The 50,668-nt window shown below is 37.3% G+C and carries 49 protein-coding genes; 18 read left to right on the top strand and 31 right to left on the bottom strand.

From position 1 onward, the window contains the following. Nucleotides 1-13 precede the first annotated feature (13 nt). Together FVQ77_06850 and FVQ77_06845 are read right to left on the bottom strand one after the other, a co-directional pair. On the bottom strand, nt 14-3,385 hold the full coding sequence (locus FVQ77_06850) for an N-6 DNA methylase (protein MBW8050047.1): 3,372 nt from the start codon (nt 3,383-3,385) through the stop codon (nt 14-16). Nucleotides 3,386-3,388: 3 nt separating this feature from the next. After that, a complete protein-coding gene (locus FVQ77_06845; GenBank protein MBW8050046.1) occupies nt 3,389-3,706 on the bottom strand; it encodes a helix-turn-helix transcriptional regulator in 318 nt (105 codons plus the stop codon). A gap of 444 nt (nt 3,707-4,150) precedes the next feature. On the opposite strand from FVQ77_06845, the gene FVQ77_06840 reads away from it, so the two are divergent. From FVQ77_06840 to FVQ77_06830, 3 genes are all read left to right on the top strand, one after another. Further along, nucleotides 4,151-7,699 (top strand): pyruvate carboxylase, encoded by a 3,549-nt coding sequence (locus tag FVQ77_06840; protein ID MBW8050045.1) that lies wholly within the window; start codon nt 4,151-4,153, stop codon nt 7,697-7,699. A 251-nt stretch (nt 7,700-7,950) separates the two neighbouring features. Then, nucleotides 7,951-8,163, top strand: a complete 213-nt coding sequence (locus tag FVQ77_06835) for a hypothetical protein (GenBank protein MBW8050044.1) — start codon at nt 7,951-7,953, stop codon at nt 8,161-8,163. Further along, on the top strand, nt 8,153-8,482 hold the full coding sequence (locus tag FVQ77_06830; GenBank protein ID MBW8050043.1) for a hypothetical protein: 330 nt from the start codon (nt 8,153-8,155) through the stop codon (nt 8,480-8,482). Before FVQ77_06835 ends, FVQ77_06830 begins: the two co-directional genes overlap by 11 nt. Here FVQ77_06830 and FVQ77_06825 read toward each other — a convergent pair. The 9 genes from FVQ77_06825 to FVQ77_06785 form a co-directional block, all read right to left on the bottom strand. Further along, a complete protein-coding gene (locus tag FVQ77_06825) occupies nt 8,469-10,280 on the bottom strand; it encodes a leucine-rich repeat domain-containing protein (GenBank protein MBW8050042.1) in 1,812 nt (603 codons plus the stop codon). The two genes, FVQ77_06830 and FVQ77_06825, sit on opposite strands and share 14 nt — an antisense overlap. Next, nucleotides 10,277-10,801: an HAD hydrolase family protein gene (locus tag FVQ77_06820; GenBank protein MBW8050041.1), complete on the bottom strand. Its 525-nt coding sequence runs from the start codon at nt 10,799-10,801 to the stop codon at nt 10,277-10,279. The genes FVQ77_06825 and FVQ77_06820 overlap by 4 nt, the downstream gene beginning before the upstream one ends. Nucleotides 10,802-11,022: 221 nt before the next feature. Next, entirely contained in the window at nt 11,023-12,168 is a 1,146-nt protein-coding gene (locus FVQ77_06815) for an aminotransferase class I/II-fold pyridoxal phosphate-dependent enzyme (protein ID MBW8050040.1), read from the bottom strand. A gap of 427 nt (nt 12,169-12,595) precedes the next feature. Further along, nucleotides 12,596-14,287, bottom strand: coding sequence for a hypothetical protein (locus tag FVQ77_06810; GenBank protein MBW8050039.1), 1,692 nt, complete (start codon nt 14,285-14,287; stop codon nt 12,596-12,598). 62 nt (nt 14,288-14,349) lie between these two features. Next, a complete protein-coding gene (locus tag FVQ77_06805; GenBank protein ID MBW8050038.1) occupies nt 14,350-14,577 on the bottom strand; it encodes a hypothetical protein in 228 nt (75 codons plus the stop codon). Between the two features lie 244 nt (nt 14,578-14,821). Continuing rightward, complete coding sequence (locus FVQ77_06800; protein ID MBW8050037.1) at nt 14,822-15,568, bottom strand: nucleotidyl transferase AbiEii/AbiGii toxin family protein; 747 nt, start codon at nt 15,566-15,568, stop codon at nt 14,822-14,824. Next, on the bottom strand, nt 15,568-16,107 hold the full coding sequence (locus FVQ77_06795; GenBank protein ID MBW8050036.1) for a hypothetical protein: 540 nt from the start codon (nt 16,105-16,107) through the stop codon (nt 15,568-15,570). Before FVQ77_06795 ends, FVQ77_06800 begins: the two co-directional genes overlap by 1 nt. Before the next feature lie 313 nt (nt 16,108-16,420). After that, nucleotides 16,421-16,585, bottom strand: coding sequence for a putative toxin-antitoxin system toxin component, PIN family (locus FVQ77_06790; GenBank protein ID MBW8050035.1), 165 nt, complete (start codon nt 16,583-16,585; stop codon nt 16,421-16,423). Continuing rightward, the gene (locus tag FVQ77_06785) at nt 16,557-16,832 is read right to left on the bottom strand and encodes a hypothetical protein (protein ID MBW8050034.1); all 276 of its coding nucleotides are present in this window, start codon (nt 16,830-16,832) and stop codon (nt 16,557-16,559) included. Before FVQ77_06785 ends, FVQ77_06790 begins: the two co-directional genes overlap by 29 nt. Nucleotides 16,833-16,998: 166 nt before the next feature. Here FVQ77_06785 and FVQ77_06780 point away from each other — a divergent pair, with 166 nt between their 5' ends. Together FVQ77_06780 and FVQ77_06775 are read left to right on the top strand one after the other, a co-directional pair. Next, nucleotides 16,999-19,062 (top strand): hypothetical protein, encoded by a 2,064-nt coding sequence (locus FVQ77_06780; protein MBW8050033.1) that lies wholly within the window; start codon nt 16,999-17,001, stop codon nt 19,060-19,062. Then, the gene (locus tag FVQ77_06775; protein MBW8050032.1) at nt 19,058-19,594 is read left to right on the top strand and encodes a T9SS type A sorting domain-containing protein; all 537 of its coding nucleotides are present in this window, start codon (nt 19,058-19,060) and stop codon (nt 19,592-19,594) included. The genes FVQ77_06780 and FVQ77_06775 overlap by 5 nt, the downstream gene beginning before the upstream one ends. A gap of 293 nt (nt 19,595-19,887) precedes the next feature. Here FVQ77_06775 and mnmG read toward each other — a convergent pair whose 3' ends face one another. Together mnmG and FVQ77_06765 are read right to left on the bottom strand one after the other, a co-directional pair. After that, nucleotides 19,888-21,936, bottom strand: a complete 2,049-nt coding sequence (mnmG, locus tag FVQ77_06770; GenBank protein ID MBW8050031.1) for a tRNA uridine-5-carboxymethylaminomethyl(34) synthesis enzyme MnmG — start codon at nt 21,934-21,936, stop codon at nt 19,888-19,890. A gap of 150 nt (nt 21,937-22,086) precedes the next feature. After that, nucleotides 22,087-22,401: a nucleotidyltransferase domain-containing protein gene (locus FVQ77_06765; GenBank protein ID MBW8050030.1), complete on the bottom strand. Its 315-nt coding sequence runs from the start codon at nt 22,399-22,401 to the stop codon at nt 22,087-22,089. Nucleotides 22,402-22,579: 178 nt separating this feature from the next. Between FVQ77_06765 and FVQ77_06760 the strand changes: the two genes are divergently transcribed. Continuing rightward, nucleotides 22,580-22,798, top strand: a complete 219-nt coding sequence (locus tag FVQ77_06760) for a hypothetical protein (GenBank protein ID MBW8050029.1) — start codon at nt 22,580-22,582, stop codon at nt 22,796-22,798. Here FVQ77_06760 and FVQ77_06755 read toward each other — a convergent pair. From FVQ77_06755 to FVQ77_06700, 12 genes are all read right to left on the bottom strand, one after another. Beyond that, nucleotides 22,776-27,854 carry a T9SS type A sorting domain-containing protein gene (locus tag FVQ77_06755; GenBank protein ID MBW8050028.1) on the bottom strand — a complete coding sequence of 1,693 codons (5,079 nt, stop codon included), beginning with the start codon at nt 27,852-27,854 and terminating at the stop codon, nt 22,776-22,778. The genes FVQ77_06760 and FVQ77_06755 overlap by 23 nt on opposite strands. 707 nt (nt 27,855-28,561) lie before the next feature. Continuing rightward, nucleotides 28,562-28,951, bottom strand: a complete 390-nt coding sequence (locus FVQ77_06750; GenBank protein MBW8050027.1) for a type II toxin-antitoxin system VapC family toxin — start codon at nt 28,949-28,951, stop codon at nt 28,562-28,564. Next, complete coding sequence (locus tag FVQ77_06745; protein MBW8050026.1) at nt 28,938-29,171, bottom strand: hypothetical protein; 234 nt, start codon at nt 29,169-29,171, stop codon at nt 28,938-28,940. The genes FVQ77_06750 and FVQ77_06745 overlap by 14 nt, the downstream gene beginning before the upstream one ends. 114 nt (nt 29,172-29,285) lie before the next feature. After that, the gene (locus tag FVQ77_06740; GenBank protein MBW8050025.1) at nt 29,286-29,582 is read right to left on the bottom strand and encodes a hypothetical protein; all 297 of its coding nucleotides are present in this window, start codon (nt 29,580-29,582) and stop codon (nt 29,286-29,288) included. Between the two features lie 137 nt (nt 29,583-29,719). Continuing rightward, complete coding sequence (locus FVQ77_06735; protein MBW8050024.1) at nt 29,720-29,950, bottom strand: DUF2442 domain-containing protein; 231 nt, start codon at nt 29,948-29,950, stop codon at nt 29,720-29,722. Next, on the bottom strand, nt 29,947-30,108 hold the full coding sequence (locus FVQ77_06730; GenBank protein ID MBW8050023.1) for a DUF4160 domain-containing protein: 162 nt from the start codon (nt 30,106-30,108) through the stop codon (nt 29,947-29,949). The genes FVQ77_06735 and FVQ77_06730 overlap by 4 nt, the downstream gene beginning before the upstream one ends. Before the next feature lie 215 nt (nt 30,109-30,323). After that, nucleotides 30,324-30,701: a hypothetical protein gene (locus tag FVQ77_06725; GenBank protein MBW8050022.1), complete on the bottom strand. Its 378-nt coding sequence runs from the start codon at nt 30,699-30,701 to the stop codon at nt 30,324-30,326. Next, nucleotides 30,698-31,006: a hypothetical protein gene (locus tag FVQ77_06720; GenBank protein ID MBW8050021.1), complete on the bottom strand. Its 309-nt coding sequence runs from the start codon at nt 31,004-31,006 to the stop codon at nt 30,698-30,700. Before FVQ77_06720 ends, FVQ77_06725 begins: the two co-directional genes overlap by 4 nt. Before the next feature lie 618 nt (nt 31,007-31,624). Next, a complete protein-coding gene (locus FVQ77_06715) occupies nt 31,625-31,825 on the bottom strand; it encodes a hypothetical protein (protein ID MBW8050020.1) in 201 nt (66 codons plus the stop codon). 27 nt (nt 31,826-31,852) lie between these two features. Beyond that, nucleotides 31,853-32,047, bottom strand: a complete 195-nt coding sequence (locus FVQ77_06710; GenBank protein ID MBW8050019.1) for a LytTR family transcriptional regulator — start codon at nt 32,045-32,047, stop codon at nt 31,853-31,855. 73 nt (nt 32,048-32,120) lie between these two features. Then, the gene (locus FVQ77_06705; protein MBW8050018.1) at nt 32,121-32,417 is read right to left on the bottom strand and encodes a hypothetical protein; all 297 of its coding nucleotides are present in this window, start codon (nt 32,415-32,417) and stop codon (nt 32,121-32,123) included. 85 nt (nt 32,418-32,502) lie between these two features. Continuing rightward, nucleotides 32,503-32,775 carry a hypothetical protein gene (locus FVQ77_06700; GenBank protein ID MBW8050017.1) on the bottom strand — a complete coding sequence of 91 codons (273 nt, stop codon included), beginning with the start codon at nt 32,773-32,775 and terminating at the stop codon, nt 32,503-32,505. Between the two features lie 822 nt (nt 32,776-33,597). Here FVQ77_06700 and FVQ77_06695 point away from each other — a divergent pair. Together FVQ77_06695 and FVQ77_06690 are read left to right on the top strand one after the other, a co-directional pair. After that, nucleotides 33,598-35,292, top strand: a complete 1,695-nt coding sequence (locus FVQ77_06695; protein ID MBW8050016.1) for a transcription termination factor Rho — start codon at nt 33,598-33,600, stop codon at nt 35,290-35,292. Nucleotides 35,293-35,387: 95 nt separating this feature from the next. Then, the gene (locus FVQ77_06690; protein ID MBW8050015.1) at nt 35,388-35,963 is read left to right on the top strand and encodes a hypothetical protein; all 576 of its coding nucleotides are present in this window, start codon (nt 35,388-35,390) and stop codon (nt 35,961-35,963) included. A gap of 255 nt (nt 35,964-36,218) precedes the next feature. On the opposite strand, the gene pbpC is transcribed toward FVQ77_06690, so the two are convergent. Then, nucleotides 36,219-38,513: a penicillin-binding protein 1C gene (gene pbpC, locus FVQ77_06685; protein ID MBW8050014.1), complete on the bottom strand. Its 2,295-nt coding sequence runs from the start codon at nt 38,511-38,513 to the stop codon at nt 36,219-36,221. 158 nt (nt 38,514-38,671) lie between these two features. On the opposite strand from pbpC, the gene tgt reads away from it, so the two are divergent. Further along, nucleotides 38,672-39,805, top strand: coding sequence for a tRNA guanosine(34) transglycosylase Tgt (gene tgt / locus FVQ77_06680; GenBank protein ID MBW8050013.1), 1,134 nt, complete (start codon nt 38,672-38,674; stop codon nt 39,803-39,805). Between the two features lie 41 nt (nt 39,806-39,846). Here tgt and FVQ77_06675 read toward each other — a convergent pair whose 3' ends face one another. Then, nucleotides 39,847-40,380 carry an RNA methyltransferase gene (locus FVQ77_06675; protein MBW8050012.1) on the bottom strand — a complete coding sequence of 178 codons (534 nt, stop codon included), beginning with the start codon at nt 40,378-40,380 and terminating at the stop codon, nt 39,847-39,849. Between the two features lie 162 nt (nt 40,381-40,542). Further along, complete coding sequence (locus FVQ77_06670; protein ID MBW8050011.1) at nt 40,543-41,091, bottom strand: T9SS type A sorting domain-containing protein; 549 nt, start codon at nt 41,089-41,091, stop codon at nt 40,543-40,545. On the opposite strand from FVQ77_06670, the gene FVQ77_06665 reads away from it, so the two are divergent. From FVQ77_06665 to FVQ77_06655, 3 genes are read left to right on the top strand one after another with little or no spacing between them, the layout of a single operon-like run. Then, nucleotides 41,024-41,263 carry a hypothetical protein gene (locus tag FVQ77_06665; protein MBW8050010.1) on the top strand — a complete coding sequence of 80 codons (240 nt, stop codon included), beginning with the start codon at nt 41,024-41,026 and terminating at the stop codon, nt 41,261-41,263. The genes FVQ77_06670 and FVQ77_06665 overlap by 68 nt on opposite strands. Beyond that, nucleotides 41,257-41,565 (top strand): type II toxin-antitoxin system RelE/ParE family toxin, encoded by a 309-nt coding sequence (locus FVQ77_06660; GenBank protein MBW8050009.1) that lies wholly within the window; start codon nt 41,257-41,259, stop codon nt 41,563-41,565. The genes FVQ77_06665 and FVQ77_06660 overlap by 7 nt, the downstream gene beginning before the upstream one ends. 10 nt (nt 41,566-41,575) lie before the next feature. Continuing rightward, nucleotides 41,576-41,773 (top strand): DUF1640 domain-containing protein, encoded by a 198-nt coding sequence (locus FVQ77_06655; GenBank protein ID MBW8050008.1) that lies wholly within the window; start codon nt 41,576-41,578, stop codon nt 41,771-41,773. A 125-nt stretch (nt 41,774-41,898) separates the two neighbouring features. Here the strand turns inward: FVQ77_06655 and FVQ77_06650 are convergent, their stop codons facing one another. From FVQ77_06650 to hemB, 3 genes are all read right to left on the bottom strand, one after another. Beyond that, nucleotides 41,899-43,194 (bottom strand): M24 family metallopeptidase, encoded by a 1,296-nt coding sequence (locus FVQ77_06650; GenBank protein ID MBW8050007.1) that lies wholly within the window; start codon nt 43,192-43,194, stop codon nt 41,899-41,901. A 188-nt stretch (nt 43,195-43,382) separates the two neighbouring features. After that, on the bottom strand, nt 43,383-43,943 hold the full coding sequence (locus tag FVQ77_06645; protein ID MBW8050006.1) for a thioredoxin family protein: 561 nt from the start codon (nt 43,941-43,943) through the stop codon (nt 43,383-43,385). A 3-nt stretch (nt 43,944-43,946) separates the two neighbouring features. Beyond that, entirely contained in the window at nt 43,947-44,915 is a 969-nt protein-coding gene (gene hemB / locus FVQ77_06640) for a porphobilinogen synthase (GenBank protein ID MBW8050005.1), read from the bottom strand. A gap of 242 nt (nt 44,916-45,157) precedes the next feature. On the opposite strand from hemB, the gene FVQ77_06635 reads away from it, so the two are divergent. The 6 genes from FVQ77_06635 to FVQ77_06610 form a co-directional block, all read left to right on the top strand. Beyond that, nucleotides 45,158-47,371, top strand: a complete 2,214-nt coding sequence (locus FVQ77_06635) for a bifunctional (p)ppGpp synthetase/guanosine-3',5'-bis(diphosphate) 3'-pyrophosphohydrolase (GenBank protein MBW8050004.1) — start codon at nt 45,158-45,160, stop codon at nt 47,369-47,371. 216 nt (nt 47,372-47,587) lie between these two features. Then, nucleotides 47,588-47,863 carry a GxxExxY protein gene (locus FVQ77_06630; GenBank protein ID MBW8050003.1) on the top strand — a complete coding sequence of 92 codons (276 nt, stop codon included), beginning with the start codon at nt 47,588-47,590 and terminating at the stop codon, nt 47,861-47,863. Nucleotides 47,864-47,957: 94 nt separating this feature from the next. Further along, nucleotides 47,958-48,425, top strand: coding sequence for a transcriptional repressor (locus tag FVQ77_06625; GenBank protein ID MBW8050002.1), 468 nt, complete (start codon nt 47,958-47,960; stop codon nt 48,423-48,425). A gap of 37 nt (nt 48,426-48,462) precedes the next feature. Continuing rightward, the gene (locus FVQ77_06620; protein ID MBW8050001.1) at nt 48,463-48,843 is read left to right on the top strand and encodes a four helix bundle protein; all 381 of its coding nucleotides are present in this window, start codon (nt 48,463-48,465) and stop codon (nt 48,841-48,843) included. 83 nt (nt 48,844-48,926) lie between these two features. After that, on the top strand, nt 48,927-49,268 hold the full coding sequence (locus FVQ77_06615; protein MBW8050000.1) for an STAS domain-containing protein: 342 nt from the start codon (nt 48,927-48,929) through the stop codon (nt 49,266-49,268). 164 nt (nt 49,269-49,432) lie between these two features. Continuing rightward, a partial coding sequence (locus FVQ77_06610) for an adenylosuccinate synthase (GenBank protein ID MBW8049999.1) occupies nt 49,433-50,668 on the top strand: 1,236 nt, incomplete at its 3' end.

Genomic DNA, 50,668 nt, shown 5'->3' with positions numbered 1-50,668 from the left:
AATTGTTAAAGAATTACTCCAAATAACTTGACAATATGGTGCTTATCTCATTTTCCTTTCCCTTCTTTTGTGCTTTTTCAACTTCTCTAATTATTTGTCTCTGTATTTCTACTGGTGGAATTGGAATTTTTACTGATTTGTAACCTGTTGTATTGAGATTTTTAATACGAATTCCCGATTGATGATATAGGGTTCCGCCCTGATTATAAAATTCATTTAATATTATCCATAAGAATTTAGGCAATAATTCTTTATCGGTTAATGGCCTTATTCTACTCGTAAAGTTACCAAATGAATAGATCTCAGCACCTTTATAATCAAAATATGCAACTCTGCCGATATTTTGCGTTTCACTACCTCCTGACCTTTCAAGGATAATATCACCATATTCTAACTGTCGTGATGTTAATTGTCTTTCTTCAACTTCAATTACAGCCGGTGATTCATAACTTAAATATCCATTCGAAATAAAATCAGTATTTCTAAGTACCTTTATTGTCTGGTAAGGTTCCTGTTTCCCTTTCCATAAACCACTTTGAAACTCACAAACTGTGTCAAGCTGTTTTAATACATATTTACTCTGAAACTCGACTTTATATTCGGCTTTAAAATTAACGGTATTAGCAAATTTAATGTTCGTAAAATTCAAACAGTCTAAAAGGTTTAATTGAGAAATATGCTCACTAATTGTTTGATTTATTTTGATCTTATCAGTTTCGAATGATTTATAAATATATCCATTTACTTTAGAAGGATTAAAGAGATTTTCAGAATCATAGAGTTTTGTATCGCCTTTAAAGTCCATACCTTTATACCCTCTACGGTCACTGAAAGAATAACCCAAAAAGTTTTTTTGCTCAACATTGCTACGCCCGGATTTAATTAGGAGTATTTTTTGTGGTATTACTGTCTTCTCAATTTTTTCATCATCGGTTGATTTTATTTCTAAACGATGTGTAAGCAAAAAATAAAGAAACTTCTCTTTTTCCAATTGTAAAACTTTATCATAGAATAAACTTTCCAATTCTTTATTATGTTCCTCTTTTAACGTTTGAATTAATTGTTTCTGCTGTTCAATTTTCTCCTTGTCTTTTAGTTGTTTTAATTCATTTTCTTCTCTTGATAATGCCTTGTCATACTTTTCCTTTTGGTTTTTAACATTAGTTAGGTTCACAAACCATGTCCTGTAGTTTTTGTAGAATTCAGTCTTTTGTATGTTTTCATTGGGTTGACGAGAAATAAGAGATTTGAAATCCTCAAAGTTCAGTTCAAATAATTCAACATATTCTTTAAATAGTTGTTCGCTTTCGACAAAATCGTTTTTCCGCTCTTTGTTGTTAAGAATAAAGTCCTCTGCAATATATTCGCAATTCTTAACAAAATCATCATCCCTCCGTTTTAGAAATAAAGCAACTGTTATAGCACTTGTGGCACTAAATGTTACACTGCCAAATTCAACTATTGCTTTAATTTCGAAGTATTTCAGGATAATTTCCCTTGCTTTAGCATAAATGCCAGGATTAGATAATATTGTACTTGGCAGGAAAATACCGGCTACACCTCCGGGGCGTAGCAATTGCTTCATGCGTTCTATAAACATTACTTCAATTTCCTTTGCATCATCACTAAGCTCGTCAAGTAACGCATATTTGGGTAAAGCATCCCTTCTCAAATGATTTTTGAAATATCTAATGGCGTAAGGTGGATTGGCTACGAGAACGTCAAAAGTGTCATTTTTAGGAATTCGTTCATGTAATTCCAACCCATCACCAAAAATAATATTGGCTTCTCCGTCTCCGTGCATATAACAGGCAACCTGGCTGGTCCGGGCCAAACGGTAATCTTTTTCAATACCGAAAATAAAATCTGCTGCCCATAATGTATTTTCCCTGTATTCTTTGAGCTGAGGATTATCCGAATCAATGTTCTTTATGATACTTTGAATATCTTCAATGGTTTCCGTTAAAAAATGGCCGCTTCCGCATGCAAAGTCAATTACTTGTGGAAGGATTCGCTTATCTTCGTTTTCAAGTTTTTCAATAATCAATTCCTTGAGCGGTAAAGAAGAAATGATGAATTTAGCTATGGGAGTAGGAGTAAAGAACTGCCCTTCTGTTTGCTTAAATCCGCTTTCTAACAAATTTTCAAAGAGGTCGCCTAAAAACTGAGCTTTGCGGTTGTATTTAAACTTGAATGGCTGAAACAGTTTTACAACTTCTTCCAGCACTGCCGCATTTGCTTCAAATAGTTCTTTATTGTAAACTTCCTTAAAGGCAAATTCATTATTGTGGTAAAATTTCAATTCCCGGTAAATTTGCATTAGATTTTCCTGTGTAGTTTGACGGGGGAAATTCTGAACAAGTTCTTTAATGTCATTCATTGTATAATCTATAACCGTTTCATGAAGGAAATCTTTCATGGCCTTAGAGTAAAGCCTTTGCAAACGTTCTTGTAATGCTTCAGCATCATCAATACCGGTTTTTACCTGAAATCCGGCAATTTCATCAGCTCCTTTAGTTTCGTCAACAATTTTGGCAAGAATCAGTGAAATAATGCGGTTAAAGGCATTTGAACGGTCTGAAATATTATTATGTCGAAGGATTTCCTCAAAAACATTGAATGTTTTTCCGGTATCACCTTTTTCAAACTCTTTTAGTTGTTTTATTCGAATCGGTTTATAACCGGGATTGTATGGCTCAATACCTTCTTCAAAAATACCTGTGGTAGTAGTTATCTTGTCCTTTTTTTTCTTGTCTTTTTTCTTCCAAACCTCAACAAGTTCCTTCACTGTCTTAGCCTGTTCAAAGATTAAGATTTCATTGGGTTTTTCCTGCTGCTCAACTTTTTCAGCAGTAGAATCATCAACTTTTATGATGGTTTGTTGTGTCTCTATTTTATTGTTCCCACTTAGTTCGGAAGCATAAAGGCACAGATAACGTGTGTTTTTATCTTGCTGAAAGTAAGAGAAAAGCTGACCACCGTTAGAACCCATCCGTTTAAGTTCCTTTATATATTCATTGCCAAATGTCTTACATTCAATAATGATCAGACTTTTTCCGTCTTTGCCTTTTACTGAAATATCAGCTTTACCGCTCTTTCCAGATCGTCCTAATTTCCATTTCTTTTCAAGATGTAAGTCCTCAGGTTCATAGCCTTTCTCCAGAAGCCTGTTGATACACTCTAAAACAACAAGGTTTTCGGCATGAAAAAGGTTAGAAGTTGTTTCATCTCCTCTTTTTATTTTGTCTCCATAGCTTATTTTCTTTTTGCCAAAATCAACTACTATCGTATAGTCGTCCTGACCATATTTTTTGGAGTATAGATTATCCTCTTTTATTTCAAAACCGAGGGTTGTAATCAGATTAAGTATTTGATTTTCATTCATTGTTTACCTGATGTGTTTATTTTGTTTTTTTTTGGTTTTATAAGCTATTTTTTTTTCTGCTACCTTTAAAACTTTATCGGCAAGTTTCTCATTCTGTAGATCATAGGTGACTTTGTCGCTGAGCCAAGCAATTAGTAAGTCATCTTCTTTAAATCCATAAAATTTTACAATTCTTAATACTTGTTCTCTGTTTGGTTTTCGTTCTCCTGTTTCAAATTTGCTGATGATAGTTTGGTCAATGTCTGTTCCTGCAGCCACCTGTCGAAGGTACAGTCCTCTTTTTACCCTTTCTGCTCTAATGATTTCACCGAAGGTCTTCATTTGACATAATTATTATTGACAAATTTTGGCAAATGTACATATATTATTTCTCTTTCGAGAGTAATTTTATTAAAAAGTTTTCAACATTTTTTTCAGGATGAAAAAGGCAAGCTCTTACAAATTTTGCTTTACCTTTAAAAATCAATAATCTCAAAGCAAAATTTGAATGTGCTTGGCGTGCAGTAGCAGAAAAAGACACCTGTTTTTTATTCAATTTACTTTGACAAATTATCTATTTTGCTGTATTTAGCCTCGCTATTTTGTATGTTACTGTACAACTATGATAAAGATGGCAGGACCGGATCGTCTTGTTAAGCTTGCTTATTTAAGTATAATTTTTTGTTTGATATACAAATATAGCCCTACTTTTTTAATTTTAAAAATTTTTACTACCTGTTTTAAAAAAAAATACATAATTTTATAGCTGCTTAAATTATGTACAGGATGAAAATCAAAAAAATATTGGTTGCAAACAGGGGTGAGATTGCTATTCGGATATTCAGGGCTTGTGTAGAGATCGGCTTAAAGACTGTGGCTATTTATACTTATGAAGACCGCTATTCGCAGCACAGGTATAAAGCGGACGAATCTTACCAGGTTGGCAAAGATAACGAACCTCTGAAACCCTACCTTGATATTGACGAGATCATCAACATTGCCAGGGAAAAAAATGTGGATGCAATTCATCCGGGCTATGGATTTTTATCGGAGAACAGCCGGTTTGCCAGCAAGTGTGAAGAAAACGGGATAATCTTCATCGGGCCAAGGCCTGAAGTAATCTCAGCATTAGGCGACAAGATCTCTGCCCGCAAGATCGCAAAACAAAACAACATCCCGGTCATAGAAGGTAATGCCGGAGATTTAAAGGATGCCGCTGCTGCCTTGAAAGAAGCCCAAAGAATCGGTTTCCCCGTAATGCTCAAAGCCACTGCAGGCGGTGGAGGAAGGGGAATGCGTGTGGTCAGGAACAAGGAAGAAATGGAGAACGCATTTTATGAAGCACAACGTGAGGCGCTTAACGCATTCGGAGACGGCACACTGCTCATTGAAAAATTTATAGAAAATCCCAAGCATATTGAAGTCCAGATTGTCGGGGACAATTATGGAAATATTGTTCACCTGTTTGAAAGAGATTGCTCTGTACAAAGGAGGTTTCAGAAAGTAACAGAGTTTGCCCCATCCTTTGGCCTGGAACAAAATATTAAGGACGAATTGTATGAGTATGCCCTGAAAATTGCCCGGGCTGTTAATTATAATAATGCGGGTACGGTAGAATTTCTTGTAAATAAAGGAAATAGAGGAAATAAGGGAATAGGGGAAGAATGGAGTAGCAGCCGGCAGTCAGCAGTCAGTAGTCAGCAGTCGGCAGTTGGCAAGGAACAATCAGCTTCTAATATTTATTTTATAGAAGTAAACCCCAGGATACAGGTTGAGCATACTGTAACTGAAATGGTGACGGGTATTGACCTGATCAAAACACAGATATTTATTGCCGGGGGATACAAACTACAGGACAAACAGATCAAAATACCAAACCAGGGATCTGTCACCACCAATGGCTACGCTATTCAATGCAGGATCACTACGGAAGACCCTGAAAATGACTTTAAACCCGACTATGGAACCATCATAACTTACAGAAGCGCTGCGGGCTTTGGCATCAGGCTAGATGTTGGCAGCATCTACCAGGGCGTAAAGATCAGCCCGTTTTTTGATTCATTGCTGGTAAAAGTATCAGCACACTCAAGGACTTTGGATGGCGCCTGCAGAAGAATGAACAGGGCTTTGCAGGAGTTCAGGATCAGGGGGGTTAAGCTTAATATCCAGTTCCTGGAAAATATTGTTAATCATAAGATATTCCGTGAAGGAAAGGCAACCGTTAATTTCATCAATGAAAATAAGGAACTTTTTAAATGGGATAAACGGCTTGACAGGGCAACGAAGATCGTGAAATATCTCGGAGATATAATCGTAAACAACAACCCTGATGTTAAATATATTGATAAGAATAAACAGTTTCATGCTCCCGAAGTTCCACCCTACAAACATTACCAGCAATACCCAAAAGGGACAAAAGACCTTTTAACCAAATTAGGAGCGGATAAATTTTCAAAATGGCTGAAGGATGAGAAAAAGATCCATTATACGGATACAACTTTCAGAGACGCACACCAATCTCTTTTGGCAACCCGCATGCGCACTTATGATATGCTGAAGGTAGCAGAAAGCTTTGCCAAAAATCATCCGCAAACATTTAGCTTAGAAGTATGGGGCGGAGCAACCTTTGATGTGTGCTTAAGGTTTTTATATGAAAATCCCTGGAAGCGTTTGGCTGACCTTCGCAAAGCCATTCCCAACATACTTTTACAAATGCTGATAAGGGGCTCAAACGGGGTGGGATATTCTGCCTATCCCGACAACCTCATTGAAAGCTTTGTTGAAAAATCGTGGGAAACGGGTGTTGATATTTTCAGAATATTTGATTCTATGAACTGGATGGAAAATATTGCACCTTGTATCCGGTACGTCAGGAAACGAACCGGGGGCATAGCCGAAGGGGCAATATGTTATACAGGCGATATTCTTGATGTTAATAAAACAAAATATTCTTTAAAGTATTACCTGCAGGTAGCAAAAGAGATGGAGGATGCCGGGGCACATATTCTGGCGATCAAGGATATGAGTGGTTTGTTAAAACCTTATGCTGCTACTGAACTGGTAACGGCTTTAAAAGAAACGGTGAAGATCCCGATACACTTGCATACACACGATACTTCTTCCCTCCAGGCTGCCACTTATCTTAAAGCCATTGAAGCAGGAGTGGATGTGGTTGATGTGGCATTGGGAGGCTTATCTGGCTTAACCTCACAGCCCAATTTTAATTCTATAGTTGAAATGATGCAATTCCATAAAAGGGAAAATAAATTTGACATCACATCATTGAATAAATTCTCCAATTACTGGGAAACCGTGCGGGAGTATTACTATCCTTTTGAATCGGGATTAAAAGCAAGTACGGCAGAAGTCTTCATTCACGAAATACCCGGTGGCCAATATTCTAATTTAAAGCCGCAAGCAACTGCACTTGGCCTGGGCGATAAATTTGGACGCATAAAAGAAGCTTATGCAGAGGTGAATGAGTTGTTTGGAAACGTGATCAAAGTAACCCCCAGTTCCAAAGTGGTGGGTGACATGGCGCTTTATATGGTTTCCAATGGCCTCACCAAAGAAGATATCCTGCAAAAAGGTGAAAGCATTTCATTCCCGGAATCGGTGCAATCGTTTTTCATGGGAGATATCGGACAGCCTGTCAATGGATTTCCAAAAAAACTACAGAAGTTAGTGCTGAAGGACAAAAAGCCCTATAAAAACCGCCCCAATGCCCACCTTCAGCCGGTTGACATTAAAAAGGAATTTGCCGAATTTTTGAAAAAGTTCCAGCCGGATTTTGACCGGGAGCTTGTATTTACTGATTTCCTCTCCCATAAATTATACCCGAAAGTATATGAAGCATCATTGAAGAAGCACATGGAATTTGGTGATATTTCAAAGATACCCACCACCAATTTCTTTTTCGGGATGCAGCCAAATGAAGAGACCATCATTGAAATAGCCGAGGGTAAAGCCATTGTTGTAAAGCTGCTTTCTGTCGGGCCTCCCAATGAAGAAGGAAACCGCACCGTCTTCTTTAAGGTAAACGGACAGACAAGAAACATTGAAGTTCATGACCGGTCTCTTGAAGTTGAAAAGGTTGAAAATCTGAAAATTGAACCGGGTGATCCAAGGCAGATCGGAACTCCGCTTCAGGGTATGCTGTCTAAAATATTTGTAAAAAATGGTCAGAAAGTGAAAAAGAATGAACCGTTGTTCATCATTGAAGCGATGAAAATGGAAACAATCATCACTGCCCCCGGCAGCATTAAAATCAAAGCTGTGAACTTAAAAGAAGGCGCCATGGTAAATGCGGATGACCTGGTGGTTAGTTTGGAGTGAAAGTATCTCAACCAACAAAACTTTTTAAATTTTTTTTTACCGTTTAAGTGTCGTATATTTGCATAAACCTTATAAATAAAGGTTCAACGGAAGATATAAATATACTTAAAGACCCGAATATGTTGGAGCGATTAAATGACATTAACAAACTCGCAGAAGAAGATAAAAAGTATGTGCTGTTTAATCTTGATGCTGTTCTTAGAGATGCTAAAGCCAGACAGACGTACGCTTAATTTAAAGTACAATCTAAAATGAAACAACTTACTTTACATATTCCGGATAACAAATTTCCTTTCTTTATGGAACTTGTTAAGAGTTTTAATTTTGTTAAGGTTCAGCAAGAGGATGAACCTACTAAAGAAGAAATTCTTGCAAGTATTGAACAGGGATTAAAAGAGGTTAAGCTAATGCAACAAGGAAAAATTAAAAAAAACTCTCTTGACCAACTTTTAGATGAGCTTTAATATTATTTACTCTCCTGAATTTAGCAAACAACTCAAAAAACTTGCTAAAAAATACCATTCTTTAAAAGAAGATGTCAAGGAGTTTAAAAAACAACTCTTAAAAAATCCAACATCAGGAATCCATTTGGGAAATAATGTTTATAAAAATCGCTTAGCTATTGCCAGTAAAGGAAAAGGTAAAAGTGGCGGTGCAAGAGTGATTATTTTTGTTGTTACGATTGATAAAGAAATTTACTTGCTTACTATTTACGATAAAGGAGAGAAAGACAGCATTTCTAAAAAAGAAATTCAGAAACTGCTAAAATTTAATAATAAGTGATCGCACATCTCGGATGCTTCTTCTTAAAACGCTGCACCTCCTCTTTGGAAATTTTGGTATAAAAGCACTTTAGCATTTCAATAAACTCAAGTTTTTGGATAGCATCAAGGCTGCTCACAGAAGTTTTTGATATATCCAACTCTTTGAGAAAAGTAAAATTTTTTAAAAAGCCAATATCATCAATGGTGTTTCCTGAAATATAAAGCCAGGCAATATACCGGTGCTTGCTTATCGGGTCAAGGGTTGTTATCTTTGTATAGCTGCAATTGAGCAAGGCAAGCTTGCGGAGCCCCTTTAATGGCTCGAGGGATGAAATTTCAGTATTAAAACAATCCAGCTCTATCAGGTTGGTCAAATTCTTTACAGGTTCAAGCGATTTGATGTCTATTTTACCAAAACGCAGCTCTACTAATTTAGTCAGCTTTCGTACCGGTTCAATATTGCTTATATCTGTATTGAGTGAAAAGTCAACTCTTTCCAGGCTGTCAAGATATCTGAGCGGCTCAATATCTTCCAGCTCATTGTCAGAGCAGTCAAGCTCTATCAAATTCACCAGGTTTTTTAAAGGCGCCAGGGAGGAGATATCCTGCCCGCTGCATTCAAGCTTTTGAAGATTGACAAGGTTCTTAATCAGTTCCAGGCTGGTGAGCTTATTCTTGTTTATTTTGAGCCATACCAGATTTTCAAGTTCAGCAACAGGCTCAAGGGAACTAACAGATGTGCCTGAACATTTCAATATTCGAAGCTGTTTTAAGTTGCGAATTGGCTCCAGGGTAGTAATGTCCTCACCGGAGCAAGTCAATTCCCTCAAAGAATAAACATGATTTAGCTCTTTAACGCCGGGGAATTCCGGAAATGTCAATTTTTCTGAAAATACTTTTTTCCACGGATCATCCATAGATACCCACCACGAAACAATTTCGGGCAACGGCTTGAGCCGCGGTTCATCACCTGTCTTACTGATCGCATAAACTTTGAAGTTTTGGGGTATTTGTTCCTTAATATCCAGCTTAATGAAGAAAGTTAAATGGTAAGACTTTCTATTTGTTACAGTATCATATCTCACTGAATCAAATGCTATTGTATCATATATTGTAGATGTAAGCATATCGGATCTTTTTTCTTTTGCAAGTGTGTCTGTCGCGGAAGTATCGATTCGCATTGTATCTTCAACAAGACGGGAAGAAATGCCTGAACCGCCCACCTGCCATGTTTGGGCTTTGCCTTTGGCGGGCAGGTAGGGAGGAACGAGCGTATCAGAGGCCCTACTGAATGTATGCCTTCCAGTATCTAAAATCACATCAGTAATCTCAATCCTTTTTATAACATTTGCAACGATCATGTAGGTATTTCGTTTTTTATTTTTTTTAATTGGTCCTATCCTGACCTTTTTCCTATCCAGCATAATTTTAAACCCATTCGGATACAAAACAGGCAGGTCCTTAAAATATTGATATATGGTAAGATATTCTTCAGCAGAGTCTCTCCTCGCCTGACTAAAACCGGGCAATTTATCACCTATTGAGGTACTATCTTTGCCAACAGTTGTGTCTTCGGGAAGGTCATTGAAAACAAAAATATCCTTCGCTTCAAAATCTTTCCTAAACTTTTTCAAAGTTGGTTTCCTTTCTTCGTTGCTCATAGCGGTATCGCCCAATGCATTTAAAGCATTTTCATAATTCTGTAGTATCTTTATCACTTCACTTTTAGCAATTTCATCAGCTTTCTGGGCGAAAGATGAAACGTATACGATCAAGCATATAAGCGATAATGGTGTTCCTATATATCGGCAGTTCATGGTTTTTTTAATTCGTGATCTAACATCCATTTCCCCTGCATTTTCATCACCTTCTCGATCACATCACGTACGGCTCCTTTCCCGCCTGGAAAAGATGAAATGTAATGGCAGATAGTTTTTATGTCATCAGCAGCGTCAGCAGGACAAGTAGCCAGGCCAACTCTTTTTAGAATTGCATAATCAGGAAGGTCATCACCCATATACAGGACGGTATCTTCTGTTATATTTTTTGTTTCCAGGTAATTTTCAAAAACTTTGATCTTATCTTCAATTCCCATAAAAATATCTTTAATAGCAAGAAATTCCAGCCGTTCCCGAACGCCAATCCGGGTTCCCGTTGAAATTATGGCTACGTTGTAACCTAACTTTACAGCAAGCTGCACTGCATAGCCGTCTTTGATATTAAATGTTCTGGCCTGCTCCCCGCTATCAAGCGCCAATACAGTGCCATCGCTAAGCACACCGTCCACATCAAATATGAAAGTGGTTATTTTTTTGAGCGAGGCGTGTTTTATATTCATGTGTTAAGATGGTTATATGGTTATATGGCTTTATGGCAACTAAATTGCCAGCAATTAAGCAGCGAGTTTAAACCCATGAGATTAGAGACGCCCAAATTGGGCGTCTCTAATCTCATCACAAACCATTTAACCATATAGCCATATAACCATTTGTTGATTAATAACGAAAGAATCTATTTATTACAAATTAATGTTGCAAAACTAAATTGTTGCTACACTAATTAGATATTACACAATTTCTCTGCCGCTCTTTTAAGCGTTTCTTCTTCTTTAGCAAAACAAAATCTCAAAACCTGATTGTCTGTTTTGTCATTATAAAAAACAGATATGGGAATGGAAGCAACGCCAATTTGCTTTGTCAAAGTTTCTGCAAAAACAGTATCTTGTTCATCGTTTATATTTTTATAGGAGGCCAATTGAAAATAGGTGCCCTTGCATGGTAAAAGCTCAAATCCAGAACCGGCTAATAAATTACAAAACTTGTCTCTTTTCTGTTGATAAAAATCCGGAAGGGCAAAATAATGATCTGTGTCTTCCATAAAATCTGCCAATGCATATTGAACAGGCGTGTTTGAAGTAAACGTTACAAACTGGTGTATTTTTCTGAATTCTTTGGTCAAATATTCAGGCGCTACGCAATAACCCATTTTCCAGCCTGTACTATGGTATGTTTTGCCAAATGAAAAAACAACGAAGCTTCTTTCTTTCAGGATAGGGTTGATCATCATACTCTGGTGTTTAAGCTGGTCAAATATGATATGCTCATACACCTCATCGCTCAAGATCAATATATTGGTGCCGGCAACAATAGCGCTGAGCCTGTTAATATCTTCATCCGATAACACAGCCCCTGTAGGATTCTGTGGTGTATTGATGACCATTAAGACCGTCTTGTCACTGATGGCTTTTTCAACCTCATCCCATTCAATATGATAGTCAGGAGCATGTAATTGGACAAAAACAGGTTTGCCGCCATTAAGTTCAATAGAAGGCACATAGCAATCGTAAGCCGGCTCAAAAATGATCACTTCATCATTTTGTTTCACTACAGCAGTGATCACATCGTAAATTGCTTCGGTAGCACCTGATGTAATTGTAATTTCTGTTTCAGGATGATAGCTTACACCGTAAAGCTGTTCTATTTTTTCACTTATCCGCTCTCTTAATGCAATCACCCCTTGCATGGGAGCATATTGGTTATACCCCTTTTTCATATAATGATTTACAAGCCCGATAAGTTTATCCGGACAGTTAAAGTCAGGAAACCCCTGTGAAAGATTGATTGCCTTATGATCATTTGCAAGTTTTGACATGATGGCAAAAATGGTAGTGCCTACATGGGGGAGTTTGCTATATATTGTCTTCATTTGTTTATGTATTTACTTGCTCGGATAGTCAATATAAATTGTGTTGATTTTCCATATTCAAATCCTGGAAACCCGAATGCGTTCTCTGTTTTTTTAGTTATTAACAATTAAATATATTAATTTTTTTATATATACATACTATTTATTATTATTATACAATGTGGATATGTGGAAAACTTTTTTATTTTTTTCTTGTATTTTTAAAATGTTTATAAAAAAGCACTTATTAATATTTTATCCACAAATTATTAACTTGTAAATAACTGAAAATCAATTAGTTAAATATTTATTGACAACTTTCCCTTTTTTTGTTAACACCAATGTATTTAGAATAATGTTGGTAAGCTTTTGATAATTAGTGTTAAAACTTTACATTATCCACACAAAATCACTGTACTAAAATCAGGTAGATTTACTAACAATTTTATCAAGGTTTTATAAACACATTATCAATATATTCAAAATTGATATCCAGTATTTCCCAATTCGCTCTCAGCATTATTGTTTCATCATAAAAGATTACAGGTTCGGGCAGGGCTCTGTTTTCATAATTGCCCTTATCCCATTTTCCGTTATTATTATCATCTATTAAAACCCTGATTTGGTATGATCCGGGTTTTATGTAAGAAAATTGAAATGACGGTTTATTTTGAATTGTATCTATCACTTTGAATTTTTGATCAAGAAGCTGGATGGTATAATGCGTTTCATCCGTTTTGAAATTTCCGCTTATCAATCCGTAATTGGTTTCTTTTTTAATTTTGTAATTCAACTCCTGGTATTGATTGGTATCGTTTTGGATGCTTAAGAAAGTGTGTTTTTTTATTATCAGTTTAATACTGTCCTGTGCGTTTAACCTCTTTTTCAAATACAATACGGTTTTATAATTATTCCATTCCAGGTCAGCGGGATATGTTAATTGGATTTTATTGGCTGAATCTTCAAGTATTTCAATTGCGTCTGTCTTAAAGTCTTTTACCGGCTTATTAAACGTAATGGTTGCTACTAAATCAGGGTTTATTTTTGAATTTTCTTTTGGTAAAACTTTCATAATTAATTTTTTTATTGTGTCCGTCTGAGGTGCATTAAACAATATTTTTTTTTCTATGGCCAATGTATTTTCTGAGGAATCGGTTGCGGTAATCTTTATGCTTACACTGTCGGTAAAATTTAAGGTATTGTAAATATTTAGAAATTTACCATCTTCTGACAGATCATGTATCAAGGCTGGTTTTATGCCCGGTTCCTTTAATGCCAGTTTAAGTGTTTTTATCCCCTCGTTAAATTCAATTTTATAGTTCCCGTTTTCTGAATGCTTACGGACAAAGATCGGAGGCTCATCGTCTAACTGAAAGATTTGGATATCTTGTTTAAATTGATGTGAAGTATCGAAAGACCCAGATAAAGCCGAGTCAGCTATTTCGTTTATTAAGTACCCAACTTTTTCTATTCTCTGATCATAGATCAGGTTGCTGTTTTTATCTGAGAGGGCGTACATTTCATAACTCATTTTTTTAAGATTCTCAAGTTTATAGACGCCTTCTTCATTTGTCTTGGTGAAATAAAGCGGTTTGCCTGTTTTGATATGTGTCGTATCTTTTGCGTCATACAATGCAACGATCACGTCATTTACCGGTATATTGGTCATAAGATCGGTCACTTTTCCCTCTATGGATGCGGAATCTATATAAGAACCGGTGCTAAAGGCAAGTGTCAGGTTGTTTGACAGGTTTGCTTCAGTGATGTCTTTTATCCCCCCTCTGAAATAGAAAGTATAGGTTGTATTGCTGTCAAATGGCTCTTTGAATTCTAACAGCAGCTTGTTTTTCTTTATGCTGATCTTATACTCATTTTCGGTATAGGGTGTGATGATGAGCTGCTGTTTTAGATCATTTTGCTTTATCCATTCATCAAATACCAATTCGATGCTATTATTGTGAAAATTGATGCTTTTATCAGGCGGAATGCTGGAGATCAAAGCGGGAGCTTCCGTGTCCATTTCACCTCCGGTTGGGGGTGTTATGTTGGCACAGGAGCAAGTGATCCAGTAGAAAACAGGTAACAGGCAGCACTTAATTAAGATTGTACAATTAATAAGTTGAAATATTCTTCTGATCATTTTTGGCTAGGATATGCTTCCTCAATTTTTACACAATTCATTCCCAATAAATTATTTCATCATTACTTTGACCTGACATTATATAACAGATACGTTGAGATAGTGATAAAAAATATGATAACGACTATTAATATATTTTGTTTCTTTTCCTTCTTTTTGTTTTTCGTTTCCCGGCTATCGGCTGACACAGGTTTTTTTTCATGATCAACTTTTTTTTCTGCTAAAACAATTTTACTATTTTTTTTCAGATCAAGGGAGTCGCTTTGTGCGATGCTGTTATTTGACAACATTATAATTAATAAGGGGGTTAAAGCTATTTTTTTTAGAAATATAAAATACATAATTAATTGCAAATGAAATCTGAAAATTAAGATTTTTTTAATGAGTCCACTCTAAAAAGTGTTTTTGGTTCTCGCAAAGGCGCAAAGAGCGCAAAGTTATATACTTAACTAATTGATATTCAATCCTTTGCGAACTTTGCGTCTTTGCGAGAAACGATTTCTTTTCAATTTTTTACTTTTTAGAGGGGACTCTTTAATCAATTTGTGAAACTATGTTCTCTATTACATCCTGAATAAACATTAATACTTCATTTTTTAAGGTTTTCCTTATTTGAGTTAATCTTTTATAATCCAGTAGAGGATTAAGTCCCTGATCAATAACCGTTTGGTTGATTTTGTCATCAATAAAGCTCCTCAGTTCTCTCAAATAAGATAGCGTATCGGTTTTTCTTCTGTATTCAATTATTTCATGATTGAAGGCATATCCTTTGTTAAAGAAATAATGTGTATCATAAATATCCCGTCCTGTAATAGTGCCATTTTGTTCATATCTGTCAATGATTGCAACCAATTTATTTGCAAACATTGTTTCAATAGTCTGGCAAATCATAGTTCTGTCAATGTCTTTTAAGTATTGTGGTTTGTATTGATTGGGCTCAATATATTTATCAAGTAATTCAAGTTTAATGGTATTTCTTTGCCCTGGGAGCGCTTCATATTTCAGGAAAAATTGGAGCGCTTCTTTGCTTTGATCTTTTACCTTTAAGTCTAATATTTTAAATATAGGAAGTAATTTTTTTCTTAATTCATTTTTATTTGCGTCTTTTTTCAGGTCAAAGTCAAGGTCAACAGAAAATCTGTTCAGATAGCCTAACATTGCAGCGCAGGTACCCCCTTTAAAATAAACATTCAGCGCTATACCGGGCTCATCAATAATTGTTGTTAATAGCCTGTATAACTGAGCTTTATGCAGAGCATTTTGTCTGGCTGAGAAAAACATCAATAACCAATTTCTTTTTGAATATTTTTTACTTTTGCCCAATCTATTACATTATGAGCATCAAAATAATAGGTGGGGTTAAAATATAGAATATCAGCAGTCGCCCTTTCAAGGCTGGCCGTATTTATTTCGTTGACCGTGGTAATGCCTGTGTTGTTGTATAAATATTCGGCTTTTAATTGCCTTGAAATATATGCATTATTACCAACATGGAATCTTGCTGAAATGCCTGAAACCAGCGTTATATAATTTACAGATTGAGCGATCACCCCTTGTTGTGCTAATATGGTTTCAGTGCTGAGATAGGCATAAGCATGCAATGAATTTATGCCAAGTACAACAGGGTCTAACTCTCCGGGTGGCAAGGTAGAATAAAAACCTTTATAAAGCCGGATCATCACCCCGTTTTTTACGTAACGTTTTATGGTTGTATATAAAGTATTCTTGTTAGAAATACCCCAGATGATGGCGAGATCGTTGGTGTGAAAGGTAACTTGCTTTAGCTTTAGTAAGCGTGAAATTTTATCTGGCTTCTTCATCCTGTACATTTATGTACAGGATACGTATATTGCAGTTTTTAGTTGCATTGATGATATTTTGCACAAATTGGGTGTAATTATCAATCAATTTAAACGGATTTGTACGATTACCATCCGGGACGTAAAGACGCCCAATTTGGGCGTCTCAACGTACCGTTCTTTTGCATGGCAACCCCGTTTCCATGATGAGATCATTCGCAATAAAGAACTACAGGAATACTTTTTTAAAAGAATAAAGACCAAAATTTACAAAAATCTGAAATCCACAACTGTATTGTTAAAATTAATAATTAATCCATTATATTTGCGTAATTCAATATTTTTTCAAAAACTCTGATGGCTTGAGAATAGCAATGGAACCAAAAGAATGTAAAACAAGGAGGTCATTATCACCTGTAACGATACAAGCGGCTTTAGCGGATTTTGCTAATGAGAGAAATTTATTGTCATCAGGATCCCTTGATAAAGTTATTTTCATTCTTCATTTCCTGCTTTATTTCCCGAAGAATTTGTTCAAGAATTTCAGGAGTAAGTCCATTTGCCTGCGCTTCCCTGCCCGTTTCTTCCATTGTATCAAAAAGTTTTTGTTTCGGGTCTTTTTTTCTGTAAAAAATATTTTTGAGCCAACTGTTTACAATATAATCCAGTTTTTTTTGCTGGTTCCGTGGCGCGCCCAAATAGGCATTGGAAACATCGGTATCAAGCGCTATATATGCTTGTTTCATAATAACATTTATTTACTTTTTTTACAAAATTACAAAAGTTTTATAAATAACTATAAAATATTTGCATATAAGAATAGTGATTAACGATTTTTTGTTTAATTTCGTGGTTTAATCTAAAAATGAATTTAAAAAAATTTAAAACTAAAAACTATTAAACCCTAAAATCATGAAAAAATTAAATCTCTTCCACGCAGTAGTTGCCATTGCAACTTTCAGCTTTCTAACTTTACAAACCTTCAACTGCTTTGCACAACCCCCCACCATCTCCTCCTTCACCCCTTCAACCGGTGCAGTTGGCACATTGGTAACAATTACCGGCACTAATCTAAGCAGCCCCACCGCTTTTACCATTGGTGGCGATACTGGAATTGTAGTGTCTTCTACCGCAGACACGTTAGTGGGCCTGGTAATGCCCGGCTCTGTTACCGGCGCTGTATCTGTTACCACAGCAGGAGGCACAGCAATAAGTGTCACTGATTTTACGGTTACACCAACACCTTACCCTGGCAGCCAGCAAGGAAGTAAATTGGTCGGCACAGGGGCTGTGGGCGTTGCATCTCAAGGCCTCTCTGTTTCCATTTCATCCGATGGGAATACGGCAATCGTGGGTGGCTATGCTGATAATTCCACTGCAGGAGCAGCATGGGTTTATACCCGCACCGGCGGAGTGTGGGCACAGCAGGGCAGTAAATTGTTCGGCACAGGGGCTGTTGGTGCAGCACGACAGGGCTACTCTGTTTCCATTTCATCCGATGGGAATACGGCTATCGTGGGAGGATATAATGATAGTACCGGTGCAGGAGCAGCCTGGGTTTATACCCGCTCCGGCGGTGTTTGGGCACAGCAGGGAAGTAAATTGGTCGGCACAGGGGCTGTGGGTGCAGCACAGCAAGGCCGTTCTGTTTCCATTTCATCCGATGGGAATACGGCTATCGTGGGAGGACATTATGATAGTAGCATTACAGGAGCAGCCTGGGTTTATACCCGCTCCGGCAGTGTATGGACACAGCAGGGAAGTAAATTGGTTGGTTCAGGGTCTCTGAGCGCAACCGTTTATCAAGGCTTCTCTGTTTCCATTTCATCCGATGGGAATACGGCTATCGTGGGAGGACCTGAGGATAATTTCAGTGCAGGAGCAGCCTGGGTTTATACCCGCTCCGGCGGAGTGTGGACACAGCAAGGAGGTAAATTAGACGCCACTCTGGGTATTGCACGGCACGGCTACTCTGTTTCCATTTCATCCGATGGGAATACGGCTATCGTGGGTGGCTATGCTGATAATTCCAGTGCAGGAGCAGCCTGGGTTTATACCCGCACCGGCGTAGTATGGACACAGCAAGGAAGCAAATTGGTGGGTACAGGGGCTGTGGGTGCAGCATGGCAAGGCTTCTCTGTTTCCATATCATCCGATGGGAATACGGCTATCGTGGGAGGATATAATGATAATACCGGTGTGGGAGCAGTATGGGTTTATACCCGCTTCAGCGGAGTATGGACACAGCAAGGAAGTAAATTGGTAGGCACAGGGGCTGTGGGCGCTGCACAACAAGGCTTCTCTGTTTCCATATCATCCGATGGGAATACGGCTATCGTGGGAGGAACTGATGATAATAGCTGGGCAGGAGCAGCATGGGTTTATACCGTCTGCATTGTTACAAACACTCCTGCATCCGCAGCAATTTGTCCGGGAGACAGCATTTTGATCAATGGAACATACAGAAGTGCGGCAGGAACTTATTCTGATACGCTCACAGCGGTAAACGGCTGCGATAGTGTGGTTGCGACCACGCTTTCAGTCAATCCGACTTACGGCATTAGTGATTCACCTCTTGCCATTTGCAACGGAGACAGTGCGTTAATTTACGGAACGTATAAAACCGTAGCAGCAACCTATTACGACAGCTTAACAACAATTAACGGTTGCGATAGCGTTCATTCAACAAATCTTTCAGTCAATCCGACTTACGACATTAGTGATTCACCTCTTGCCATTTGCAACGGAGACAGTGCGTTAATTTATGGTACGTATAAAACCGTAGCGGCAACCTATTATGACAGCTTAACAACAATTAACGGTTGCGATAGCGTTCATTCAACAAATCTTTCAGTCAATCCAACTTACAGCATTAGTGATTCACCTCTTGCCATTTGCAACGGAGACAGTGCGTTAATTTATGGTACGTATAAAACCGTAGCCGGCAACCTATTACGACAGTTTAACAACAATTAATGGTTGCGATAGCGTTCATTCAACAGTTCTTTCAGTCAATCCAATACCCACTCAACCAACTATCACGCAAAGTGGCAACACGCTCATATGCTTACCTGCCGCAGCCGGTTATCAGTGGTACCTGGATAGTATTTTTTTAATCATTGGCGCCACGAATCAAACATACATCATCACCCAAAGTGGAAATTACACAGTAGCAGTCACAGACAGCAACGGATGCAAAGCAACATCAAATGCTTTCAATGCAATTTTTACAGGAATTTCAGACCAATCTGGCAATTCAATAAGCATCAGTATTTATCCTAACCCCACTTCTAATGAGTTCACCATAGATATCGGCTTGTCAAAAACAGAGAGCGTGCAATTAAAGGTAACTGACATATTGGGGCGGCTTGTTACACATACTGACTTCGGCAGAACCTCCGGCAACATCAGCAAACAAATTGATTTGTCGGGGAACAAGGGAGGCGTGTATTACATACAGGTTATCACCGGTGGTGGAACTTCTGTGCAAAAGGTGGTGGTGGAGTAATTGTGGGAAGAACCATCCTTAATAGACCTCTGCTTAAGTCGTCACTGTATAACTTTACAAACTTGAGTCCACTCTAATAAGTCATTTTTGCCACAAAAGCACAAAAACACTAAATCCCACTAAAAATTAACTAATTGATTTTCAGGGTTTTGTGGGATTTAGTGCTTTGGTGATTTAGTGGCATTTTTATTTTTTGGACTTTTTAGAGTGGACTCATTGTTGTATTAATAAAGTTACTCTCTATTGCCAGTTGTCTACTGCTCCCGAGTACTCGGGAGCAACTGTCAACTGGTTTACCTCCCCATATAAACCATCAACACCGAAACATCAGCCGGAGACACCCCGCTGATCCTTGATGCCTGGCCGATAGTTTGGGGTTTGATCTTGCTTAATTTTTCTCTTGCTTCATTGGAAAGTGCAGCTATTTTATCATAATTCAAATACTGAATTTTAAGATCATCCAACCGGCTCATTTTTTCTACCAATTGGTGTTCTTTATTGATATAATCTTCATATTTGATCAAGATTGAAACCTGTTCCAGCACTTCTGAGCGCATAGCGTTATTTGTTCTGACTATTTCCTCGCTACCCCCTAACCCCCTGAAGGGGGAACTCCCTCCCGCGTCATTGGTCATTTTGCTGACTGCCGACTGAAGACTGCCGACTTCCCCTATTCCCTTTATTTCCCTTATTTCCTCTTCTTCTAACAATGAGGGTAAAATTTGATCAATAAAACTTTTAAATTTCTTATGATTATTACATAATGTTTCAAGATCAATATTGGGTCTTTTTAACAGGGAATAGACATTGGTTTTTTCTTTGACCGGGGCGGAGTTTAATTTGATCAATGTTGGATTTATTTCTTCCGGGGTATATTTTTTTTTCTTTAATTCCTTCGTCAAGCTTGAAATTTGATCGATCTTGTTTTTTAATCCGGTCATTCTTTCTTCTTTTATCAATCCCAGGCCATAGCCTTTTTTTGTCAGCCTGATATCCGCATTATCCTGTCTTAACAGGATCCGGTGTTCTGCTCTTGATGTGAACATCCTGTAAGGTTCATCTGTCCCTTTGTTGATCAGGTCATCTATCAGCACACCCATGTAGGCTTCTGACCTTTTGAGGGTAAAATTTTCTTTATTCTTTATTTTGGTGTGGGCGTTAATTCCAGCCATCAGGCCCTGGCATGCAGCTTCTTCGTAGCCGGTAGTGCCATTGATCTGTCCTGCAAAATAGAGGTTTTCGACCGGCTTTGTTTCCAGGGTTAAGTTTAATTGAGTAGGAGGAAAATAATCGTATTCGATGGCATAGCCGGGACGAAACATTTTTACATTTTCAAAACCGGGTATCCTGGTAAGCGCTTTATATTGCACATCTTCAGGAAGAGAGGTAGAAAAGCCGTTTACATAGATCTCAATGGTATCCCATCCTTCCGGTTCCACGAACAACTGGTGCCGTTCTCTATCAGCGAACCTGTCTATTTTGTCTTCTATGGAGGGACAGTAACGCGGGCCGATGCCTTTGATACGCCCGGTGAACATAGGTGATCTTTTAAAGCCGGTTTTAAGAATATCGTGTACTTCGGGGCTTGTATAGGTGATAAAGCAGCTTTTTTGTTCAGTCAATTCAGGTTTTTGCGTAAAAGAGAATTTACCAGGATTTGCATCCCCTTTTTGTTCTTCCATCTTTGAAAAGTCCAGCGACCTGCCGTCCACTCTTGGGGGGGTGCCGGTTTTCATCCTGCCTGATTCAAAGCCGAGGGAAACTAATTGTTCGGTAATTCCTGTGGCTGTCTTTTCCCCGATCCTGCCCCCGCCAAACTTTTTTTCACCGATATGGATGATGCCGTTTAAGAATGTACCGTTAGTGAGTATTACCGCTTTTGAATAGATATTGATCCCCATGCCGGTTTTCACGCCAGCCACGTGTTGTCGGGTGTTTCCACCCGACATACTTTTGTGTACTATTATCTCCCGCACCATTTCCTGCCAGAAGTCTATGTTTTTATTCTTTTCCAGAATCAACCGCCATTCTTCAGAAAACCTCATCCGGTCGTTTTGCGATCTCGGGCTCCACATGGCAGCCCCTTTTGACTTGTTCAGCATACGGAATTGTATCATCGTGCAGTCTGATACAATTCCTGACATGCCGCCCAGGGCGTCTATTTCCCTGACGATCTGACCTTTTGCCACACCACCCATTGCAGGATTGCACGACATCTGCGCAATACGGGTCATGTCCATCGTCACCAAGAGGACTTTGGAGCCCATTGTTGCAGCGGCATGAGCAGCTTCGCAGCCGGCATGGCCGGCACCTACTATTATGATGTCGTATTTGGGGAACACTGTTGAATTTAAGATTTATGGATTCAGATTATTTTACTGGTTAGATGTTTCACGTGAAACGTTTTTATTTTTTTAAAATTTTGTTTTTCAAAAAGATGTTTAGATGAAAGCAAATCATTATTTGCTTTTAAAAGCCAATCTTCATAGGGTTCAGTATATTTTGATCCCTTCATTTTTGATTTTAAAATACAGTGTAGCAGGATGATTTGCCTGTTGATTAAACCTGTCTAATTTTGTAATGATTAAGTCTTTTGCAATTCCGAGATCTGCTAAGGCATATTGACCTTTAAGCCCTTTTGGGCTTTCTAATTCGGTTTCATTAGCTACTACGACCAATAAATCCAGATCACTGTCTTTATCTGGCTCTCCCCATGCATGAGAGCCAAACAGATAAATGGCCAATGGATTATAGGCTTTAACCAACCTGTTTTTTACCTTTTCTAATATCTTTTTGTCGGCTTTCATTTGTAGTGTTTCACGTGAAACATATTGTTTGGCAATTGGACTAATATTGCAAATGTAGTAATTTAATTTAAATTAATGTTTCACGTGGAACAAATTATATGTTAATAATTATGCTTACCGCTCGCGTGTAATGCAGGTGGGACATTCTAAAATCATTATCTGTGTTCTATTTTTTAAAATGCTGTTTATCCATTTTATAACCCAAAACAAACAAGCAGCAGTAGGCAGCGGCAGTTGGCAGTCCTGCCTCCTGCTGCTGCCGCTGCCAACTCTAACTTTCGGAAACCTGTCTCCCTACTGTCTATTGTCTATTGTCTACTGTCTACTGTCTACTGTCTACTGTCTACTGTCTACTGTCTACTGTCTACTTTTTTTTAAAACTCTACCAACTGCTTAGTGTACACTCCATCGCCCACAATCAACTTCAAAATATAAACCCCCGAAGAATAACCCAGATCTTTTGCACTGAAGCTATACCGGTATTTCCCGATGTCTTGTTCCCCGTTAACCAATACCTGTATCTTTTTGCCCAATACATTAAGTACCTCTAATGATATATCGGTTTCATCATTTAATGTATAAGTAATTACAGTTGTACCTGTATATGGATTAGGGTATACGTTGAAACCTGTGAGGTTTCCAGCCGCGGGTACTTGGGGTAGAATGCCGGTTGGCCAAAGCCGGTTTGATACATTTGACCTGGCAGAATTGTAGATTAGTACCTTACTCAGATTTGGATCACAGCCCGCAGGACGCTTTACCACAATACGGTAAGAGAGGTTTGCAGGGGGTGGTGAAAAGTCTGTACGTGAGGTCAGCGTACTTGCAAGCGAATCTATCTCCACCCAGCCGGTTGACGTTGTATACCTGTGAATATAATAGGTGAGAAACCCAAAACCATCATAATGATCCCATATCAAATTAATAACCCCGCCTAATCCTTCATTGATGGTGAGGTGCATGGTTTTGTGTAACAGACTTTTTTCTGACTCATTACCACAGGAATCTACTACTGATATCCTATACCTGTACGCCTGCTGAAGCGGGTTTGATAATGTGTCTGTAAATACGCTTACACTGTCAACAGGAACGTTTCCTATCAAATAATAGATGCCGGCTTGTGAACTCTCCCTGTAAATATTGTAGGATTGAACGCCCTGTGTCTGCAGCTTCTCCCATACTACAAGGTTGCTGCCCGTTGCGCTATCAACCGTAACAAGGCATATTGAAGCATCTGTTGCAGGCACACCGGCTATATGAGCGCTTACAGTTGCGATACAACTGTTCGTAGTATCGGTTACTGTCACACTATAAGTTCCTGACGATACGCCAACAAGGTCCTGTGCAGCAGAGCTGTTTGACCACAGGTAAGTATAGTCTCCCGAACCGCCTGTTACGCTGATGTATATTGAACCCAGATCAGCTCCGCAGCCCCCGTCTATGATAGAATCTATGGTGATAGCAGGCCCGCCAATATTGCTTACAGCAGCGCTGGCTGAATCTTTACAGCCACTAACATCTGTAACGGTTACAGTATAAACATCTGCTGCCAGCCCGGTATCAGTTGAAGCTGTGCCGCCATTAGACCATGAGTAAGTATAGCCACCGTTTCCACCACTTACATTCACCGTTGCGCTTCCATCGTTGCTGCTGCAATTGGCATCGGTAGTGGTTATTAATAAGCTCAGTGCGTCAGGTTGGATAAGCGTAACGCTTTTATTGGCAATGCAACCGGCAAAATCTGTAACCGTCAGTTCATAGGGCCCGGCAACCAGGTTGAAAATAATATTTGATGTGCTGCCATTTGACCATTGTAAAGTATAAGGTGTTGTACCCCCGGTTACATTCACGCCTATTACGCCATCTGAACCGCCATTACAGGTTATATTTGTAGTTGTAATGATATTGATCACAGGCCCGTTTGCATCACTGATCGTAGCAAGGGCAAAGCTGGAGCATCCATTGGTATCTGTAACTGTTACAATATAAATACCTGAGGCCAGGCTGTCTGCATCGGGCAGTGTATCACCGCTTGACCAGGAATAAGAATAAGGAGGGGTGCCGCCATTGGTAACAGTAACCGATGCGCTGCCATCCGGATTGCCGCAAGTGGCATCTGTTGGGGTGATGGCCAGGGTCATTTCAGGGAGTGACCCAACTATTGCAGTGGCTGTATCAGTACAGCCATTCGTATCGGTAACGATCACCGTGTAGGTACCAACAGACAAGCCCATGATATCCTCAGTAGTATCTCCGTTAGACCAGTTGTATGAAAGCGGAGCGCCACCGGAAGCTGTCAGGTCAGCAGCCCCATCATTAGCTGCGGTACAGCTTAGATCTGTGCCTGTAATACTTGCTGTTGGTGTTGGATGTACTAATATTTGTTGTACAGCAGTATCTTTACAGATCGGAAAACCGGTAGCGATCAATCTAACGGTATAAATACTATCAACCAAGCTTGCTGTATTGGTAAATATATGGGTAGGATTTGTATCATTAACTGCCGGGCTTCCATCTCCAAAATCCCACAGGTAACCATTACTCGCACCTGTTGAGGAATTTATAAAATCAACCGTAAAGGGATGACAGCCGGCCGTATCTGGCGAAGCAGTAAATGCAGCAGCGACCGATGGTAAAACCGTAACTGTTGCTGTAGCTGTATCGCTGCATCCATCACTGTTTTCAACAATTAGTGTTGGATCATAAAAAACCGGGGTGCCTATCGTGTTAAGATAGACATAGGTTAAACAAGAATCGCTTGTTCCATTAATTGGTAAACCCCCATCATCATAATCCCAGATGTAAATAGTTGCACCAGTTGCTGTACCACAAATAGTATTATTAAGCGGAGTGCAGCCTATTGAGGTTACGGTAAATGTATTGATCACAGGCTTTGGATTGACTGTTAAAGCAGTAACAATTACACTGTCGCAGCCGTTCAAAGCCGACAGGGTATCGTAATATGTGCCTGCTGCTGTTGCCCACGCCCCGTTCGGTAACTGTACGCTGTCGCCCTGGCAGATGGTATCCGATGCTGAAGATTGAATTATGGATGGTTCGGTGATAGTAACGGAATCGGTTGCGGTATTGCTACTTGAATCTGTTACTGTAACCGTATAAGTTCCCGCGGCAAGCCCGGTCGCAACGGAATCAGTTTGTACGGGCAGAGTGTTCCACGAATAGGTGTAGGGCGTTGTTCCACCTGTGGCAGTAGCCGTTGCAGAGCCATTGGCAAGCGCGTAGCAAGTGACATTTGTAGAATCAGTAATTGAAATAGTCAGATTAATCAAATTGTCAATGTCCTTTACGCAACGTACGCTAATGCCGAAGTCCTTAGTGGTGACGCTACGGCGTTCCACCTGAACAAAACTATAGTGCAGGGAGCGACACCAGGCAGTGGTAGCACTAATTTCCGTAGCTGTCAACCAGAGGCCGTCATTGCTAACATCGGAGAAGAACGAACCACCTGCAGAGCGCTGACCGCCCGGAAGGGCCGTGAAACCGCTGGCGTTGGTAGCACCAGTGTTGGGAGTTAACCAATGAGTTGTGCCAGTTTCTTTAAGGTCACCGCCTGTATTGGTTCCTCTCCAACCTGTTATACTACAGCCCGGGTCAGTGCCTGCTTCTACTGTGTTTTCCATAGTACACCATTCAGCATCACTTGGTAAATGCCAGCCGGAGGGGCAAACGCCTTGCACACCGCTTGGAATGGAATCGCTGCTTGCGGCTCCGTTCATAGCAGCTTGCCAGGTGTAGAGTTTGCCATAAATATCACCGTTAACTGGGTTATCAGCATAATTAAAATAGTACTTGGTAGTATAGTTGCCTGTAATATCACCTGCTCCGGTGCCGTCAACTAAGGATGTACTATCTGCATAAAGTGTAGCGTTCACATTTTCTGCCATCCACCATTGGCTGCCGATTTTTACGATGGGGTAGTCAATGCAGTTTATACCATCGTGGAGGATGAGGGCGATGGTGTCGGTGTAGGTCGGGATATAAGGCGTGCAGGGCTGGCTGTATTTGGCAAAAAAGATGTTATCACCACCTACTCCGAAGAGATTGGCAGTACCGAGACCCGGGTCAAAATCAAGCGTATCGGTGTCGAAGTACCCAGTAATATAAATGTTTGCCTGGATATCCAACGCCATGTTCAAGACAATATCATTGCTTATGCCTCCGATGCTTTTAGCCCAGATGTAATTGCCATTCGTATCATATTTTGCAAAATAGAAGTCCCACTGTCCGGCAGAAGCAGAAGTTAAATTGGCTGTTCCAGTATCAGGGTCGAAGTCGACTGTTCCCATAAAATTCCCCTCGATATATATACTTCCTGTTCCATCCACTACAATATCATTACTTCCGTCATTATTAATACTCCCGATACTTTTTGCCCAAATATAATTACCACTCGTATCGTATTTGGCAAAGAAAATATCATTACCACCCACAGGTGTGAGGTTAGCGGTATCAGGTCCAGGATCATAGTCATCTGTAAAAGTGAAATATCCGGTTACAAATATGTTACCCGATGCATCCAGCGCAATGCTTTGACCCTGACATGCAGCTCCGCCTCCGATTTTGTTAGCCCAAAGGTAATTCCCGTTATTATCATATTTAGCAACAAAAACAGACACATTCATATTGGCAGCTGTTAAATTAGCCGTATCAGGACCCGGGTCAAAGTCGGCTGTGTAAGTAAAGAACCCCGTAATATGGATGTTGCCGCTTGGGTCAACAGATAAGCTCATGACCGAATTGTTGTCCTGGCTTCCCACCTGTTTAGCCCAAAGGTAATTACCGTTTGCATCGTATTTGGCAAAGAATAAGGGGTTATTGCCTACCGGAATTATATTAGCCGTATCGGGACCGGGGTCAAAATCGGCTGTACCGGAAAAAGATCCTCCAATATAAACATTTCCTGTGTCATCAACAAAAATTGCAAGGCCATTGTCTGGATTAATGCTGCCGATGCTTTTTGCCCAGATGTAATTGCCATTCGCATCATATTTGGCAAAGAAAATGTCAGCAAAACCAACTGATGTGAGATTAGCCGTTGCCGTGTCCGGGTCAAAATCGGCAGTGCCCCTGAAATGCCCGGTGATGTATACATTTCCCGAGTCATCCACAGCGATATAGTGTCTGCCTACATTATCAGTATTATCATCGATAGTAGCTCCAATGCTTATAGCCCATAAATAGTTGCCAGATGAATTGTATTTGGCAATGTAAATGTCAGCACTTGTAACTGCTGTAATATTGACCGTTGTGGGGCTCGGGTCAAAGTCGCAGGTGCCAACGAACGTTCCTTTAATATATACATTCCCTGTGCCATCCGCTGCGATAGCTCTGCTTTTACCTGTACCTTCGATTCCTTTCGCCCATTGGTAATTTTGCGCAAATGAATTACTTAAAAGTAAAACACTGCTTAATAAAACTAATAATTTTTTCATGATTGTAATTTTTGTTGTCTTTGAAGTTCTAAAGACAAAATAGATAATTGATTTAAAAGTTAGGCAACAAAAAAGGGCGTGAACCTCTGCTTAATTCCCAGCATATAGAGGTACGACCAAGCACCCGAACAGAACTGAAAATAGCAAGAAAGAACACACCCCGAAGGATGCGTTTCCTAAGCCATTTCTTTCTGTTCTAAGATTTTGGTCGATTTCTATAAAAGAAATGTTAGCAACGCAACTTTTTTATTATGTCTTTTTCTTTTTTACACTATATTTTTCTTGTTTAGTTAAAACTACACGAAATTATATAAAAAAGGAATAAGAACCAAACGAAATAATTTATAGGTTCACATTATTTTTTTATATATTTTCTTGTAGTTATTGTTAGAGAAACGTTAGCAACGCAACTTTTTTGTTATGTTTTATTTCGTTATGTCATACTTTAATATTTTTTTTCAGATACAAATATAACTATTTTTAATAACTACACGAAATTATATAAAAAAGAAATAAGAACCAAACGAAATAATTTATAGGTTCACCCCGTTAGATAAAGACCTTGATATAAGCTATATTTTCAATAAAAATTATCTAACGGGGTGAACATTATTTTTTTATATATTTTCTTGTAGTTATTGTTAGAGAAACGTCAGCAACGCAATTTTTTTGTTATGTTTTAGTTTGTTAAGTCATGGTTTAAAAATTTATTCTTTATTATTATCAAATGGATTAAAAAGATTAAGTCCTTTAATGTTTTTGAAATCTACTGTGTTGCGTGTTATTAATTGCATTTTATTTTTTAAAGCTGTTGCTGTGATGATTGCATCAGGAAGTTTGATATTTTTTTCTTTTCGTAACGCAATAACTTTGTTAACGATTTCATCATCCAATGAAAGGATGTAAGCATCTGCACAAAATTTTTCTATAAATCTCTTCTCCTTTACCCGTTTAAAACGGTAGCCCATTACTTCCATATATGTAATAACTGAAATATGAGGTACATCTTCCGCATTTGTAAATTCTTTTGCATCCAGAAGCCCTTTGGATAAATATATGATGATGTTGCTATCAAAAAGAAGTTTATCTCCATTCATCTCGTAATTCTTTTTGCCATTTTACAGGATCCTTGATTTCTTTGAATAATTCGTTTTTCTTCACTGAATCGAGTAACTTGTAAAGATTTCGCATTTGCTTTGTTTGTACTTTTTCTTTTTTTTCAGCGGTAACTGAAATATCTAACCCAAGCCGCTTTGCCAGTTGCAAAAGAAGCTGATAGTCGCTTGCGTTTTTGATGTTTAATGTTAAATTCCTCATGTTTCGGTTGTTTTTAGTTTATCAATTTTCTTGTTGTTTTTTTCTTTTTTACACTATATTTTTCTTGTTTAATTCAGTGATTAATTATGAAATAGTATTTTATCATGTTCAAAATCAAATATTATTTGCATAAATTTTCGGTAAATAATGTTCAATTATTTTACCTTGTAGTCTGACATTTTTGAGTACATCTACTGATGGATATCCAATTCTAATAAAATGAAAAATTGCTTTGGGATTATTTCTTGCTATTCGGCCCTTTTTGGAAGCATCAACAATCGTTTTACCTAAAAAATATTCGCCATTGGCAGAATCTAAAGCTGCAATATATCCTTTATTATCTGAATCTTTGGAAGAAACCAGTTTGTTTATCACTGATTTGGCTTTTGCAGAAAGTCTTATACTAGACATAATCCTATTATTATTTTTTTATATATTTTCTTGTAGTTATTGTCAGAGAAACGTCAGCAACGCAATTTTTTTGTTATGTTTTATTTCGTTATGTCATACTTTAATATTTATTCTAAGAAGTAAATATAATAAATTTTCTAATTATAATAAAGAGTTTGAGATGAAATTTCCATTTCACCATTATTCCATGAAAGAAAGCCAGTGTCAATTTCTACTTTTTTAAATTTATTAATATTCTTGTATTTAGAAATCATTGGATTTTGAGATTTATTAAAAAAATTCTCAAAATCAACTACATTTACTTTTCCATCATTAAACTTAATTTCAAGCTTGTAACCTGACAAATATTTAACTTTTGTTACTTTCATATAACATTTTTATATTTGATAGTTACAATTTTTCCACTCTTAATAATCAATTCAACTTTAAGTTGATATTCACCATAAAAAGCATGAATATGAACTGGTTCATGCTCTTCTGAAAAGAATCGAACTACAATTCCTAAATATTCATATAATTTTGGCATTTCCAGAGAAACGTCAGCAACGCCCCGCACATAATTTATGTGCGGGGCAACGCAACTTTTTTGTTATGTTTTTTTCTTTTTTACACTATATTTTTCTTGTTTACTCCCACTCCAAATTATTAAGTTTTATTTATATGCTATTGTACAGCTTTGATTTGGTGTGGAGGTTTAGTTCAATGTGAATATAATTATTTTTTTTAGTAACAAAAAAACCTTTATTTACCACGCGATTTTTTTTGTGTTTCAATTAATACATCGAATAATTCGGGCTCTACACTTTCAATTAATTTATTATTAGGCAAATGTTTATGATGTGGAAATGTAGTGATTTCTTTATGATGATCCGCATTGTCATATCGAAAAATCAAAGTATTGTCTTTATCTACATAATGATAACTGTATTTATCTTTTGTCCTTAACTCAACATCTTTCACTTCAATAAAATAAAACCGACTATCATTGATAAAATGAATTTCTCCTTTTATAAATCCCTGCTTTTCATTATAGGCTTTTTTGGTTATTGAATAAAATTTTATTTTAACTTTGAAAAATAAAATTGTGTTTTCTATTTTGTCAAAATATACTTCAATCATTCAAATTTTTTTAATTCTTTCTCATTTCTTAATTGCATTTCGTAAATGCCTGACCAGATCAAAAAATCTTCTTCATCACCCAATTCACCGTTAATAAATTTGTTATAAAAATCTTCAGTAGAGAGATTGTATTTTTCTTCAAATTGTTGTAAATCAATTTTAATATTGACAATTCCATTTTTTAATTCATTGATTTTGTGTTTGATAATACCTTGAAAAAAAATTTCCTTATCTGAATGTTGAGCTAACATTAGCCTTATTTTTTCTTCTGTTTCGGGTTGTAATTTTATATTTAATTTTAACATTATTAATCCCTAATTTTTTTTCTATATATTTTTCTTGTTTCCCCCTACACCAAATTATTAAGTTTTATTTATATGCTATTGTACAGCTTTGATTTGGTGTGGGGGTTTAGTTCAGTACAAATATAACTATTTTTAATAACTTCACGAAATTATATAAAAAAGAAATAAGAACCAAACGAAATAATTTATAGGTTCACATTATTTTTTTATATATTTTCTTGTAGTTATTGTTAGAGAAACGTCAGCAACGCAACTTTTTTGTTATGTTTTAGTTTGTTAAGTCATGGTTTATATGTATTTGTTTCAAAAAAAATCATTTTGTTTTTTTCATATCCCATAGTTTTTAAGGAAACTTCTTGTATATTTTTCTGCGGTGTAAAAACCGGACAAGCCAAATTTTTTTGTCCCGTATAACAGCGCCAACCCGATACTCTTTCTTTTTCGTTGAAACTTTTATTCTGTAATGACGTGAATACCCTTTCAGCAATTTAAGCCCAGTGATATGTGAAATGTCTTTTGCACGTATTATCTGCAAAATTTTCGACTCAAGGGTTTTCTTAAGCGCTTTATCCCGAATGGTTATATCCCTGTTAAAGCTCGGTTTAATTATTATTTCCATTACTTGCGCAGCTTGTCAAGAACTTTTTCGACTGGAATTTCTCCTTCCTCTTTCATCCCTTCGTCAATTAATTTTGCAAGCCAGCGGTCTTCCAGTTCTTCCTCATCAATGAACCGGGCTTTCATTTTCATTTTTCTGGCAAACTTTAACAGGAAGCTGGAATCTTCATCATTTGCAGATTGTATTACGATTGTTTTCATCTGTATAAAGAATTATATTTGTTATTCTCACAAAGATAAGCAATGCCCTTCAATAATAATATCGGTATCCAATAAAATCATTTCCTTTCTGACAATATAAGAACGATGAACCCGTATGAATTCTTCGGCAGGAAGTTTATTTTCAAGGGCTTTCATCGTCATGTGAACAGTGTATTTATCCTTAGTTGTGTTGATGATTATATAGTTTTCTGCTTTAAGAATTACAGCTCAACGCTATATTTTTGTTGTTTAATTCAGTGATTAATTATGAAATAGTATTTTATCATGTTCAAAATCAAATATTATTTGCATAAATTTTCGGTAAATAATGTTCAATTATTTTACCTTGTAGTCTGACATTTTTGAGTACATCTACTGATGGATATCCAATTCTAATAAAATGAAAAATTGCTTTGGGATTATTTCTTGCTATTCGGCCCTTTTTGGAAGCATCAACAATCGTTTTACCTAAAAAATATTCGCCATTGGCAGAATCTAAAGCTGCAATATATCCTTTATTATCTGAATCTTTGGAAGAAACCAGTTTGTTTATCACTGATTTGGCTTTTGCAGAAAGTCTTATACTAGACATAATCCTATTATTATTTTATTACAGAATTAATACAAAATAAGTGTATAATTAAATGAAAATAGAATTTTTTCTTATTTGTTATACTTTAATATTTTTTTTCAGAGACAAATATAATAATTTTTACATTATAATATTGCTCCTGCACTTTCAATAAATTTGATTGGGATTTCATAATTAGATTTTCCGGTTTTTTGTGCAGCTTTTTTTTAACTTTTAAGGGATCATTCCCAAAAGCTACCACGTGCTTGTTTACAATCGCAATCCATTGATTTTCATATTTATGATAAAATTCATCACCTTCTCCATCATAATGGAGATCCTCAATATATTGCTGTGAATCTGGTTTTATATTTAACATTTTATGCATATTTTTATTTCGTTAAGTCATACATTAATATTTATTTTCAGATACGAATATAACTATTTTTAATAACTACACGAAATTATATAAAAAAGGAATAAGAACCAAACGAAATAATTTATAGGTTCACATTATTTTTTTATATTGCAGGACAAAATTTGTATAAATCATTCCTCACTGAAGGACAGTCAAAAACCAATCTTGACTTTAGGGCATCTCTAAAAACTACATATTTTTTAAAACACACCCCTTGCCCCTCTTGATAGAGGGGAATGTATGGTGTAGTTTTTAGAGATGCCCTAAAGGTTTATATTTTTATAAAGTCTATATTAATGGTAAATTATTTGCAACTGATAAACTTATTATTGAATGAGCTATTAATTTTTTTTTAAAATTAATAGGGAATTAATTGCAAATTAAAATATAAAGCCATATCATTGCATTTTTAAACTTCATTTGAGCTGATAATTATATATATCATATCTCTGTAACAAGTAATTCACGCCCCGGTTTAAGGGAATATCACTTTATAAATCATTTATTTAATATTTGAGGTCCGCGCAGTATGTAATTGATAATTTCCAATAAAATATACTGTTTTTTTCAAAGTCAAGCTTCAATCCAGAATATTCGGTAGGAATTTTGTAATTGGGATTTGTTTGGGATTTTGACCCCGCCTTTGGCGGGGTCAGGTGTTTGCCTGCCCTGTCTGCTACCAGGCAGGCGTAAGAAGGATTTTGAAGTCTTATAAGATACAATTAATATATACTGCGAGAAGTATGTCGCGTTACACAAAAACACCCAACTAAAAATTATTATATGTACACGATTGAACAACTTAATGTCAAGCTTGAATCGGAGCTTTTTGACATAGCCAAAAAAATAGGCGTAGAAAAGTATAAGAAGCTTTCAAAAAATGATCTGGTTTTTAAAATATTGGATCAACAAGCAATTTCTCCCCAGCCCGAAGTGGCAGGTGGGCAACTCAACGAAAACATGGAAACGAAGAAAAAAACCGATTCCGACCCTGTCCCCAATAGCATCGAGGCAGGCGGGACAGGCCAATCAAGCCTTGATGGAAAGCAGGAAGGTATAAGCGGATCAGAGAAAATGCCTTCCCAGAAAGAATCTGACCAGGTTGATATTCAACCTGACAAAAGTGATGATTCACCATCAGGCTCTTTTGAAATAGGGGTAGATAAGAGTATTATTTCTTTCGATACATCCCCAGATAGCGTGGACAAAGCTGGTCAGGACACGAAGGCCGGTGAATCTGAGGATATAGCTGAAACTAAAGATATTACAAAAGCCCGTCCTGAGCATAGCGAAGAAACTAAGGAAGAAAAAGAAAATAAATCTGTCAGCAAAAAATCCGGCTATGCAAATAACATCAGGAATTTTGACGGTATGGTTGAAAATGATGGGGTATTGGAGATCATGCAGGATGGCTATGGTTTTCTGAGATCTGCTGACTACAACTACCTCGCAAGTCCTGATGATATTTATGTTTCACCCTCTCAAATAAAGCTTTTTGGATTAAGGACCGGAGATACCGTAAGAGGTAAGATCAGACCACCAAAAGAGGGCGAAAAATATTTTGCGCTGCTAAGGGTTGAATACATAAATGGAAAGACTGTTGATGATATCCGTGATCGTATTCCTTTTGAACACCTGACACCATTGTTCCCGGATGAACGGTTAAATCTCTCTACTTCTCCATCACTTTACACAACAAGAATTGTAGATATGTTCTCACCTATTGGTAAAGGGCAAAGAGGCATGATCGTGTCACAGCCCAGAACCGGTAAAACGGTTTTACTAAAAGATATCGCCAATGCAATTGCTACAAATCATCCTGAAGTGTACTTAATAGTATTGCTAATTGATGAGCGCCCGGAGGAAGTTACTGATATGGCACGGAGTGTTAAAGCTGAAGTAATTGCTTCTACATTTGATGAACACGCTGAAAAACATGTGAAAATTGCCGATATTGTGCTGGAGAAAGCAAAAAGAATGGTAGAATGTGGGCATGATGTTGTTATACTGCTTGATTCTATTACCAGGCTTGCCAGAGCGCATAATACGGTGACGCCTTCTTCCGGAAAGATCTTGTCAGGTGGCGTTGATGCCAATGCTTTGCACAAGCCCAAGAAGTTTTTTGGCGCTGCAAGAAATGTCGAAAACGGTGGATCGCTAACAATTGTATCAACTGCATTGATAGAAACAGGTTCCAAAATGGATGAAGTGATCTTTGAGGAATTCAAAGGTACCGGTAATATGGAATTACAATTGGACCGAAAGCTGGCAAACAAACGTATATTCCCTGCAATTGACGTTCCGGCTTCAGGTACAAGGCGGGAAGAATTATTGATAGATAAGGAAGAGCTTTCCCGTATCTGGATCTTACGGAAACTCATGTCTGACATGAACTCAAATGAAGCGATTGAATTTTTGCTCGGAAAAATGAAAGGGACTAAAGGAAATGAGGAGTTTTTGGTTTCTATGAGTGGGTAGAAACAGTGCTCATTTGTAATCTATGTAATCTTTTAAAATCTGCCTGCCCTGTTAAAGCTCTTTTATTTAATGGGGTGTATTGTGTTTTTTTAGTTATGAGCGATTATACTCCTACGGTTGAAGACAATTTGCTCGGAATTTTTGATAAAGCAAAACTCAATGAAGAAGAAGCTAAAGGCATTATCCGGGCAGAACAATATATCCTTGATTTAGATGCAGATATTAAGACGTCAGTTTCAATTATACTAAAAGTTCATCAAACAGCTTTTAGTCATTTATATGATTGGGCAGGAAAGTTAAGAATAATAAATATAGTTGTAGGACAGCATCAACCTCCTCATTATTCCAAAGTACCGAATCTAATGTACCAATATACAGATGAATTAAATTATAGGATTAGCAGGATTAGAGGGCAGGAAGATTTGATAAAATGTTTAGCTTATACCCATCACAGGATGGTTTTTATTCACCCATTCAACAATGGCAATGGACGGACAGCAAGACTAATCACCGATTTAATTGCAAAACAACAGGGCTATCAGAATATTAAACTTTATCACAGAGAAGGAGAAAAAAGAGAGGAATATTTACAGGCTATTAGAAAAGCAGACCAGTATGATTATTCTTTGCTCGAAAAAAAGATTAGAGAGCAGATTATCCCGCTTGAATAGTTTTTTCTTTAATAACCATATTGTATAATTGTAATAACTTATTTTTCGTAATACCTTGTCCTTCCAATTTCATAGTGGCATAAACAGAATCAATAATCATTTTTTTAACAAATGATTGGTTTCTTAATTGCTTATATTTTTCTCTAATTGTCATTACGATACAGGTTATAAAATGTAACAAATTTACGCAAATATAATGCAATTAGTTTCAAATAAATACAAAAGAATATTTAAAATTGAATAATAATTATTGAATTATTGCCTAAAAACCCTTATCCAAATATCCGAATTCCTGCCTTTATCATCACTACATGATATTTTTATTGCCCCGCTTTCAGGAATAAAGAAAACTTTATCGCCTGCATGAGCAGCTTTATAATACTTATCATTAATATACCAATACACTTTATTTACTTCATTGTCTGCCTGGCATGTGAGCATTAGCTCGGTTTGGTTATCTACAATATATTCTTTTCCATCTATGGGTGAAGTTATGGCAGGCGCGTGCTGTTTAAATACCCGTGTACAATTTATATTATGTTCAGGGATCTTTGAATAAGCAATATTTTCTGCTTCGTACCAGGTTATTAATTCAGGCGGCAGGTTTGGGTATAATTTTTTCTTGTATCCATATTCAGGCAAACAACTGGTACAATATGAAAATGTCTCTTTAGCGGAAACCCAGACCTGCTTTAAATGCTCACATTTTTTGTTGGACGAGATCGTAGGAATAAAATAATCAACTATCTGGTTTTTGCAAAAAGTATTGGGTACAAAACCACTTTCTTCACACACTAACCTGAACTTGATCTCTTGAGGAGGTAAGAACCAGTCAGCTTGCGAATTATATTCTATAGTATTGAATATCTCAAATAAGAGCGGAGTAGCGATCCGGGCGCCTGTCAGTTCATAAGACCCCTCTCCTGAAAAATTGCCCACCCATACTCCAATGGTATAATTCTTATTGAATCCGATGCTCCAGGCATCCCGTCTGCCATATGAAGTACCCGTTTTCCAGGCAATCTTAGGTACATGGTAACTGCTCTGGTAATTGTTGGGCAGATCGGGTCTCGTGAGCTTGGTAAGTATTTCTGTGATCATATATGTGGAGGCACTGGAAATTAGTTGACTTTTTTTGTTTTGTAGTGATCGGGCTTTCACCCATTTCAATTCACAATATTTTCCATCATTTGCCATTGCTGCATAGAGTGTTGCTAACTTTTCTAATGTTACCCCGCATCCACCCAGTATTACTGACAGCCCTAATTTGTTCTCATCTCTGCTTATCTGCGTGAAGCCTGCTTTATTAAAAATATCTATAAATGCAGGAACTCCGACCTCATCCAGCAACTTTACAGCTGGCACGTTTAATGAATAGGCAAGAGCTTGTTCAATCGTAACCTTTCCATGAAATTTTTTATCGAAATTTTCAGGACTGTATCCGCCAAAATTAACGGGCACATCTGTGATCGTATTTTTTGGGGTGACGATGCCTTTGTCAATCGCTAAGGCATATACGAAAGGTTTGAGCGTGCTGCCTGGAGAGCGTACTGCTTTTATTCCGTCCACCTGCCCTGCATTTTCTGTATCGGAAAAATCAGCATTTCCTAAATAGGCTATTACAACAGGACGAGCCCCGACAGAATCGGGATTTCGCTGTCGCTCAACATGCCCGTCCACTACAGATTTGTTTTTAATAACAATAACGGCTGCATTATGAATATTAAAATGTTTTAATCGCTGAATATAATTATAGGTTATCAACTCAACCTTATTTTGAATATTTCCATCAAGATGAGTCTTGATGATTGCTTTGCCCGGGTATTTCGATTTTAGCCGGTAAGAAAAATGCGGAGCAAATTTAGGGGCTTGATGTCTTTGTGCTTTCAGGGGTTCGTTGAGTGCATCTTCAATCATATTTTCAGGAAAAATATGATCTGCTTTAAATTTCTTAAGCCACCGGTTCCGTTCTTTTTCGATAAGATCGTTATTTTGCCCTGGTGTCAATGAATTAGGCCGGTTGGGTATGATCGTTAGGGTAACGATCTGTGCCAGGCTCAAATGATCGGGGTTGCGCTGAAAGTAGAGCAGTGATGCAGATTTTACAGCTTCTATGTTGCCGCCATAAGGAACCAGATTCAGGTAAAGCTGAAGTATTTCATCTTTGCTGTAATAAAATTCAAGCTGTATGGCCCGAAACGTCTCTATTGACTTGTTGACGTAGGTTCTTTCTTTTGGTTCAAGCAGCCTTGCCACTTGCATGGTAATGGTAGAGGCGCCAGAAGTCTTTTTGTTTTGAAGGGTATTATTATAGAGCGCCCGTATTATGGAGACAGGATTGATCCCGAAATGGTAATAGAAATATTTATCTTCTTTGTAAATTATTGCTTTTTTAAGCTCCGGAATAATTTCATTCAGCTCTGTTTTCATACGCCACTTCTCATCGCTGGTTAAAAAAGCGTGTAGAACCTTACCTTTTGAAGAAGTGATGATCTGGGAGTATTCAATGTTGACTTTAAGCGGGAAAAGCTGGTTGAGGAGAAAAAAAATGATCAGGATCCCAACTGTGGTAAGAATCGGGATCCTTATGATATTGCTTTTGAATATATTAGGAATCACAAAATCAATTTTGAGTTTGGGTTTTTTCCCGTTATTACAATGGAAATACTTCAAAATTATGGAAATTAATTATTTTATTTGCCAAGTAAATGAAATTCAACCTAATATCAAAAGATAAAAACTCCAAAGCCAGAGCAGGCGAGATGATCACCGATCACGGCAGGGTCATAACACCTGCCTTTATGCCTGTTGGAACATCAGGATCTGTAAAAGCTGTGCATCAAAGAGAGCTTGAGCATGACATCAAGGCAGAGATAATCCTTTCCAATACCTATCACTTATATTTAAAGCCAGGTATTGATATAATAAAAAAGGCTGGGGGGATCCATAAGTTCATCGGCTGGAATAAACCGGTTTTAACCGATAGCGGTGGATACCAGGTCTATTCGCTGTCAAAGATCAGGAAGATCAATGAAGAGGGTGTGACATTTCAATCTCATATTGACGGATCGAAACATACATTTACGCCAGAAAATGTAGTGGATATTCAGAGAAGTATCGGGGCAGATATTATCATGGCATTTGATGAATGTACCCCCTTCCCTTGTGATCATGTTTACGCAAAGAGATCAATGGAAATGACCCATCGCTGGTTGAAACGATGCTGTGAAAGAGTTGAAGATACCCCATGTCCATTTAATTATAGTCAGACGCTGCTGCCAATTGTACAAGGAAGCGTGTATAAAGACTTGCGGAAGATCTCTGCCAAAACGATAGCCTCTTTCAATTGTGAGGGCAATGCCATAGGCGGTTTGTCTGTGGGTGAGCCCTCTGAAACAATGTATGAAATGACAGAAGTGGTATGTAATATCCTGCCTGAAGATAAGCCAAGATACCTGATGGGTGTGGGAAAGCCAGAAAACATCCTGGAATGTATTGCGCTGGGCGTAGATATGTTTGATTGTGTGATCCCTACCCGCAATGCACGAAACGGCTGGCTGTATACCTCTGAAGGTATTATTAACATCAGAAATAAAAAATGGAAAAATAATTTTCAGCCTGTTGATGAAGCTTTAGACGATAGCTATGTAAGCCAATCTTACTCTAAAGCTTATCTGAGGCATTTAATTGATAGTAATGAAATTCTTGGCGCCCAGATCGCAAGCATCCACAATTTGTCATTTTACACGTGGCTGGTCAATGAAGCGAGGCAGAGAATAATCAGTGGTGATTTTTATGAATGGAAGAATGAAATGGTAAAGAAATTAAACAGAAGGTTATAAAGTTGGAAAGTTAGAAGGTTGAAAAGTTTTGATTAAATTACTTAGTTATGTTCTATTTTAGAAATATAATCCCACAACACAATCCCTATACTCACTGCGATATTGATAGAATGCTTGGTACCAAATTGGGGGATTTCCAGGCACAGATCAGCGTTATTGACCACCTCATCACTTATACCGAACACTTCATTGCCAAATACAAAACAATATTTTTTGTTTCGTTGAGGCTGAAAATTCTGTAACTGCTGGCTTTCGTCAGTTTGCTCCAATGCAATAATAGTATAACCCTCTTTTTTTAATTTTTTTATGATATCAATGGTGTTTTTAACATATTCCCATTCAACAGATTCGGCAGCGCCCAGAGCCGTTTTATTGATCTCCCTGTGAGGGGGCTTGCCGGTAATGCCGCACAAATATATTTTCTCTGCCAAAAATGCATCGGATGATCTGAACGCAGAACCAACATTATTCAGGCTCCTGACATTATCTAAAACAATTACAACAGGATTTTTTTTTGTATCTTTGTACTGTTCTACGGATAGCCGTTTTAGTTCATGGGTCTTGAGTTTTCGCATAGCTTGAAAGAATAAAAAGAAACCACTAATTACACGAATTACACTAATTTTTTTGTTTTAATTCAATAAATTAGTGTAATTCGTGGTTAACAATGAAAATAAATAAAGACTATTTGTGATTGCTTAATTTTTCTTTCAAACCCGTAATTAGTATACCTGTAACTATTCAACTACTATCTTTTTATTTATTACTCCTTCATTGCTGATAATTCTCAAAGTATAAATGCCTTTTGGATAGGCGCTCATATCAATTTTCGTTTGATAAGCTCCTTTTATTTTATCAAGTTTTTCTACGTATATTACCTGGCCAATTGTGTTTAGCAATTTAATTTCTGTTCCCAAACCCACGAGGTTTTCAAAACCTCGTAGGTTTTTGATCTCTATAATAAATTCACCTGTATTGGGATTGGGATATATCTTTAAACCTGTAAGGTTTTGTAAACCTTGCAGGTTTGGAATGTCAGAGTAGAATATGTTGGATTTACGGAACGCAGGGCGTATGGAACGTGGCGCTCTTGGCGTTTCTACTCTCAGGCCTTTTTTCGCCTTGCTCCCTGTTAATAACGAGTGAATATCATAACCAACGCCTGCTAAATGAAACAATAACTGTAAAAAAAACGTTATATTTGTAAAAAAAGAAATTATGAATATACAGACAGAAAAATTATCTATAATAGAGCGCTTCAAGCAAATTAATGACGCCTCATTAATTCAAGCCATCAAAAGTCTATTGGATTATGGGTTAAATAACCAACAAAGCAACCAGGAAGGCAGCATAAGTATAGAACAGTATAATAAGGAGTTGGATGAAGCAGAAGCAGAAATGGATGCTGGAAAATCTATTTCTCATGAGGATGTAAAACGACATATGAAAGAATGGTAAGAAACAATCTAGTTAAAATAAACTGGGCACCCAGTGCTGAAAATAGTTTGCAAAAAGCATATGAATACATCAGTGAACGATCACGAGCTAATGCAGAAAAAGTAAAAACTGCAATCTCAGACATGATTGATAAATTACCTGAAAACCCAGAAAGACATAGTCTGGACAAGTATAAAAAAAACAATCCTGGAAATTACAGATCCTTTGAAAAATATAACTACCGTGTAACCTATAAATATACTGAGAAAGAAATACGAATAATAAGGATCAGGCATACCAAACAAGAACCGTTAGAATATTAAATGTTAAAAAATGATTGCAGCAGGTTTTACTCAACAGCAGGCAGAGACACAAGCTGAAGCGCTGGCTGAAATTATTGATGAACAGGTTGTTTCAAGACAATACCTTGACATACGATTACGTGAGTTGGAAATGCGTCTCACCCTTCGGCTTGGCGGGATGATGGTCGCTGGTATTGCAATAGTTGCTGCATTAGTTCAGTTGCTTTAAATGGCAGAAACGCACGGCAGCATCCGAGATTTATCTAAGAAGACTGCCGGTGAGAGGGTTTATTGCAAGCAATTGATGGAATATTGAAAAAGTAGGCAGTTGGCAATATTGTCAACTGTCAATTGTCAACTTTTCTCATTCATCAACCCCTCAATCTCCTCCGCCTCAATAGGTATATGCTCCATCAGGTCAACAGGGCCGTTTTTTGTGATAAGAAAATCATTTTCAAGCCTGATGCCTAGCTTTTCATCTTTGATATAGATACCCGGTTCACAGGTAAATACCATTCCTTCTTCAAAAGGCCTGTATTTACTGCCAACATCATGTACATCAAGGCCCAGGAGATGGGAGGTGCCGTGCATGAAGTATTTTTTATAGAGTGGTTTTTTTTTGTCCTGTTTTTTAACATCTTTAGCATCAAGTAAACCCAAACCAATGAGCTCTTTTTCCATTATTTTACCAACTTCTTTGTGATAGTCTTCAAGGTTATTGCCAACTGTCAGCATTTTTTTTGCTTCTTTCAAACCTTTAAGCACAGCGTTATAGACCTGTTTCTGTCTTTTTGAATATTTGCCATTTACAGGAACGCACCTTGTAAGGTCAGAACAATAGCCTGCAAATTCTGCCCCGATATCCATCAATATGACCTCTCCGTCTTTGCATTGCTGGTCATTATCAACATAATGTAAGGCACAGGCATTGGCGCCCGAAGCAATTATTGGTTGATAAGCAGGCCCTCTTGACCTGTTTCTAAGAAATTCATGATATAGTTCAGCCTCAATTTCATATTCATATACGCCAGGTTTTACAAATTTTAATATTCTCAGGAACGCTTTTTCTGTGATGCTGCATGCTTGTTTTATCAGCTCAATCTCTTTTTTTGATTTAATTGCCCTGACCCGGTGCATGACCGGGGCGCTTCTTTCATATTGGTGCAGGGGGTATTTTTCTTTACACCATTTAATGAATCGTGCATCCCGTGTTTCTACGATCACCACTGCCCGGACATGTTCGTTGGTATTCAGATATATCCTTTCACATTCACTCATCAGGGCAACAAATGTATTGTGGAATTCTGATAGCCAAAGCACATTTTCAATGCCTGAAATTTTAGCAGCTTCTTTTTTGGTTAACTTTTGCCCTTCCCATATAGCAATTTTTTCGCTGGTTTCTTTTAAAAATAATAATTCATGGCGATCCTTATCTTTTGCATCAGGAAAGACCAACAGGATACTTTCTTCCTGCTCTATTCCCGAAAGATAAAACAAGTCGTTGTTTTGTCTGAAAGGCAAGATACCATCGGCATTGGTTGGCATGATATCGTTGGCATTGAAAACCGCTAATGAATTTGGCTTCAGTTGTTTAATGAACTTTTTCCTGTTTTCAATAAAAAGTTTTTTGTCTATGGGTGTATATCTCATAAATTAAATGGAAAATTAAAAATTCAATTATAGTCATAGTTATTGTCACTACCTTACTATTCATCGGATGACCCCTCACCTTGTATCCTCCAGTCATCCGATGAATAGGCTGCAATTCATTGATGACCCTAAAAAACAAACTATCCAGTCCCGGGTACTCTGGATGATTTCCACTCACTTGTCTATTGTCAGTTTTTCTTAATTACACACCCGGTAGCTCTTTTTTCTTTAAGTGCTGGTTGACTCCCATTAATAATTGCTTCTATTGCATTTTTGAGATAATGGTTGTTGACATCATTTTCTACCTGGGGATTGTCATCAATAGCTCCTTTGTAGCCCAGGTAAAAGTTTCCGTTTTTGTTACGCAGCACAAAAGCTTCGGGAGTTTTGGCAGCGCCAAATTGATTACAAACTTTTTGCTGTTTGTCCGAAAGATAAGGAAATGGGTAAGATTTTTTTTTCATCTCTTCTACAGAATCGTTGCTGCCTGAATTTGAGTTTATTATTAGGAATTGTACGTTGCTACTCTCAAACTGTTTTGCTAAAGTGATGATCCTGTTTTCATATAATTTGGAATAAGGACAATAATTACTGGTAAAGATAACAACAACTACTTCAGCATTGCTAAAATCATATAAAGAAACCCGTGCATTGTTAAAAGCATTGGTGAGGGTGAAATTTTCAATCTTTTCGTTCTGAAAGTTTGAAAAAGATAACACCAAAAGGAAGATTGTCGCAAAAGTTTTCATAGTTTATAAATTTATAATTTTAGCAAATTCCTTAGCAAAATAAGACAGTATGATCTTTGCTCCTGCCCTTTTAATGCTTAGCAGTGATTCAAGTATAGCTTTTTCTCCATCTATCCAGCCTTTTTGTGCAGCGGCTTTTATCATTGAGTATTCACCGCTTACCTGATACGCAGCAATGGGTATATCAAAATTTTCATTGAGCAATTTTATAACATCAAGATATGGTAATGCCGGCTTTACCATTAAAATATCAGCGCCTTCTTCATAGTCAAGTTGGGCTTCTACCATGGCCTCCCTGATATTGGCAGGGTCCATTTGATATGTTTTCTTATCACCCTGCTTAGGAGCAGATCCTAAAGCATCTCTAAATGGCCCATAAAAGGCGCTGGCATATTTGGCAGTGTACGACATAATAGAAACATTTGTAAACCCTTCACGGTCAAGCTCTTTTCTTAAATAACCCACTCTTCCATCCATCATATCAGACGGACCGATAATATCAGCACCGGCACGGGCTTGCGCCAATGCCATTCGGGAAAGTATTTCAAGCGTTTCATCGTTCAGTATTTCTCCGTTTTTTACGATCCCGTCATGCCCGTCAGCGCTATAAGGGTCCATAGCAACGTCAGTGACGATGCAAATGTCAGGGAAATCAGCTCTTATTTTTTTAATCGCTTTAATGTAAAGCCCCTCTTCATTATAACTTTCAGAAGCAAGCTTATCTTTCAGCTTTTCATCTATACAGGGAAATATTACAAAAGCTTTTATGCCCAAATTTATACAACTATCTATTTCATCCGGAAGTTTATCGGTAGAATACCGGTAGATACCAGGCATTGAATTTACCTCAATGGCACAATTGCTACCTTCAATTACAAACAATGGAAAAATAAGGTTTGCAGAAAGGGAAGTTTCTTTAACCAACGATCTGATAACTTCAGATTTCCGGTTTCTTCGTGGTCTTCTGAGCACTTTTATACTATTTTATGATACTAATAAAAAAATGCTAATATACGAATGAATACTAATGATACTAATGGCCAGCGCTGAAACCTCGAAGAGATTAATGCAAATACTAGTTAAGAGTTTAAATTTGACCTAAAAATCTGAAAATTTATTCTTTAATCAATAATATTTTCTTAGTTTTTAATTTTTTTATTATTTTTAAGAATTAATTCGTAGCAGGCTTTGCAAAACTCAATCGTAAATTAAAAATGCTCAATATTGATACCGAGCTTGAGAAAAAAGAGATATTAAGGCGATACAGGACGCTGCTTCGGCACGCCAAACCAATCCTGAAAGCTGATGATGTCAAGATCATCAAAAAAGCCTTTTACACTTCTATGGAGGCGCATAAAGAAATGCGCAGAAAGTCGGGCGAACCTTATATTTTCCATCCTTTGGCAACTGCAGAAATCGTTGTTAAAGAGATTGGATTGGGCACTACTTCGATAGTTTCAGCGCTCTTACATGACGTTGTTGAAGACACTGACCTGGAAATAGAAGACATTGAAAGAATGTTTGGAAAGAAAGTCGCGCGCATCATAGACGGGCTGACAAAAATTTCAGGTGTCTTTGAATACGGCACTTCGCAGCAAGCAGAGAATTTCAGAAAAATGCTGCTCACTCTTTCTGATGACGTACGGGTGATCTTGGTAAAAATTGCTGACCGGCTGCATAATATGCGTACCTTAGTTAGTATGCCCCGGAATAAACAATTAAAAATAGCCTCTGAAACGATATATATCTATGCACCTCTTGCGCACCGGCTTGGCCTTTATTCAATCAAGTCAGAATTGGAAGATCTGCATCTTAAGCATACTCAACCCGACATCTATAAACAAATTGATGAAAAGATCAGGAAATCAAAAGATGTAAGGGATAGATTTATCAGGTATTTTACTGCACCGATTCAAACAGAAATAAAAAAAGCGAATTTAGATGTCAGAATTAAAGGAAGACCCAAATCAATATATTCCATCTTCAGTAAGATGAGCAGGCAAAATATTACTTTTGAAGAAGTATTTGATAAGTTTGCCATCAGAATAATTATAAATAATATTGATCATGAATATGAAAAAGCTGCTTGCTGGCAGGTTTATTCTATAGTATCAGATTTTTATAAACCAAATCCTGACAGATTGAGAGACTGGATCAGTACTTCAAGAGCAAACGGTTATGAATCATTACACACTACTGTGATGAGTAAAACAGGACAATGGGTTGAAGTTCAGATACGTACCTCAAGGATGGACGATATTGCTGAAAAAGGATATGCGGCTCACTGGAAATACAAAGCTGCTGGTAATCTTACAAATGAATCTGGTTTAGACCAGTGGCTAAACAAGGTCAGAGAAACGCTGGAGCACACTGATTCAAGTGCTCTTGACTTCCTCAACGACTTTAGAACCAACCTGTTTAATGAGGAAGTCTTTATTTTCACACCACAGGGAGAATTACGAATTTTACCTCAGGGAGCCACTACACTTGATTTTGCTTTTGACATACATACTCAAATAGGGACACATTGCCTTGGGGCCAAAGTAAACCAGAAATTAGTTCCGCTAAGCTATGCTCTCAAAAATGGAGACCAGGTCGAAATTCTTACATCAAAAAAACAAAGACCTAATGAGGACTGGCTGCAATTTGTTACCACTTCAAAAGCACGAACTAAAATTAAGGCTGATCTGAAAAAAGATAAGAAAGATATAGCCTCGCTGGGTAAAGAGATCGTCAAACGTAAATTAAAGCAAGTTGGCAAGCAACTCAATGATCAAATAACCAACCTGCTATCAGAACATTTTAATCTGGAAAATTCAGTAGACTTTTTTTATAGAGTAGCCAAAGGTACTATTGACCCGAAGACGATCAAGAAAGTAGTGGAATTTAAGGGCAAGCAAGCAGGAAAAAGATCTAAGCAGCTCATGGATGGGAAATCTTTTGAGCAGCAGATAAAAAAGACCCGTGGAGTCTCATCTGACATGCTGATGATAGGCGATTCGCTTGAAAAAATTGACTATACCCTTTCCAAATGCTGTAATCCAATTCGTGGCGATGATGTTTTTGGCTTTATTACCGTTAGTGAAGGAATCAAAATACATCGTGCTTCATGCCCGAATGCAATCAAACTAATGAGCAATTTTGGCTATAGAATTGTAAAAGCAAAATGGACATCCCAACAGGAATTGGCTTTTCTGGCAGGATTAAAAATTAAAGGTACTGATAGAGTTGGCTTAATAAAAGATGTAACAGATGTCATTTCAAATGAATTAAAGGTTAATATGCGTTCAATTACGGTTGATAGTGATGACGGCATATTTGATGGCACGATCATGCTATTTGTATACGACACAAAACACCTGGACAAACTGATCAAAAAATTGAAAAAAGTTAATTCTGTTTTTGATGTGACTCGTTTTGATAATTAATACTAATAATTATAATGCTAATATACTAATTTATACTAATGATACTAATGCCCATCGCTGAGGCCTTGAAGAGATTAATGCAAATACTTGTAAATGCTAATATCTAATAAAAAAGAGAAGTTAATATATCCTGAGTTGTCTTATAAAATAGTAGGAATATTGTACTAAGTTCATAATCAGCTTGGTAGGTTTGCAAGAGAGAAACAATATTGTGATTTGATCGAAAAATTATTGATTGAATTAAAAATTCCATATATCAGAGAACATGTTTTTAATGATTCAGGTAACAGGGTTGATTTTCTAATTGAGGATAAAATAATACTCGAAATAAAAGCTCAAAGAATGATTACAAAAGATGACTATCATCAGATCCAGCGCTATCTTCAATCATTAGATAAAAAGCTTGGTTTGATGGTGAATTTCCATACTCATTACCTGGCACCTAAACGAATCGTTCGCATTGAAACTGACATTAGGAAAAAGTTTTTATGATACTACGTAGAAAAGAAATGTATACTAAGAAGCAGAATAAAAATATTCGTATCATTAGTATAAATTAGTATATTAGCATTTTATTATTCGTATAATGGTATTAAATAATGACACATATAATAAAGTAAAAGAAATTTTTACTCAATCTTTAGAAAAAAAAAGGCAGAGAAAAACTCGTGAGAGATACGCTATACTGGAAGAGATATATTCCAGAGATGACCATTTTGATATTGACTCGCTATATATCAGTATGAAAAATAAAAATTACCAGGTCAGCAGGGCTACCGTGTATAACACTTTAGATCTACTGGTAGCGTGTGACCTGGTGACAAAACACCAATTCATAAATATGGCCCAGTATGAAAAGTCTTATGGTTACAAGCAGCATGACCACCTGATATGCACTGAATGCCAAAAGGTTGTTGAATTTTGTGATCCCAGAATACAAAACATCCGTTCAATGATTGGTGAGCTGCTAAACTTTAAAGTAATTGATCATTCTTTAAATTTATATGGGGTATGTATGGATGAGAAGTGTGGGAATAAGAAATGCCTAAAATGAAAAATGCCTAAAATGCCTAAAATTTAAAATATCTAAAATGATGAAAGAATATAAATACGACATAAAAGAATTTGCGAAAAAACTTGAAAAAAGAACTCAAAAGTTTGCTGTACAAATTATCCGCTTATCTGTACGATTGCCCAATACTCCTGAAGGAAAAATTGTAAGAAATCAACTTACAAAAGCAGGAACAAGTATAGGTGCAAATTATCGTGAGGTAAATCGAACCAGAAGCAATGCAGATTTCTGGAATAAAATAAAAATCTGTGAAACTGAAGCAAGTGAAACTCAATATTGGTTAGAAATTATCATTGATTTAAAATGGCTAAGCCGTGAAGAAATTAAAGAAGAATATAAAGAGTCCAGTGAATTACTTACTATTTTTACTACAATTGCTAATAATAGCAGAAATAAATAATTAAGGAAGTTAATACTAATAGTGAACTAAAATTTAAGGTATTTTAAGTATTTTAGGCATTTTAAATTTAGGCACTTTTTATTATGGAACACAAAATTAATGTTAAAGACAATATTCTTTTCGTCACTTTATCCGGTGATCTGCTGGGTGAAAATATCGGTATAGATCTGATGGATATTATTAATGATAAGATCAGTGAATCTATCCTGCTTTGTGCTATTGACTTATCCGGGGTCCGGTATATGAATAGCAGCGGGATTGGCGTATTAATTACAATACTGACAAAATTCAGGAACAAAGGAGGTGAGGTTGTGCTGATCAACCCCTCTGAGCAGATCAAAAAATTATTGATCATCACAAAACTTAATGCAATTTTTAATATAATCAATAACAAAGAGGAGGCCGCTAAAATCCTGAAGAAATAATATAGGAGATTGGTTCATGATTGCATGGATGCCACACCTTCGGGTGGTCAGCCGTTAGGGTGGCATGCAGTCAACCTGCCCGCCAACCGCAATACATTAGCAAGGCAGGCGGGTAAAACAGTTAGGTATAAACAAACGGATACTCATTTTAAATTAAATAAATAATGCCAGTAGATGTAATATTAGGGTTACAATGGGGTGACGAAGGTAAAGGAAAGGTCGTAGATCTTCTTGCACCCAGGTATGATATTGTTGCAAGGTTCCAGGGTGGGCCCAATGCAGGGCATACTTTAACCCATGGCGCTACCAAACATGTGCTGCATCAAATACCTTCCGGCATATTTCATCCTGATGTCAAAAATTTGATCGGAAATGGCGTTGTAATTGACCCTATAATATTAAAAGAAGAAATAGAGGCCCTGGATAAGTTAAATGTTGATGTTCATAAAAATCTATTTATTTCCCAAAAAACCCAGATCATTTTACCTACACACAGATTACTTGATGTTACTGATGAAAAAGCAAAAGGAAAACAAAAGATCGGTTCAACACTAAAAGGCATCAGTCCTGCTTACCAGGATAAAACAGGCCGGTCAGGCATCAGGGTTGGAGATATTTTGAAAAGCGATTTTAAAGCTAAATATAATGAGCTTGTTTCAAAACACAAACGAACACTCAAGGTATATGCACTGAAGGATTTTAAAAATGACCTGGAAAAATCAGAGCATGATTTTTTCAATTCAATCCAACAATTAAAAAAACTCAATATCGTTGAGAGCGAATATTTTATCAACGATGCTCTATCTGAAGGGTTATCTGTTTTAGCCGAAGGTGCACAAGGATCAATGCTTGATATTGATTTCGGCTCCTATCCTTATGTAACTTCGTCAAATACGATAGTTGCTGCTGCATGTACGGGCCTGGGTATCGCGCCTCAAAAGATCAAAAAAGTTTTTGGAATTTTTAAAGCTTACTGCACCCGCGTTGGCAGCGGCCCTTTCCCAACAGAATTATTCAACAGTGATGGCGAGCGCATTAGAGAGTGTGGCAAGGAGTTTGGCGCTACCACAGGAAGGCCAAGAAGGTGCGGATGGCTCGATATTCCCTCGCTAAAATATGCCATCATGATCAATGGCGTTACCGAACTATTGATGATGAAAGCAGACGTGCTGGGTGGATTTGAAACTGTAAAAGTTTGCACACAGTACAATTTAAAAGATGGTACGGTAATTGACACTGTTCCGTTTGACTTGTTAAATGAAATTAAAAGCCCGGTTTACAAAAGTTTCAGTGGATGGTCATTGAACGTGAAGGGTAAAACATTGAGTGAATTAAAAGAATATGATGATCTGCCAACTCAAATAAAGAAATATATTTTATTTTTAGAAGAATATTTAAAA

The organism is Cytophagales bacterium, from assembly GCA_019456305.1.
Taxonomy (GTDB): Bacteria; Bacteroidota; Bacteroidia; order Cytophagales; family VRUD01; genus VRUD01.
The sequence above is the reverse complement of the archived record's forward strand: the minus strand, read 5'-3'. Positions and strand labels throughout refer to the sequence as shown.

Coding starts and splice junctions, on each gene's coding strand:
- FVQ77_06740 (MBW8050025.1), bottom strand. CDS start 29,582: ATGTCTAGTATAAGACTTTCTGCAAAAGCCAAATCAGTGATAAACAAA.
- FVQ77_06830 (MBW8050043.1), top strand. CDS start 8,153: ATGAGCTTTAATATTATTTACTCTCCTGAATTTAGCAAACAACTCAAA.
- FVQ77_06785 (MBW8050034.1), bottom strand. CDS start 16,832: ATGAAACAAGCATATATAGCGCTTGATACCGATGTTTCCAATGCCTAT.
- FVQ77_06665 (MBW8050010.1), top strand. CDS start 41,024: ATGAATATACAGACAGAAAAATTATCTATAATAGAGCGCTTCAAGCAA.
- FVQ77_06620 (MBW8050001.1), top strand. CDS start 48,463: ATGATGAAAGAATATAAATACGACATAAAAGAATTTGCGAAAAAACTT.
- FVQ77_06635 (MBW8050004.1), top strand. CDS start 45,158: ATGCTCAATATTGATACCGAGCTTGAGAAAAAAGAGATATTAAGGCGA.
- FVQ77_06655 (MBW8050008.1), top strand. CDS start 41,576: ATGATTGCAGCAGGTTTTACTCAACAGCAGGCAGAGACACAAGCTGAA.
- FVQ77_06805 (MBW8050038.1), bottom strand. CDS start 14,577: ATGTTGTCAAATAACAGCATCGCACAAAGCGACTCCCTTGATCTGAAA.
- FVQ77_06715 (MBW8050020.1), bottom strand. CDS start 31,825: ATGAAAACAATCGTAATACAATCTGCAAATGATGAAGATTCCAGCTTC.
- FVQ77_06705 (MBW8050018.1), bottom strand. CDS start 32,417: ATGTCTAGTATAAGACTTTCTGCAAAAGCCAAATCAGTGATAAACAAA.
- FVQ77_06750 (MBW8050027.1), bottom strand. CDS start 28,951: ATGAATGGAGATAAACTTCTTTTTGATAGCAACATCATCATATATTTA.
- FVQ77_06735 (MBW8050024.1), bottom strand. CDS start 29,950: ATGAAAGTAACAAAAGTTAAATATTTGTCAGGTTACAAGCTTGAAATT.
- FVQ77_06780 (MBW8050033.1), top strand. CDS start 16,999: ATGAAAAAATTAAATCTCTTCCACGCAGTAGTTGCCATTGCAACTTTC.
- FVQ77_06695 (MBW8050016.1), top strand. CDS start 33,598: ATGTACACGATTGAACAACTTAATGTCAAGCTTGAATCGGAGCTTTTT.
- FVQ77_06765 (MBW8050030.1), bottom strand. CDS start 22,401: ATGAAAGCCGACAAAAAGATATTAGAAAAGGTAAAAAACAGGTTGGTT.
- FVQ77_06820 (MBW8050041.1), bottom strand. CDS start 10,801: ATGAATATAAAACACGCCTCGCTCAAAAAAATAACCACTTTCATATTT.
- FVQ77_06760 (MBW8050029.1), top strand. CDS start 22,580: ATGCTGTTTATCCATTTTATAACCCAAAACAAACAAGCAGCAGTAGGC.
- FVQ77_06690 (MBW8050015.1), top strand. CDS start 35,388: ATGAGCGATTATACTCCTACGGTTGAAGACAATTTGCTCGGAATTTTT.
- tgt (MBW8050013.1), top strand. CDS start 38,672: ATGAAATTCAACCTAATATCAAAAGATAAAAACTCCAAAGCCAGAGCA.
- FVQ77_06850 (MBW8050047.1), bottom strand. CDS start 3,385: ATGAATGAAAATCAAATACTTAATCTGATTACAACCCTCGGTTTTGAA.
- FVQ77_06660 (MBW8050009.1), top strand. CDS start 41,257: ATGGTAAGAAACAATCTAGTTAAAATAAACTGGGCACCCAGTGCTGAA.
- FVQ77_06745 (MBW8050026.1), bottom strand. CDS start 29,171: ATGAGGAATTTAACATTAAACATCAAAAACGCAAGCGACTATCAGCTT.
- FVQ77_06815 (MBW8050040.1), bottom strand. CDS start 12,168: ATGAAGACAATATATAGCAAACTCCCCCATGTAGGCACTACCATTTTT.
- FVQ77_06625 (MBW8050002.1), top strand. CDS start 47,958: ATGGTATTAAATAATGACACATATAATAAAGTAAAAGAAATTTTTACT.
- FVQ77_06615 (MBW8050000.1), top strand. CDS start 48,927: ATGGAACACAAAATTAATGTTAAAGACAATATTCTTTTCGTCACTTTA.
- FVQ77_06725 (MBW8050022.1), bottom strand. CDS start 30,701: ATGATTGAAGTATATTTTGACAAAATAGAAAACACAATTTTATTTTTC.
- FVQ77_06825 (MBW8050042.1), bottom strand. CDS start 10,280: ATGAACTGCCGATATATAGGAACACCATTATCGCTTATATGCTTGATC.
- FVQ77_06835 (MBW8050044.1), top strand. CDS start 7,951: ATGAAACAACTTACTTTACATATTCCGGATAACAAATTTCCTTTCTTT.
- FVQ77_06645 (MBW8050006.1), bottom strand. CDS start 43,943: ATGAAAACTTTTGCGACAATCTTCCTTTTGGTGTTATCTTTTTCAAAC.
- FVQ77_06795 (MBW8050036.1), bottom strand. CDS start 16,107: ATGAAGAAGCCAGATAAAATTTCACGCTTACTAAAGCTAAAGCAAGTT.
- FVQ77_06840 (MBW8050045.1), top strand. CDS start 4,151: ATGAAAATCAAAAAAATATTGGTTGCAAACAGGGGTGAGATTGCTATT.
- FVQ77_06810 (MBW8050039.1), bottom strand. CDS start 14,287: ATGATCAGAAGAATATTTCAACTTATTAATTGTACAATCTTAATTAAG.
- FVQ77_06720 (MBW8050021.1), bottom strand. CDS start 31,006: ATGTTAAAATTAAATATAAAATTACAACCCGAAACAGAAGAAAAAATA.
- FVQ77_06755 (MBW8050028.1), bottom strand. CDS start 27,854: ATGAAAAAATTATTAGTTTTATTAAGCAGTGTTTTACTTTTAAGTAAT.
- FVQ77_06845 (MBW8050046.1), bottom strand. CDS start 3,706: ATGAAGACCTTCGGTGAAATCATTAGAGCAGAAAGGGTAAAAAGAGGA.
- FVQ77_06700 (MBW8050017.1), bottom strand. CDS start 32,775: ATGTTAAATATAAAACCAGATTCACAGCAATATATTGAGGATCTCCAT.
- FVQ77_06730 (MBW8050023.1), bottom strand. CDS start 30,108: ATGCCAAAATTATATGAATATTTAGGAATTGTAGTTCGATTCTTTTCA.
- FVQ77_06800 (MBW8050037.1), bottom strand. CDS start 15,568: ATGTTTTTCTCAGCCAGACAAAATGCTCTGCATAAAGCTCAGTTATAC.
- FVQ77_06650 (MBW8050007.1), bottom strand. CDS start 43,194: ATGAGATATACACCCATAGACAAAAAACTTTTTATTGAAAACAGGAAA.
- FVQ77_06790 (MBW8050035.1), bottom strand. CDS start 16,585: ATGAAAATAACTTTATCAAGGGATCCTGATGACAATAAATTTCTCTCA.
- FVQ77_06675 (MBW8050012.1), bottom strand. CDS start 40,380: ATGCGAAAACTCAAGACCCATGAACTAAAACGGCTATCCGTAGAACAG.